The sequence below is a fragment of the uncultured Pseudoteredinibacter sp. genome (assembly GCF_947500695.1).
In the GTDB taxonomy this organism is placed as follows: domain Bacteria; phylum Pseudomonadota; class Gammaproteobacteria; order Pseudomonadales; family Cellvibrionaceae; genus Pseudoteredinibacter.
The window spans coordinates 57,672-98,810 of sequence record NZ_CANMSS010000014.1; the positions used below are offsets into that span (position 1 = coordinate 57,672).

Below are 41,139 nucleotides of genomic sequence, written 5' to 3' on the forward strand. Positions count from 1 at the left end.
ACATAGGCCTCATAGGCGGCGCGGTATCCATAAAGCTGATCTTCATAGGTTTCGATCGCACCAATCACAACATCTATCGGATTATTTTTCATATCCATCCATGCCATATCGGAAGGCTGGTAGTCATCACTGGTGATGGCCTTTGCACGCAGGCGCAAATAGTTGGCGAAGTCTTTATCTTCGGCAAGGTTTGCTGCACGCTCTAATAGCTTGGCGGCCTCGCTAAGTTGCTTGGCATAGGCTTGGCTATACGCTTGGGTTTCCAGCTTACCGTCTTTTTCTTTAACTAATGAGTAGAGGCCTTTTTTATCGGCAAAGTTTTGTTTTTCGAAGTTTTCTTTGCTCATGCTGTGTGGGTAAAACTCAGCACCTAGAGCCTTCTCTTTGTAAGCACTCAAAAACGGCTGGTCGGCTTGTAGGCGATCCCAGGGGCCATAGTTGATGTTGGCAAATTCACGAACCTTTGGATCTTTGATGCTGGCAAGGAAGCTCTCTTTGTCTTGATAGAATGCCTGTTGCCAAAATAGATCATCCATGATTTTTGAGGCATCAATCAACACGGCCAGCATTTTCTTTTGATTGGCACTTAGGTGGCTAAGATCGCTGTTTAGAGTAACCTCTTGGTAGATATCCAAGCGGTCTTTGAATTCGGGCAATAATTCTGGATTGAGTAGCTGGGGCTCGGCGGCTAGGGCGCTATGGCTTACCGCTAAGCTCAATAAGGCGGCACCGGTTAATTTTCGGCCCAGTTTGCTGATTGGGTTCATCATCCACTCCTGTAGTGTCTTTTGTTTACTTAGTTAAGACGCTTGGTGGGAGTGTTCCCTGAAGATTTGATGAGAGAAAGGTGTTTGAAGAGTGTGCAGGTCTGACCGCATGTCTTGGGTGGGGGACTCTTTGCCGGGTACGCAAAAAGCGGCGTCCATGCCAGCTCGGCTCCTCTTGGATTCGCGCTATCCATGCGCTCAGCCTTCGGCCAAGCCCAAAATCCCTCCAGGGGATTTGGTCAAGTCGGAGACGCCCCTGCAAAGAGTCCCCCACCCAAGACATTCTGCATTCGAGTATATTTTTGAACAGAGGGGTTTATCGCAGTACGTTTCTTTGGGAACTACTCCGATGTAGCTTTTAGGCCCTATGTGAGCTGACTTGGAACCGTAAAGCGACATGGACGTCGCGACCCGAGCGCCCCGGATGGCTTGAGCGCGTTCCTTGGCAGCTTACATAGGGCCTAAAAGCGGTTGGTTTTCACTGAATGGAAAGGGGTCTTATAAAGGGTTGGCAAGCACAGCATGTGCTCGCCGGAAACGTGTCAGGAGTGTTACGCCTCTAGTGCCTGCTCAACAGAAGCCAGCTTAACCGCACACACAAACACCTGCATAGCCAAATCAACTTCATCTACCTTAGGCACGCTCGGAGCAATACGGATATTACTGTTCTGCGGATCATTGCCATAAGGGTAGGTGGCGCCGGCTGGAGTGAGTTTAACACCGGCCTCAGCGGCCAGTTCAACCACGCGCTTGGCAAGACCAGGGCGAGTGTCGAAAGAAACAAAATAACCACCAGCGGCCGATTGCCACTGACCTAAATCGTTATCACCAAAGGCTTCCTCTAAACGACTTAATACGACCTCAAAGCGTGGGCGCAGCAAGTCGGCATGCTTCACCATATGCGCTTTCAGGCTCGCCATATCTGGGAAAAGCTTAGCGTGGCGCAACTGGTTCACCTTATCAGGCCCAATGCTTGCAACCGAAAGAGTAGCCTTAAATGCAGCTAGGTTAGCAGGGCTTGCTGCCATAAAAGCCACACCGGCACCAGCAAAGCTAACCTTAGAAGTGGAAGCAAATTGCAGCACAGAATCTTCAGTGCCGTGTTGCTTACAGAAATCAGCGATAGCAGGCAGCGCAGCAGCGTCGGCATTTAGATCATGCAGGACATAGGCGTTATCCCAGAATACCCGGAAGCCTTCACCAGCAATGTTGCCTAGCTTAGCGATACGTTCAATGGTCTTGCTGCTGTATACCGTGCCTGTTGGGTTCGAGTACTTTGGTACGCACCACATACCTTTGATGCTCGGATCGGCTGTTACCATGGCTTCTACCTGATCCATATCCGGACCGTTCTCATCCATGGTTACAGCGAGCATCTCAATGCCGAAATGCTCACAGATGGTGAAATGGCGATCATAGCCAGGAACTGGGCAGATAAACTTAACTTTATCCTGCTTCTGCCAGGCACTGTCTGGGCCAGCATAACCAAAACTATAGGCTTGCAGCATGGCTTGAAACATCAGGGTTAGGCTGGAGTTGCCACCCACTAAAATCATGTCCTGGGGTACCGATAGAATCTCAGCACCTAGCGCCTTCATTTCAGCAATGCCATCGAGGCCACCATAGTTGCGCACATCGGTACCATTACTGCTGGTATAATCACCTTCTAAAATGCCATCTAAGTGGTTGGATAAGTCTAGCTGTGCACTAGAAGGCTTGCCGCGGGTAATATCCAGCTGTAAGCCCTGGGCTTTAAAGTTCTCAAAGTCCTGCTGCAGTTGGGCTTGCCACTGTTGCAGTTGTTCTTGGCTGGCTTGATTAAGATCCACGGAAGGCTCCTTAAATTAAATGCTTTGCTATTGATTCAGTGCTATGCCTTAAAAAGGCAGGGCATTATAACGCAAAGCCCGAGATTAGACCTTGATAACTATCAGTAAGGTAGACCAAAGTGGATATTAAAGTTCTAGCCACCGTATTTATAACCATCTTCTTAGCTGAGTTTGGAGATAAGTCTCAGATCGCTGCTTTGCTTTATTCGGCGGATAAAGATGTAAGCAAGTGGACCGTGTTTTTAGGGGCTTCCTTGGCGCTGGTAACTTGCGCTGGCCTAGGGGTTTTGTTTGGCCAGTATATTTCGCAGTATGTGAATGAACGTTGGTTAAATACAGTCGCAGGCGCGGGTTTTGTAATTATTGGTGCTTGGACCTTGTGGCGCGCTTAGCCTGCTTTAGCTTTATCTAAGGTGTGATGTCGCTAAGCTCTATCTGAAGCATCTTAGGCTGCTTATCTTTGGGCAGCCGCTTACCTAGTGGCTTTAAGCTTACCTTTCTAACACCTAAAGAACGCAAATCTTCTAGAGAGTAATACCAGAACTCAAAGTCCTGCTTTTGCTTTTCGAATTGAGCTAAATGCCCCACTGAATTGATTCTTTGCTGTACTCCAATGTCGTCATAGAAGGCCGCCTCTCTATTGTTGGCCTTTTCCATATACTGCTTAAGTTGTTTTTGGGCTTGCTCACGAAATTCTTGAGGTACTTGGCTGAGATCGGGTTCTGAGCCAGGGATGCTTGCTCCGCCGTGAAAGCCTAAGGCTTTTAGATAAGGCAGGCTTTTATTATTACCGGCAGTAAAAACATAATTAGCACATGAGGAGAAACAATAAGAGTTTACGGCTACATTTAGCTTGTTTTTGAATACATACTCACCTAGATCCATGCCCTGGTGAATATCCCCGCCGCCGCTTTTTATTTCCAGAGTCTTAAGCTTGTTAGGGTAGGTCTTAGCAAGGTCGAACAGCTGTTTGTTGTTTTCAGCACTTATTTCAGCATGATAAAAAGCTCTATCACCTTCTATCCATACCTTAGCGGCGTCATTGGCAACAGAATAACTGCAGGCAAGTAAAAGGGCTGTGCTCAGTAGTGTAATCGTTCTCAAATTTAACCTTTTCAATTTTCGGGCTTAACTTAATCGTGTAGGGCTTATTAGTTGAGTGAGCCCCGGTGTTTTTCAACAAGCTTGATAGTATGCTCAAGTAACTCTTTACTACCTGGGGCGCCGTGGGTTGGAATTACAGAATCTATTACTGGGAAGCTTTGGATAATATTTTTGACTGAACGGTCCCAGCTATTTACATCGCCATCTTGAGTGTTTCCCATACTCTTGGCATTGCCTGGGCGAATTAAGCAGCCGCCGTAGAGTATCTTTTCATCGGGTAGATAGACCACAATATTGTCGAGAGTGTGGCCTGCGCCGGGTTTAAACGTGATTAAGGGGCTAATGTCACTGCTCCTATTATTGCTGTCAAAACTAAGATCAAACTCAGCAGGCATTAACTTATTGCTCGGAGCAAGATCGTTAGAGTGGGGATTTGCCCAAGTTTTTATACCGTAGCTTCTTACGGTTTCGACGCCGCCCATTTTATCGGAGTGGGCGTGAGTAAACACGGCGCGGGTGATAGGGCGCTTAAGGTTTGTTTTTGCCCACTCCAATATAGTTTTGGTTTGCGCATTATTCCACGCTGTGTCGATTAAGGTAGAGTTTTCCTCATCAAGAACGATTAAGCCATTGGCGGGAATTGTTCCCCATTTATCAAAACTCTTGTAGCTGGTATGCATCCAGACATTTCTAGATAGCTGGGTAAAGACGACATCAGTTTCAATGTTTTCAGAGTGAGCCTTGGCCGCATGACTGTTTACAGTAACAGCACTGAGCATTGCCATGCATAGGCTAACAAGAATAAATTTTGCCATATTGCTGTTTACCTTTTCCTATCTACCTATCCTTAATCATCCATTTGATGTTATATCAATGGACTTCTCTATTTGCTTTTGTCTACTTGCTTTAATCGAGCCAAATCCACTTGGAAAGTTCCAGCAAAATTCATTTATTTGGCAAGGTAAGGCATCATTTGCATAGGTGGTCCAGCTTGCTGTTCTAGATCATCGTTGATGTCGAAACGTGGATCACGACTGCTCACCCAAAGATGGCCTTCAGGTTTGAAATCGGCTGGGTTATCGAGGGTGGATGCTAGGAATACAATGACACCGTCCAAAACCGTAATGTCAGAATATAGGGCGTCACCGCAGCTGTCACAGCGATGTTCGATAAGATCTTTCCCAGAGCCACCTTTGCTGTGGTAAGTGGCTGTGTTGCCATTTATGTCGATCTGACTTTTCTGGATCAAAAATAAACTGACGCAAGGCGCGCTATTGCGCTTTTGACAGGCATGACAGTGGCAATAACCAGAATATAGAGGTTGGCTTTTAACTTGGTAGTTAACTTGGCCGCAACGGCAGGCTCCACGCATAGTTTTTCACTTCTTATTATGAAAGGAGCAATGATTATAAGGGGCTTATCAAGTCAGTGCATTAGTAAAAGTTAGTAAATATCGATACGCTTGTAAATTCTCTCAGCCCGGCTATTTATCTTAGGTATTCTATGGCTTTTAGCGCTATTGCTTTACCGGCCTCTTTTGCAATTTACGCTGCAAAGTACGGCGGTGCATTCCCAGTGCGCGGGCGGTGGCGGAGATATTACCGTCGTGTTCGCTCAGTACTCGCTGGATATGCTCCCACTCTAGGCGGTTTACCGATGGGGGCTGGGTGCTAATTTCTACATCGGCATTACCTTGGCCTTGTTCAAAGGCATTAAGAATGTCGTCGGCATCGGCTGGTTTGCATAGATAGTTTTGTGCGCCGAGTTTGATGGCTTCAACCGCAGTACTGATGCTGGAGTAACCAGTCAGCATCACGATTTTTAAATCTTGTTGTTGCTGTTTTAGTTTTTCAATGAGTTGCAAGCCGGACTCTTCGGCCAACTTTAAATCGACAACGGCTTTGGAAAAATGGTGAGCTTGGCACAGCGCTAGTGCATCTGCAATGGTGCAAGCTGTGTAAACATCAAACTCTCGCTTTTTAAAGGCTCTATGTAAAACCTGTAAAAAGACCTCATCATCGTCCACTAGCAATAGCTTTTCGGTTTCATCACTCATGAACGTTCCTCGGTCTTTATTCGCTCAGCGGCAGTCGCAGTTCGGTATGGGTGCCCTTGCCATCGCGATTATACAGCTTGATTTCGCCGCCGTGTCGGCTAATGCTTGCATGACTTAAAAACAATCCTAGGCCAAAGCCCTTACCCTTGGTACTCACAAAGGGCTTACCAAGTTGCTCGGCGATTTCGATGGGAATGCCTGGGCCATTGTCATCGATGGTTAGCATAAACTCTTTATTGCTCCACGCCATTGTGACCGCAATACCCGTCGGGCAGGCATCGGCGGCGTTGTTCAGCAGGTTTAACATGGACTGCCCAATAGTTGCATCAAAGCTGATGTGTTTTTCTGGGCAATCTTTACCCAGCTGTATGTCGGCTTCAACTTCCGGGCGCATAATCAACCACTGCTCAATAATATCGTCGCAATAAGCATGCAAATCTTGCTGGCTCTGAGTGCCTGCTTGGCTTTGTTCGGCGCGGTTGATTAGGTTTTTTAAGGTACTATTACATTGGCTAACTTGTGATTGCAGCAGTTCTATATCGGCTTGCAGCTCTGGGTTGTCTGGGTGATCGTCACGCATTTCGCTGAGCAGCGTTTTAATGGTAGATAAGGGCGTGCCCAACTCATGTGCGGTACCTGCTGCCAGTGTTGCAACGGCCATAAGCTGTTGGTTGAGCATCTCTTCTTCACGAAGTCTCGTCAGTGCTTGGTCTTGGCCGCGAATATTGCGCGCCATTTGCACCACAAAATAGCTAATCAGCAGCGCGCTCACCATAAAGTTAATCCACATCCCCAGGGTGTGCATATTCCACTGTGAACTACCGTGATTATTATGGTCTTCGTGCACCATGGTAAGTTCATGGTGTTGGCTCATTGGCGAAAGTTCTTCAATGGGAATGTGGTAAATCAGTAATGCCGTATAAGCGGCAACACTCATAGCCGTGAGTATAGCGGCATAGTTCCAGCTTAAGGTGGCCGCCGCAATACATAGCGGCACCAAATAATAAGAGACAAAGGGGTTATTGGCCCCGCCGGAAAAATACAGTAATAAACTGATGCACAAAGTATCGAGTAAAAGCTGGGAGAAAAACTCTAATTCGGTTACAGGCCAAGGCTTTTGCAAGCGCAACCAGGTGAGCAGATTAATGGCTGTAATGCCCGTTAGAATTAAGCCAAGTACGCTATAGGGCAATACTAGATCCAAGGCGAAATAACTGCTGACTAATGCAATAGACAGTGCGCAGATAAGTAAGCCGCGAATCACCATTAAGCGACGTAAATTATTGGTCGGGGCAGCCAGGCTGAAGGAGTGATCTTGAATCATATTGGTACTAATAAACTCGTTGGCGAAAAACCGGTGGCGCCCTTAAACTTGCACCTTGTGTTTCAACACTGCAAGCGGTGCTGGGAGCCACCTTTTAAGCTATGAGTAGATAGAGTAAGACAGAGCAGCTCGTTTGCCTACTGCTTACCACTAGCAATTTAGCTCCAGAGCCCAAAAGAAACAATGTGACATGATGTCGCACAATAAAAATTCCAGAGCTTGGTCAGAATTGAGCTTGATCAAGGTAGGCTTTAAAGGGGATAGAGTTCTGCAAGCGCACTCCTAATGAGCTGAACTTTACGGTGCATCTTATCCGCCGGCGTATTGGCAAAACCCAACACCAAGCCATTAAGACCTTCTCCACCGTGACAATACTCGCTAAGGGCGCTGGTATAGAGTTTCCGTTTTTCTAATTCGCTGACCAAGCGCCGATCTTCAACACCTTGCTTGGCAATAAATACGATATGCATTCCCGCCTGCCGTTCTAGCGTCCGCCCCCAAGGCTGCAGGCTCCGCATAGCATCCTGGAGTGCCAAGAGCTTTTCTTTGTAGGCAATACGCATGCGACGTAAGTGACGATTAAAATGCCCTTCCTCCATAAAACAGGCCACCTGGGCCTGGCTAAACAACGGCGGTTGGCCATAGCTAGCAAAGCGCGCTTGACTAAAAGTCTTAACGAGTGGCTCTGGTAGAACCAGATAACCAAGCCGCATGCCTGGGTAGAGTGTTTTACTAAATGAACCCATATAGATCACCCGCTGATGCTGATCCAAGCCTTGCATACAAGCCAATGGGCGATGCTGATAGTGATATTCACTGTCGTAGTCGTCTTCGATTATCCAGCTATCATTCCCGGCGGCCCAATTCAGCAGAGCCATTTTCCGCTCGAGAGACAACACCTCGCCCATGGGGTATTGATTGGCCGGGCTGCAATAAATCAGCTTGGGTTTTTGCTTCGCTTTAAAAATGACTTCGGGGTTCAAACCATGCTGATCGACAGGGCAGGGAATATGATCATTACCCGTCAGCCGCAAGGCTCGCATAACACCCCGATAACCGGGGCTTTCCATCGCCAAAACATCGTCAGTGGATAGCAATAAACGCATACAAAGATCGAGAGCCTGCTGTGCCCCCGCAGTAATCATGACTTGCTCTGGCCTACAATTCGCGGCCCGTGATTGCTGCAAATATAGAGCGATGGCCCTTCTTAATGGCCAAAAGCCAGCCTCGTCCCCATAGCCCATATAGTCTTGACTGTGCTTGCCTAACTGCTGTGCTATGCGCTGCCAAATCTTATGAGGGAAGGCGCTAAGATCTGGCACCCCCACACAAAAGCTCTGATTAATATCATCAGAGCTTTGACTGTTGTGTTGTACGGTTTTTGTTGCCGGAGAACTTTCCAGAATTGAAGCCTTGGCACTGTGCAGCTGGTCGGGCAGAGGGCTGGCAACAAAGCTCCCCGCACCGCGTTTGCTACTGATGTAGCCCTCAGCTTGTAATTGCTCATAAGCCGCCATCACCGTATTGCGCCCCAAATTCAGCTGCTCGGCAAGATTGCGACTAGAAGGGAGCTGGCACCTAGCGGGCAATTGGCCATTTAGCATCAACTGGCGCAGGCCCATATACAGCTGCTGGCTTAAGCTCTGCTTGAGTGACTTATCGAAACTAAGCTGTCGTATTTCTTGCAGGCAGCTGGGAATAGCCATGTTGGTTCCTAATTCATCAATTAAATTGGCTCCATTAAATTATAAAAATTGGATCTCAACAAGGGGCCAATTGCTGGCTAAGCTTTATCTCATTAATTAGCCGCTATAAGACGTAGTTAGAGAGATAGCCTGATAAGGAGTCAGCATGTCTGAGAACATTAACAACGAACAAACCCTAGAACCTTTAAGCCAAAGCCCAAAAACCCGACTAAGACGCTCACCCAAAAGAGCAGTTTTTGATCGCCAGGCTTTGTATAACATCTTCGATGAAGCCATGGTGGCCCACGTAGGCTTCGTGCAGGATGAGCAGAGCTTTGTAATTCCGATGCTGGTATGGCGCTGGGAAAATCGTTTATTTATTCACGGCAGCAACGGTAGCCGCATGATTAAAGCACTTTGCGGCGAGCAATCAATTTGCATCACCGCCACCTTATTGGATGGCATGGTAATGGCCAAATCGGCTTTTCATCACAGCAGCAATTACCGCAGCGCGATGGTGATGGGATCTTGCTATGTGGTGGAAGATAAACAAGAAGTAGAACAAGCGCTTGAGGTCTTTATGGAGCTAATCGCCCCCGGCCGCTGGCCGCATCTGCGACCACCTACAACAAGTGAATTAGCGGCGACTACCGTGCTAGCGATTGATATTGAAGAAGCCTCGGTAAAAATACGCAGTGGTGGCCCGATAGAGGATGAGGGTGACTTGGATTGGCCGGTGTGGACAGGCGAATTACAACTACGCCAAAAAGTAACGGCCGCTGTTGAAGACCAATACAGTGTGGGTGAGATGAGTGATTATAGTGAAGCTTGGGGGGAGCGTTGGGGTTTGTAGTGGGTGTAGCTTAACCCTCCTAAGCAGAAGTGAGGTTTTTTAAAGACGCCTTTAAAGGCTTTCTAGTATGCAAGCTGCAGCTTTGCTCTCTATTCCCCTCTGATCAGGAACCGTAGAGCGGCGTCCATGCCGCTCCACGGTTCCTGATCAGCGATCATCTGGGCTAAAATCTACGTTGCGAAAATTCCGAACAACAAGAAAAGGTGGAGGGGTTGTAGTTAAAGCGGCTAGCTCAAAACCGAGTAAGTGCTAAGCCCGCACTAAAACTTACAACTCCCGATGCCTCTCCAACGTTTGCCAATGTTTCTCGCATTGACCTTCCATCAACGGCAACTCTTTTTCCAAACGATCAACCACAAAATCACGCAAGGCCTTAATGCGTGCCGTATTGCGCAAATCAATATGACTTAAAACCCAAAGCCCCATACCCTGATAAAGCGGAATACCAGGAACACGAATCAACTCCGGAGTCGTATCACCAAGACCACAGGGTAAGCGCGCCATACCGCAGCCAGCTCTAGCTAACTCATAGATACCATTAATAGTAGAGCAGTAATGCCTGACTTTTAGCCCCGGCATATATTCCTCAACCCAGTCTGGCGTATTCGGCCCATTTTCTGTCCAATCGATCGCACAAATAGATTGTGGCTCTTGCTGATACTGCTGCCACACATCCTCAGTGCAGTAGACCGTCATCGCAAAACGACCGAGTCGCTTACCCACCAAATCCGGAGCAGGATTATCCGTCGCACGGAAAGCCAAATCTGCCTCGCGTGCACCGAGATCTAAATTTTCATCCTGTAAAATTAATTCTAAATCGATATGGGGGTGCAAATCCAAAAACTCCTTTAGCACCGGCGCCAACACCCGGCGGCCAAACATATCTATAGCAGTAACCTTAATGGTTCCAGCAAGCTCTTGCTTATCTGCCGTGACCAAACGATCCATAGCGTTAACAGATTCGCGCATATTTTCCGCATAGGGAATCATGCTTTCCCCAAGTGGCGTGATACTTAAACCTGTCGCTGTTCGCTCAAAAAGTGGCGCGGCTAGCTGCTGCTCTAAGGCAGAGATACGACGTGAAACCGTAGTGTGATTGACTTTTAGTAGTTTGGCTGCTGCGGCCATGGAGCCACTTTGCACCGTGGCTAAAAAATAATTAAGATCGTTCCAGTCAATGTTTTTCATGCTGGTTCCTTAGGCGGCAAGCATATTTTATTGGCATTTTTAGCCGAAAAAGCAGCCATTGTGTGCTTTTTTTACTCGGCTTTTTGTCTCGGCTTTCACCCAGTTTACCCAGCCTCATCGAAACGGTTTAGTGATTTTCCTATTACTTATCGTATCTTTACGCAGCTTATCCATTATTAACTGTGCAAAAATGCAAAGCATATTTGCCGTTTCTGTCATTGTTGCAGCCTCCCCTAAGCATTAGCATGGCCATGCTTATTTTTGAGGAGAATATCATGAACCGTTTTGTTAAAGCTGCTGCATTTATCGCAGCCGCACAGTTGGCTTTAGTTCCAGTTGCCAGTGCCGGTAAGAAACAAGAGTACATCAAACTAGCCGAAGAAACTGCTGCACAGCAGTTTGAAGTTGCTGCTGACAAAGTTCGCTTTAAGCAGATTAGCACTACTGGTGGTTTTGCGCGTGTTTATCTGAAAGTTCACACTTCAGATACTGAAAAGAAAACTGTTTTCTGCAAAATTCGTAAAAAGAACAAGAACGTAGAATTCTGCAAAGAGAAGTAATTTCTTCATATTTCTTTGAATGGGGGCTCGTGGTGTAGCCCCTTTTTTTTGCCTGACGTTTTGTAATTCAAAGTATATGGTTTACAGGGTTATTGCGACGCCCTGCCAACTGTTAAGGCACTTCTGAATAGTGCAGATTAGCTCAGGCTTCACGTCAATCTCGTAATCGAGGCGCTTCTTTGAAGGCAGGCTGGTCGCTTGTCGAAAAGGAGCAACGAAGAGTACGAGATTGACGTGAAGCCCCGAAGGGCTCCGCTGAGCAAAACCTGCATTATTCAGAAGTGCCTTAAACATTTACTTTTGATATTTCTCTCCTGGTAGTAACCAATACAAGCCCTGAGTTAAAACCGTAGGATAAGTTAGCTCATGGTGGGCCTGTTCGACAATTTGTTTATTCAAGCGCAAAGAAGGGTAGTTGCGCTGTTCCAATTGATCGTAGAGTAGCCCGAAATCTTTCACCATATTGATCGGGGTGGGTTTATTGTAATCGTCATTACTGCCCGCAGGCCGTTCAAAAGCGCCAACCCCCATAAACAGCTCCGCATTGATATCCATGGTTTCTTTAGCCACGGCCAGTTCTTTCTTGAGTGCCCAGCGATTAGAAAACCAAATAGAAGGGCTGGAGATTAAATAATAACGAAAACTGTCACTGTGCTCGAAGAGAGTGTACAGCCCAAAAATGCCACCTAAAGAGTAACCCGCGTAAGCGCGACGCAAACTGTTTATGCGGTAGCGGTTCTCGACTAATGGAAACAGCTCTTGTTTTAAAAAGCTAAGATATTGCTCGGCTTCACCGTTGGGATTGTCTTCGGTTTTGGGGGTGAAGTCTCGTCGCCGGCTTTCAAAAGGGCGATCGCCCGGTGAATAAGAGATGCCCACCAAAATGTGGTGTTCCATTGCGCGATTGATCATCGCTGCATGGGTAATGCCGGAGGCGAGCTGAAAAGAATAGAGCCCATCATTGAGATAGACCACGGGGTATTTGCGCAGCTGATTGCCTTTATCAAAATAGCTAGGCGGAAGCTTGATATAAATATCGTAGCTGCGTCCTAGTTGCTTCGATTGAATTTGTAAGACCTCGGAATCTGGTATTTCAAAGCCAGCATGCGTTGATCTGTTTATGGCGCTTGCATTGATGCTATACAACACCAATAAAGCAAGCAGGAAGCCTGTATAGCCCCGTCTTGTTGTTAACAACATTTTTCACCCTAATCCCTTAATTATATTGAGCACCGTCTTGGTACCCATTGTGCCGTTTTAGGCGACAGTCGTGTCTCGCCGAAAAGCACTATTTTTGTATAGCCCCAAATGTGTGGCTTGGCGCTCTAACGACGCCGTTCATCCATTGTAGGGCAGTGCGGGCTTTGGGTAAAACGGGTGCTTATTTAAAGCGTAGTAAAAAACTGTGCTCTAGGGCGACAATTCCTTTCACTTCTTCAGGGATCTGCCCTAGGGGCTCAATTTCTGCAGATCCTGAGATCAATTCATCGAGCATAGCTGGGCTGATACTAAATGGCGGGCCTGACTTTAAGCTTTGATCGTATTCCAAAGTAATCAGCAAGCTTTGGCTGGGTCTCGGCAGTGAATTGGCCAGAAACTCGCAATACTGGCGGCGCATATCCAAGGGCAGGGCGATCATAGAGGCTCTATCGTATATCCAGCGGCAGGTGCTCAATTGTTCCGTATTGAGGGCAAAAAGGTCGCCGCAATACAGGGTGTAGTTTGCCGCTTGGTATTTTTGCAAAGCGCCGGCTTGCTCAACATGAGGTTCTAGTCCCTGCTCTTGAAAGAATTCTTCCACGGCAATTTGGCTAAGTTCTACCCCAATCACCTGTAGGCCTTGCTCAGCTAAAAAGACCATATCGAGGCTTTTACCACACAACGGGACAAAAACCGTATCACCTGCGCGGGCATTAAGTGTTGGCCAATGTTCAAGCAAGCTATTGTTAAAGCGCCCTTCATGAAAGCCAATTTGCTGTTCTTGCCAGCGCTGCAGCCAGAATTCTTTTTCCATAATACCTTCTCTATAAAGACCATTAAGCGCGACCTCTTAATGCTCGATACCAACTATTTATCGATTTCATGCGCTAATTCCTGCAGGGCGGCAATGTATCAGATGAACCGTTAGAAATCAGGTATGGAATTGCAAAGGCTTCAGCTTTCGACTCGGTAGCAGTGCTATAATGCGCGGCTTAAATTTGTATAGGTATATTTATGTCATCGGCAATGCAGGCAACCTTAACCCAGGGCTCGGTCGCAAAAACCTTGCGAGATATGGCAGCGCCTATGGTGATCGGCTTATTGGCGATGATGTCCTTCAATGCTGTCGATACATTTTTTGTCGGGCAGTTGGGTGAAGATGCCCTTGCGGCGATGAGCTTTACCTTCCCAGTCGTTATGGTTTACACCAGCTTGGCGATAGGCCTAGGCGCGGGAACCTCGTCCTGTGTTGCCCGTGCGATCGGCGCAGGTGATCAAGCGATGGCAAAGCGTTTATTAACCGATGTATTAACCATTGCTCTACTGATGTCGGTGATTTTCGGAGTATTGGGATGGTGGTTTATGGAGCCCATTTTTTATGCCCTTGGCGCCTCCGAAAAGCTGATGCCGCTGATTCGCGAATATATGGATATTTGGTTTTTAGGTATCCCCATGGTCATTATGCCAATGGCTGCCATGGCCGGATTGCGCGCTATGGGGCTAAGCAAATTGCAAGGCGTGGTCATGGGAATCTCAGCTATTGCCAATGGCCTATTAGACCCCTTGTTGATTTTTGGTTTGTGGGGCTTTCCACGATTGGAGTTAGCCGGCGCGGCTTGGGCTAGCTTTATCGTTCGTATTGGTGTGATGCTGGCGGTGGCGCATATTTTAATTGTGCGATTGCAGGTTTTAACTAACCCCTTCGCCAAATTAAATGAGTTGTTAGCTTCTTGGCGACAGGTCTTTCATGTGGCGATTCCGGCCATGGGCACCAATGTGATTATCCCGCTGGCCAGCGCTATCGTAGTTGCCATGGTGGCCAGTCATGGCGAGGCTGCGGTTGCTGGCTTGGGAGTCGCGCTGCGTGTAGAGCCCATGGTACTGATTTGCTTTTATGCGTTATCTGCAGTGATGGGGCCGTTCTTTGGTCAAAACCTTTCGGCCTCGGCAATTGATCGTGTGCGTGAGGCACAAAGTGTGGCCATGCGCTTTTGCTTAGCGATGGGCTTGGCGGTAGCGGTCTTATTAGCCCTGGGTGGCGAATGGCTGGCCAGCCTATTCAGTGATTCACCTGAGGTGATCGCCGTGGCCAAAGATTACCTGCTGCTAGTGCCTATAAGCTATGGCTGCTACGGCATGGTGATGTACATTAATGCTGCCTTTAATGGCATAGGTAAGCCAATGCCGGGCCTAGTGATTTCCAGCTTGCGGGTAATAGGTTTATATCTACCGATCGCCTGGTTGGCCATGGAGTTTTGGGGGCTAAAAGGCTTGTTTATCGCCACGGCGGTAACCAATGTGGCTGTAGGCCTGATCGGCTATATTTGGCTGCGCAGCCATATCGAAAAGAGCGCCGAGGCCCTTTGCCCTAACAGTTAGCCGCTGCTTATATCCTCCTGTTGTTCTGTTTATAGCTTCTGCAATTTAGCTTAAAGACCGTGACATCATCGGTCTTTGGGTTCTCCTGCATGGTTTTCTCTTCTTTACTTGCCGACCGGTCGTTTCGGTCTTTACAAATATGTTATATTAGTAAATACTAAATTAATTTTTCATTATTTTGGTATGGCTATGAAACACCGGTTAATGGAGTGGTCGCTAGATCACCCTAAGCGCATCTTTTGGCTGACGGGCCTTTTATGTCTTTTGTCCTTGGCTATGTTTCCGCGTATCTCGGTGGATACCGATCCTGAAAACATGTTGCCCCATGAGCATCCAGTGCGAGTGCTGCATGAAGAGATAAAACACCGCTTTGGGCTGTCCGATATGGTGGTGCTTGGAATTGTGAATGAGCGGCACGATCAAGGCATCTACAATGCGCGTAGCTTATGGAAGCTTTCTCAGTTGAGTGCTGCTGCATTGGCCATGGAAGGGGTGGTTGATGATGATCTAATGAGCTTGGCTGAAAGCGATAACATCACTCAAGGTAAAAATGGCGAAATTGCATTTAATTGGATGATGCGAACTGCGCCTGTAGATGATGAGGCGGCCCAGCTTATCGCTCAATGGGTAGAACGTTTACCGCTACTCAACAACACCTTGGTGTCCGCCGATCAAAAAGCCGCCGCGATTTATATTCCCATTGTCGCCAAGGATCAAAGCTACCGAATTTACCAAGAGCTGCTTGCGGCCATCGAGCAATTGCCAGCCGGCGATGAACAATTTCACATTACCGGTTTGCCAGTCGCTGAAGACACCTTTGGTGTAGAAATGTTTAAGCAGATGGCGGTATCGGCGCCAGCGGCTGGCCTACTGATCTTTATTCTGATGCTGTTTTTTTTCCGCTCAGTTCCCTTGGTAACTGCACCTATGATTGTCGCCATGGCGACGGTGATTATTACCATGGGCGCGATGATTGGTATGGGCTTTCCGGTGCATATCATGTCATCGATGATACCGATCTTTTTAATGCCGATTGCCGTGGTGGATTCGGTGCATATCCTATCGGAATTTAATGATCACTACCGCCCGGGCATGGATAAAAAAGCCTTGGCAGCAAAAGTGGTCAATAATCTTTTTCAGCCGATGCTGTTTACCTCGGTAACCTCTATGGTGGGTTTTGCATCACTGAATACCGCGGACATCCCACCGGTAAGAGTGTTTGGTAGTTTTGTGGCCATTGGTATCGGCGTTGCATTTTTGTTGAGCATAACCTTGGTGCCAGCCTATATGTCTAGCCTATCGGATCAGACTTTAGCAAGCATGGCCAAACGGGTTCACAGCGATGAAAAGCCCAATAGTTTATTGGCGAGGTTTTTACGCTTACTGCCTAGTTTTACAAGCTCATTCCGTTTATTGATTGTGCTCGTTGCTATGGGAGGTTTGCTCTTATCCGGTTTAGGCATCAGCAAAATTAATATTAACGACAACCCGATGAATTGGTTTGAGCCAGAGCATCCTATCCGCAATGCCGATCGGGTTTTAAATAGCCACTTTGCAGGTACTTACGAGGCGTATCTCAGTTTTAGTGCGCCGACTAGCGACGTAGAAAATGGTAGCAAACTACGGGAAATTCTGGCGCGCTCGCCAGAGAAAATTCAAACTGAATTCGCAGATCTACAACTCGCTGGTGAAGACTTGGCTACAGCGTTATTTGATAAACAAATGGCCGCCAGCGATGAAGAACTGCTTTGGTGGGATGAGTTATCGCTGGCTTTGGATAATGCTGGCGAAGAACAACGCTTGTTCTTGCAAAGTGAGTATCTCAATTACTTAGAAGGAGTGCAGGCCGTTTTAATGGCCAATGGCTATGTGGGCAAAACCAATGGCCTTGTCGATTTACTAAAAACGGTAAATCGGGAACTGCATGGTGGCCAAGTTGAACATTATCGTTTGCCGGAAACGGCAGAAGCCGCAGCCCAAGCGATTTTGACCTTCCAAGGTTCTCATCGCCCTGGGGACATCTGGCATTTTGTCACACCTGATTACCGCTCTTCACTCATTTGGCTACAGCTAAAATCGGGTGACAACCAAGATATGAGTGCAGTGCTGGAGTCGATGGATAAGTGGTTTGTCGATAATCCGCCACCTAAAGGCCTTGAGGTTAACTGGAGTGGTTTAACCTACATCAATGTGGCCTGGCAAGACGCCATGGTGAGTGGCATGTTGCAAAGTTTATTGTCCTCCTTTGTAATCGTTGCACTGATGATGATGTTCCTTTTTCGCTCGGTCATCTGGGGCTTAATCGCCATGTTACCGCTGACCTTAACCATCAGTTTGATTTACGGCTTAATTGGTTTTACAGGCAAAAACTACGATATGCCGGTTGCTGTGTTATCGGCTCTTACCTTAGGCATGAGTATCGATTTCGCGATTCACTTTATCGAGCGTTGTCGTGCCTTAATGAAAGAGCATGGTAATTGGCAAGAAACGCTGCAAGCAATGTTTGAAGAGCCTGGCCGGGCAATCAGTCGCAATGCCATCGTAATTGCATTAGGTTTCACTCCCTTGTTGCTAGCGCCACTCGTGCCATATCAAACCGTAGGCTTATTTTTGGCCTCCATTATGGCGATCTCCTGCATCAGTAGCTTATTACTGCTGCCGAGTGTGATCTCCTTCGCTAGAAAAATCCTATTTAAATCATCCGAGCAAAGTGCTTGATAGGAGCGTATTCAATGAAAAATATTTTCACAACACTAATACTGATAACACTCTGTGCACTGGTAGGCATCAACGCATCAGCGCAAAGCAGTGCCTCAGAACTTAGCGTAAAAGATATCGTTCACCAATCGAATCTTGCCACGGTATACGCGGGTAATGATGGCCGCGCCCAGGCACGAATGTTGATTGTCGATAAACAAGGTCGCAAACAAATGCGCCAATTCACTATTTTGCGCCGCAATGTAGAAAAGGGCGGCGATCAACAATTTCTTTTGGTTTTCTCGCGTCCGAGTGATGTAGCCAAAACCAGCTTTCTGGTTGAAAAGCACCCCGGTAAAGATGACGATCGTTGGTTATACCTACCCGGTTTGGATCTGCTAAAACGCATTGCAGCCGGTGATAAGCGAACAAGCTTTGTGGGTTCTACTTTCTTTTACGAAGATATCTCCGGCCGTGACATCAATGCCGATAACTACCAGCTAATCGCCCAAGACGAAAAACAATGGCTGCTGAAAGCAACACCTAAAGACAGCACCAGCGTAGAGTTCGCCTACTATCAAGTCAGTATTGATAAGCAAACCATGCTGCCCATTAAGGCCGAGTATTTTGATGGAGGAAACGAAATGTACCGCCGCCTTTCCGTGCGTAAAACCGCCATGGTTCAAGGCCTGCCCACCGTTACTGAAATGAAAGCTGAAAACTTGCGCGATGGTAGCTTTACCATCAACCAAATGCGTGGCATCGAGTACGACGTAGGCTTGCCACAAAACATTTTTAGCGAACGCTCACTACGCATGCCACCTAAAAAATGGCTAAAAGGCCGCTAAGTACAATGGGCATAGTAAGCAAAAGAAAGTCGAAGACTCTAGCCGCATTGCTGGCACTGCTTGTCGTCACGCAGAGCATAGCAGCATTTGCTCAGTCGAGCGCTACACCAAAAAAAGAGATCGACTCAAAGAACCAAGATTCCTTAGAAGATGATTGGGCTAGCGATGGCCGGGGCGAAGACAGCTGGGTCGATGAGCCATGGGGCGAAGAAGAAAGCTCAGCCATCGAATGGCGAGGCTTTAGCGAATTCGGCCTAGGTGTGTTTCGCAGTGCAAGTCCAAGCCCAAGCCCAGATGGCAACAGCTTAAATGAGTGGCGCAATCAAATATCGGCCTCTGGCTATCTTGGCGAACATTATTTAAGCAGCAAAGTGGAAATACTTTACGACGATGTGGACGATAACAACCTACAAATAAAATGGCGCGAGCTTTATATCGACTCGCCCATCACAGAAAACATCAGCAGCCGAATAGGGCAGCAGGTACTCACCTGGGGAACGGGCGACTTTGTTTTTCTAAACGACTTCTTCCCCAAAAACTGGCAATCCATGTTCTCAGGTCGAGACGACGAATACCTAAAAGCCTCCTCGGCCAGCGCCAAATTCAGTTACTACAGCGATAGCTTCAACGCCGATATCGTTTGGACACCAGAATTCCACTCGGGTATATACATCCGTGGCGAACGCTTCGCCTATGCCCATCCTGCGTACCCCGAGCCCACCGCCGAGCGCCTTCAAGTAGCGCGGCCCAAACGCACAGTCAGCAATGGCCAGCTTGCGGCAAGATTATCCAAAACCCATCAAGGCATAGAATACGCCGCCTATCTTTATCGCGGCCTATACACCCAACCCAACAGCTTCAACCCAGAAACCGGCCAACAATACTTCGCCGGCCTAAATGCCTACGGCGCCAGCATACGCAGCCCACTTGCAGGTGGCATCGCCAATGCCGAATTCTCCTACTGGCAATCACGAGACGACAAAGACGGCAACAAGCCCTTTATACCCAATAGCCAAATCAAAACCCTAATCGGCTTCGAGCGAGAAATCATCGCCAACTTCACCGCCGGCATGCAATGGTTCAGCGAACTCAACCTAGATCACCAAGCGGCCAAGCAAAATTCATTACACAACGGCAGCCTACCCAATCGCTGGCACCACAACCTAACCTTAAGGCTCAACTACCTAGCTATGCAGCAAAAGCTAACTTGGTCACTGTTTGCTTTTTACTCACCCGACGAAAACGATTTTTACCTAAAACCCAAAATCAACTACCGCCACAGTGACCAGTGGAACTTCACCCTAGGTGCCAACGAATTTAATGGAGACTCACAACAACAGTGGGGCCAATTCAAACCATCAAGCAACATTTACTTCCGCATTCGCTACAGCTTCTAAAAAAGGAATCACAATGACCGTCAACCGAATGCTCCACATCATCGCCGGTAGCTTCATCATGATCAGCCTAGCGCTAGGTCATTACATAAACCCATGGTTCTACGCTTTCACCTTCTTCGTCGGTGCCAACCTATTCCAATCCGGCTTCACAAACTGGTGCTTAATGGCTGATATCTTGAGAAAGTTAGGTCTAAAAGACGAGCTTTAAGCCTCTTAGACAGCTCTTTGTCAGGAGCCGGAAATACAAAGATAACTTGCGAGTGCAAAGAAAAGCTCGAATTAAGGGTTTCGTTCAAACAGCCAAAGTAGATTTTAGGCCTTACGATTCCTCATCAGGAACCGTAGAGTGACACGGACGTCACGACCTGAGCGCCCCGGATGGCTTGAGCGCGTTCCAGATTAGGGATCGTAAGGCCTAAAAGCGGTCAGGCTTTAACATCTTTGGGCTAAAGGAAGATCAGTTAGCCTGATAGCTAAAAATAACCTAAAGAAACAAGCACAACACTTTAATAATTCCAAAAATTGACCTAGCATTAAACCATCATAGGTTCTTGGATAAATAGGCATGCGGCTTGTTTACATGGCCCTAGCCTATCTCTGCGTAGGCCTAGGCGTAGTGGGTATCTTCCTACCCGTATTACCCACAACACCCTTCCTACTACTCGCCCTCTGGGCCGGCAGCAAAGGATCACGACGCTTCAAATGGTGGCTACTACGCCACCCCAAATTCGGCCCCGGCCTAAGACTCTGGTACCGCGAAGGCTCCATCCCCCTACAAGCCAAAATCATGGCCGTACTCTTTATCAGCGCCAGCTGGTGCATACTATTCTTCAAAGGCACCAGCACCAACCTACTGATCGTACTCAGCCTAATCCTACTAGGCTCCGCCAGCTTCATCATCAGCCGCCCGACCGCCAAATAAAAACCAACAGCCAGAAACAAAAAAGGCCCTGCCACCGCAAAGTGACAGAGCCTCAAATCTAAACAGCTTGCTTAAAGGCGGCGCTCTAAGCCGTAACGCTTTCCTTCGGGCTGGTATCAAAAGCAGTAGCGGCTTCGTCATTCACCGCCGCAACCTGGCCAGAAAGATCCTTACCCAAATAGTGATAAATTACCGGTAGCACTACCAACGTGAAGACCGTACCAATCAACATACCGGCAACCAAAATGATACCAATACTATTACGAGCTTCCGCACCAGCGCCGGTAACCAAAACCAAGGGGAAATGACCCAAAACCGTAGCGGCCGTCGTCATCAAAACAGGACGTAAACGCGTAGCGGCCGCTTCCTTAACAGCCTCAATCTTGGTCCAGCCTTCCTCTTGCAGTTGCTTGGCAAACTCCACGATTAGAATACCGTTCTTAGCAATCAAACCAATCAACGTGACCAAACCAATCTGCGAATAAATATTCACCGTAGTTAAACTCAAAAACGGGAACAACATCGCGCCCGCCAAAGCCAACGGAACCGAGCCCAGCAAAATAACCAAAGGATCACGGAAATTATTAAACTGAATAGTGAGCACAAAGTAGACCACAATCAGCGCAATGATCAACACACCCATCAGCGTATTGCCTTCCTTACGTAACTGGCGCGACTCACCGGCATAATCCAAAGTAAAACCAGCTGGCAATACCTCCTGAGCGATTTCCTCAATAGTGCTTAAGCCTTGCTCACGAGTCGTGCCCGGCAAAACACCACCAAAGATACGGAAGGATTTTTGCTGATCAAATTTACCCAACAAACGCGGACCGGTAACCTTCTCCAAACTGGCAATGCTGGAAACAGGGATCATATCGCCGCTGGGAGTGCGCAACTGCAGGTTCAAAAAGCTCTCCGGATTCCCGCGAGCCGATTCCTTCAGCATAGGAATCACCCGGAATGCCTTACCATTACCATCAAAACGGTTACTAAAATTAGATGACAGCAAAACACTAAGTTGCTCGCTTACCGATGATAAACTCATACCCAAATCGGCAATGCGATCGCGTTTTAAAATAAAACGTACCTGGGGTAAATCGATATATAGATCGGTATCGGCAAACATAAACTTACCGCTTTGATAAGCCTTGCCAATAATTTGTTCGGCATAGCCGCGCATCTCACCGTAGCTGGCCGGACCTTGAACGACCAGCTCGACATCAAAGTTACCTGCGGTAGGCAAAGACGCTGAAAGAATAGGCAATACCTTAAGCTCGGCAATACCACCTAACTTACCAAAAACTTCAGGCAATAACTCTTGATTGCTACGGCTACGTTCATCCACATCACCTAACAGCAAGCCGCCAAAGCCACCACTGGCACGCAGTACCTGCCACATACCGTGGGAAGATTCAGTCGTCAGCAGAGTATCAACCACCTGATACATATTGGTATTGGTGTACTCCAAGGAAGATTCTGGTGGTGCCGTAATAATCGTATTAATACTGCTATTGTCTTCAATTGGTGCCAGCTCTTTTTGCGAGAACATATAAAAGGGCACCGTTAGCAGCGCAATAAAGATGGCCGCAAATACCAACTGGCCACGCCAGTTAAATACATGGCCTAAAAAGTTGCGATACCAGTGCTGGGCTTTATCGAATTGCTGGTTAACCCAAACCGTCATGCGGCTTTCTTTACCGCCTTCTGGGCAAACCGTAGCACTCATAATGGGAGATAGCGTTACAGCCACCAAACCAGAAATTAAAACTGCAATGGCTAACGTAAAAGCAAACTCTTTAAACAAAACCCCGGTTAAGCCCGAAAGAAAACCAATAGGTGCATATACCGCCGCCAACGTAATGGTCATCGCCGTTACGGGTGCTAACAACTGGCGCGAGCTGGTGAGAGCGGCTTGAGTGCGGCTCATACCGTTGCGCATATGGCGCGCCACGTTTTCAACCACCACAATAGCATCATCAACCACCAAGCCCACCGAAAGCACCACCGCTAACACGGTAAGTAGGTTTAAGGTAAAGCCCATAATGGCCATAGCGGCCACAGCGCCTAAAATAGAAATAGGAATGGTAATGAGCGGCACCAAGGCTGTGCGGAAAGAGCCCATCAAAGCAATCACCACAATGCCCACCAGAAACACGGTTTCCAGTAAGGTGGTGAAAATTTCTTTTAGTGCCGCGCGCATATAGAGCGTGCCATCGTAACCCATATCAATGGTGACGCCATCGGGCAAAGTTGGGCGAATATTATCGAGCTGGCGATAAACTTCATCACCAATTTCAATTTCGTTAGCGCCCGGCAAAGGCCAGATAGAAATAAAGATAGTAGAGCGCTGTAAAAAGCGGCCGCTTACCTGGCCTTCGACTTCGCCTAATTTAATATCGGCAATATCTTGCAAATAAATTAAACCATCGCCCGTATCGCGTACCACTAGTTGCTCAAAGTCTGCAACGGTTTTTAAGGTACTGTCGGTTAATAGATTAATGCGATGACGAGCATTCTCACTTTCACCAATGGTGGCAATAATATTGTTATCACGCAGTGCCGTGAGTACTTCATTGGCGCCTATTTTATAGGCCGCTAAGCGGCTTGGGTCTAACCATACTCGCATAGCTGGATCGCGACCGCCTTCCAAACCGATACGCTGCACTCCATCGATAGAAGACAGGATGGGGTTTACCCGACGTGATAGATAATCGTTAAGCTCAGAGCGGCTATAGTCTTCGGCATATACCGGTAAATAAAATACCGCATTGGCGCGATCGGCTCGGCTAACAGAAACGGCCGGATCTTCGGCGCCTGCAGGCAGTTCAAAACGAATTTGGCTTAAGCGCGCATTTAGCTCGGCCAATGCGGCAGTGCTGTCTTCATTGAGCTTAAGCCAGCCGGTAACGGTACTGGAACCTGCAACGGTATTGGAATCGACATAATCAATACCGGGCACGGTAGCAACAGCGCGCTCGATAGGATCGGTAATAAACCCCTGTACTGTCTCGGCATCGGCGCCGGTATAAACTGTGCTAACCACCAATGAAGCACTTTCGATTTTCGGGTACTGCAGTATAGATATTTCCTGCGCGGCGCGAATGCCGGCGAGCAGTAAAATGGCAGAAACCACAACGGCTAGGACAGGCTTTCTAACAAAGATGTCCATTAAGTTAGGGCGATCATGTGAGTTGCTCATTGTGCCCCCTTAGTATTAGCTTGCTCATTGGCACCGGTGTTTGATTCTGCAGTAACCGTTGGTTTGGTTTGAATAAATACTTTTAGCCCTTGGCGCAGCTTGAAACTGCCAATGCTGGCTACTAGGCTACCCTCGGCAATGCCATCGCGAATAATAAAACCTTCGTTACGGCGCGGGCCTAGCTCAATGCGCACGCGCTCAGCGCGATAAAAGTCACCCGCAGCATCTGGATTTAGGCGATACACATAATCGGCAAATTGATCGCGGCTGATGCTCACATCCGGCACCCAACTAGCCGCTTCAATTGCACCTGCACTTAGCTTCACCTCTACAATGCTATTGCTGTTGAGATTTGTGTTTTCCGGCTGCTCGATACGGCCGCGATATCGTAGCTGGCGTGAACTACTATTAACTTCGGCATCGCTGGCAACCAGCTGGGCCATTACAGATTGGCTAGGGTTAAGCTGTACTTCGATCTCACTGCTAACATCTAAGCGAGGGAAATCCTGAGGTACAGAAAAATCGACCCAAATAAAATTATTCACACCCACCAAGCGAGTGATCATCGTATTTGGGTTTAAGTACTGGCCGGCCTCTAAAGTGTGCAGACCAACATGGCCTTTAAAGGGCGCCATAATGGTTTTCTTATTGATAACCGCTTTTTGTGCAGCAATTTCGGCCAAGCTGGTTTGGTAGTCGGCCTCGGCGCGATCGAGCGCTTCGGCGCTAACGCGGTTTTGTTTGCGTAGCTTTTTATTACGATCCAAAGTGATCTTGGCTAAACGTGCACTGGCATTGGCTGCACGTAGGCGAGCTTCTTCTTCGCTAACATCCAGCTGTAGCAAAACCTGGCCGGCTTCAATAAGGCCGCCTGATGGCAAGTTTAAGGTTTTAATTTTACCGCCTAATTCAGTACGCAAATCCAGCTGCTGCGGCGCAATAAGCTCGCCACTAACGGTAAGCTGCTGTCGAAACTCGGCGGCTTCAACGGTAACTGCTTTTACGGTGGCTGATGGTTCAGGGAACGATTTACCAATCGCAATGGCTTCTTTTATCTGTAAAAACTTTACTGTGCCAAGGCCGGCAAAAACCAGCAGGCAAAGTACGATAGTGATTATCCAACGGCGAAGATTCATGGTGTGTAATCCAATAATATTAAAATAATTGCTTAACGTAGTCCGGCGGCGTTTACCGCTGCCAATGCGCGTTGTACGCCGGCATCATCAACTTTTTGTTGCCAGTCATAACTGTTCAGTAGGCGCGTAAAATTTTTAATCAGCAGATCATCGGCTGGCAGCGGGTAAGGTAACGGCTCAGCTAATTGAATGGCGCTGCGGTTATGTTGGCGCAGTACCACTTGTGAATAGCCCACATGCATAGACCAGGTTGCTGTACTGAGCTCAGCGATAGTGGTATTGCTGGTTTCGATATCCAGCTCGCCACTATCGATGGCGCTTTGCCACAGCTTTTCAAACAGTGCCCCGCAGGCTTCAATGCTTTGCGACATATTCTCTAACCAGCGCGGTGAGGCTCGGCGCAAAATCGCTTCGCAATTTACTAGGGCATCAAGATGGCTATCGAAGTCGTAGCATTGGGTTTTGTGCGGATCTAATAAACCTAGGGCGATGATCTTTTCGGGCGTGCTCAAATCTAGGTTTAGGGTTTGGGCAAAGGTGTCATGTAAACGTCGGGACATGCGTGTGCCTAAGGCCACTAGGACATCTTCTTTGCTTTGCACATGCTTATACAGAGTGCCAATAGAAACCCCGGCCTCCTTGGCAATGGCCGACATGGTGAAATCCAGCAGAGAGGTTTGCTGCACGCACTTAGCAGCGGCACAAAGGATCATATCCTCTTGCTCTTGGGGGCTGTGTTTTGGGGCTGGTGGCATAATTTTCAACCATATTTAGCTAATATGAAATCTATTCGAACATCATTCGAATGCTGTGCGCATTCTACGCCGCTAGGTCTTGGAGTCAATAAAATTGCCGCTATTAGGGCAATAAGAATTGTTAATACCCGTGTCTGTTTTTACGCTTTAAGGGAGCTGGCGGATCTTTAAACGGGGCACAGATACTGCTGATATTAGCTACGGCGTGCTTAGTCTGTAAGTGCCTGCTTGCTCCAGGTGCTGGGGGCATGGCCGGTCCAGCTTTTAAAGGCGCGGCTAAAGGCGGCACTATCGGCAAAGCCAAGCTGCTCGGCAAGTACTGCCATGGATAGCTCGCCCTTACGCAGGGCTTGTTCGGCTCGGCTTTGTTGCACCTCACGGCGCAGCTCTTTAAAGCTGGCCCCTTCGGCTTCCAGTTTACGGGCTAGGGTGCGGGGGCTTACGTGCAGGGCTTGGGCGAGGGTTTCTCGGTCGGGGATGATGGCTTGCAGTTGTAGCTGGCGCTTTACTAGCTCTACATAACGGCTTTGGCGGCGCAGATCCGCCGAGACTCTTTGTACTAGTTTTAGATACGCTCGATAGATGGCTTGGTTTTGCCTAAGGGGCTCGCGATCAAAGTGACCGGGGGCACACAATAGCGAGGCGCTTTCTTGATGGTAATGCACGCAATCACCAAAGTGCTCCTGAATCATGGCTTCTTCTGGGCCAGGTGCAAAGGGCAGGTGGACCGCTACTGGGGTGCAATCTGGGCCAGCAATATCTTCTATCAGCGTGGCTGAAGATACCAAGTCTCGTAGCAGGCAAAACTCCTGCAGTTGCTGGCCTTTATGACCCAGCTTGATATCAGGCTCTAATTCAAAGCGGCAGTAATCGTGATCTTTAATACGTCCTAATTCGATATGGCTCTGCCCCCAGGTAAGCTCTGGAAAGCTCAATATGGTTTGCACGGCATGCTGCACTGTATCGGCATGCATGGCGGTAAGGCCTAGCAGACCAAATAGGGTAATCGAGGCATTGGCGCCGGCCTCCAGGGCCAAGAGGCGATGGCTATTGGGTTGATGGGCTTCAATCAACGTTAGTAACAAGGCTTGTTCTTGTTCTTGTTCAATAGGGTAATCTGGATCTTCCAAGGCAATTGGCGGTATCCCGCAGGCTAAGGCAATTGCCTCGCCATCTTGACCCATCTCTTCGAGCTGTTGCAGCTCTAGCTGAATACCGAAAGCGCTGCGCTGACCGACCAATAAGTCGCCCCGGGCCAAGACTTGCTTTTCTTTGTTTGCTGTCGATTTTGGGTTTGCCCGGTAGCCTGCCATGTTGAATGTCTGCGCTGTACTAATCTGATGTTGTAAAGTTTGGCAAATCGTACCACTATGGCCTGAAATATCAAAAGCCTGGCAGCCCCCATCATCGCTAAGCGGGGGTGGCTATGGCACAGTTTGTACATAAGAAGTAATACCCAAGCGGCCTGGCTATGAGCCTGTGCCGAAGACTCACGATATAACAATAATGTAGCGAGGCGATTGTGGAAGCATTAGACGTTCTGATTATTGGCGCAGGTATTTCCGGCATTGGCATGGCTTGTCATTTAAAGCAAAAATGCCCAGATCAGAAGTATGCCATTTTAGAAGGCCGTGAAAACTTTGGAGGCACTTGGGATCTTTTTAAATACCCAGGTATCCGTTCTGATTCCGATATGTACACCTTTGGTTACAGTTTTCGCCCATGGACTAATGGCGCTGATATCGCTTCGGCCGAATCCATTCGCGAATACTTGGATGAAACTGCTACTGAATACGGTGTGCATGAAAATATTCGCTACAGCCATCGTGTGGAAAAGCTGCAATGGAACAGTAAGGAAGCGTGCTGGTTTGTCCATTATCGCCACAAAGGCGGTGAAGAGCAGATTCTAAAAACCCGTTTTTTGGTAACCTGCACGGGCTACTACAATTACGAGAAGGGCTATTTGCCTGAATTTCCTGGCTATGAAAATTTCAATGGCTTAAAAGTGCATCCGCAGCAGTGGCCTGAAGATTTGGATTACAAAGATAAGCAGGTGCTGATTATTGGCAGTGGTGCGACGGCGGTAACTTTGGTGCCGTCTATGGCCGATGAGGCTGCCCATGTGACTATGCTGCAGCGCTCACCCACTTATGTTTTTACTCGCCCGGCGCGCGATCCTATTGCCAAGTGGCTACACAAATTCACACCCGATAGCTGGGCGCATTATCTTACCCGCGCTAAAAATATCTTCCTTAGCTGGTACATCTTTTCTAAATCTAAGCGTAGCCCCGATGGTGTGCGTCAGTATCTACGCGATATGGTTAAAGGCGAGGTGGGTGATTCGGTCGATGTTGATGTGCATTTTAACCCAAGCTATAACCCTTGGGATCAACGTATGTGCTTGGTGCCTGATAGTGATTTGTTTAAGTGCCTAAAAGAAGGCAAAGCTTCTATTGTTACTGACCATATTGAAACCTTTACCGAAAACGGTGTGCAATTAAAATCGGGCGAGTCGATTGATGCCGATATTATTGTGCCGGCGACGGGATTGGATCTGCAGTTCTTGGGTGGCATTGACCTTTATAAAGACGATCAAAAAATCGAATCCGGTGAGTTGGTAAATTATAAGGGTATGATGTTTGCTAATCTGCCGAATATGGTTTCAGTATTTGGTTATACGAATGCCTCTTGGACTTTGAAAGCCGATTTAACCTCGGACTATGTATGTCGTTTAATTAAGCATATGAAAACCACTGGCCGTAAGCAGGTGATGCCTAAGCTGGATTTAAATGGTTTTGCCCAGAGCCCGATGATCGATTCTTTGAAATCCGGCTATATTAGCCGTGCTGAGAGTATTATGCCTAAGCAGGGTGAGGGTTATCCTTGGCGTAATCAGGATAATTATTATCGGGATTATTTTGCGATTCGGCATGGTAAGTTGGAGGATGGGGTGTTGGAGTTTGTTTAATATGTGTCTGGGGTCGGGTGTTAAGTTTTTTAACATCTGACCGCTTAAAGGCCGGGTTGCCCCTAAGCCACGATCGGCGGCCCTCCCGGCTTCCCTCCTTCCTAAAAAAGCCTCACAAAAAGACGTGAGTCTTTTTTACTCTCTCGGCGCTCGCTCTGATTGTGGCTTAGGGGCAACCCGGCCTTTAAGCTGCTTTGGTGGTTTTGTTCTCGTTGTGTTGGTTTTGGGAGTCTAGCAAAACTTGATGCTTTAAGTGTCAATTCTTTTGGCCTTGGTGTGAGTTTTCAGGTGCTTGTAAAAGTTCTGGTAAAGCAATAGATTAGAGCTTTAGGCAACGGAATGCAGGCTGTCACTCGAAAGGATGCTATCCATTAATTCCTGGGTTCTCCAGGGTGTTGAAAAATTCCAGTTTGTCGTCTTTTATGCTCGTCTATCGAGTGAGCTTTTAGGAAAAATACATATGACCTGGGAACGGAAATATTTTTTGCCGACCGATAGTGATGTTTTGTCTTTCTTTGTCATCTTTGGCGAATTTGTCGATAAAGTTAAAATTTCGGCTTCAAAGTATAATTTTACCGAAGTCCCCCAAAATACTGATATTTCAAAATACCATGATGGGACTTCACCAGAGTATAGGGATGGATTTAGATCTGGATACCTTTGGCAAGAATTGTGTATAGAAAACCCCGAATTGGCTAGGGCTGTGGCGATCGCGCCAAGCTGTGTCGTTGTTCGGACAGAGTTAGATGATAAGGAAGCATTGGATTACCTTCGGAATATCATAGGTCTAGTCACGCACTTCCTTGATAGTGGTGGTGTTTGTGTGTATGAACCACAAAGGTTCAAGTGGTGGTCTCCGGGGGAATGGTATGAGAGTGTTTTTTTACCTAAAAAACCAACCCCATATCAGCACACTGTTGTTCTTGTGTCGAAGCAAGAAGATGGAAAGCTTTGGTATCACACTCGAGGGCTAAGACTTTTTGCTCGCCCTGATATTAGTGTTCACGATGTCACTGAGGAAAACTCGAAAAGAGTGCATGAAATGATTAATCGCTTCATTGAGTATCAGGCTTATGGGGGGGTAATCAAGGATGGGCAACATATTAGAATGAAAGGGCTGCCCTCATCAATGTGGTGCGAGCATCGAGGATGCGAAGAAGATCCAGATTTTAATAATAGACATGTTGAAATTCATTGGGAGTGAGCGCTTTGGAAGGGCATTTATACTGACAGAATTTGAACAGTCGAAAGGGTTGGTCAATGGCCGTGATATTGGTTGAATGTTGAACGGATAGGTTTTGTTTCAGTTGAAATTGAATCATGCGATAGCGTGTCGTTTTGCTTTGGGGTATCAAAGAAATAGCGACAGTGTTGTGTTAAAACCTAGAGTTGTCTTCGAGTCGAGCGCTATGTAGTGAGGAAACAATGAGGTATCTATTAGCTATTTATCTGCTATCCATAAGTGCAGTATCTTTTGCAAAAGAGAAGTGTGACCCTAGTTCTATTGGTGTAACTGATAGCTCTAGCGAGATTGAACGATACTTTTATACGGGTACCTGCCATTATAGAAATAAAGATTATTCTTTATCCGTGAAGAATTGGGAGGGTCTTGCCTTGTTGGAGGCTGAGTCTGCTTCGGATGAAGAGCTTAAGGTTGATGTCCTTAATAATCTTGGATATATGAAATTTTTCGGATTTGGAACTGAAAAAGATCAAAAAACAGCGATCTCGTATTGGCGCGAAGCGGTATTGCTTGGCCATTACGAAGCTGAATATCACCTTTGTCACGCATATGCTGACAAGAAACAACCCACGTATAATCTTGCCAAAGCCAGAAAGCACTGTGAGAAAGCCAAGTTAATATATAAGGGAAAGGACGACTCTAATTCTGAAATCTTGTCTATTATCAATTCGTACTTGGAGAAGATCGAAAGATAAAACCCTCCTTGGAGCAGGCCTGATAAGTTATGAGCAAGAGCTTTCTGATATTCGACCTAGACGGAACCCTTAGTGACCCTAAAGATGGTATTGTTCGATCTATCAATTATGCTCTTGAGGCGCATGGTTTTGATTCTCGTGCTGAAGCTGATCTTTTGAGCTGCATTGGGCCCCCACTTGATGCTTCGTTTAGAGAGTTATTGCAGACTTCTGATGAGTCACTGATAAGTTCCTTGGTTAAAAAATATCGAGAACGCTATGCTGATGTGGGGTTTGCTGAGAATTGTTTGTACGACGGTGTGTTTGACTCCTTACGTTCCTTATATGGCGAGCACCCCTTGGCGGTTTGTACTTCAAAGCCTGTTGCATTTGCACGCAAGATTATCGAGATGTTTGATTTGGATGGCTTCTTTGAATTTGTCGATGGCGGGGATGTTGGCATTAGTAAGGTAACGCAGTTATCGGATCTTAGCTCTAAGGGGCTTGTTGGTCCCGGTTCCGTTATGGTGGGTGATCGTATGTTTGATTTGAGAGCAGCTCATGAAAATGGCTTGAGGTCTGTTGGGGTGCTTTGGGGTTATGGTAGTTTTGCGGAGTTGTCTGCAGAGAAGCCTGTCATGATGCTGGATGAACCAAGGGAGTTACATCGCGCAGCTGGATCGTGTGTGTAAATTTTAAGCGTCCTTACTTTGAGTGCTCTGTATCCAAGGGCGCGTGCTTGGGTAGTTTTTGCGTTTCTCTATTTAGACAATTGTCACATTTGGGTAATGACAAGCAACGATAGTTTGATCTGGATCTAGTATCGAGCTATTGAATTAAGCTGAGGAGCAGGGATTGGCTATATAATGCATCGGCTTAAAATTTAGACCGCAAGTTGCGGTGAGATACCTTTGATTTTTTGGTGGTAAGGAAATTTTTATTATGCTACGGATATTATTACTTGTTTCATTCGCTTTAATTTCTGCATGTTCATCGAACCCGATGGCTATATCTTCTCAGCAGGAACTTCAAAACCCGACAGCCGAGGAAGCTCAGGTGGTTTTTCTCCGCTCAAGCTTTGTTGGTAATGCCGTCAATGCGTCTTTATATGAAGTTAATGGCGATAAGGTAAAGTTTATTGGTGTGCTCGCTAACGGTACTAAGATTCCTTATAAGACCACGGCGGGAAAGCATGTTTTCATGGTAGTCTCAGAGGCTGCTGACTTTATGGAAGCTGATTTGAAGCCTGGTAAGAACTACTTTAGTATCGCAACGCCAAGAATGGGAGCTTGGAAAGCCCGCTTTTCTCTATGGCCCATTAAAAATAGCACGGATGCAAAATTCAATACTTCAGATTCTGAATTCAAGAACTGGGTAGAAAAAACCAAGCTAGTTGAGAATACTGAAAAGTCCTTATCTTGGTATGAGAGCAATAAGAACAGTGTAAAAGCAAAATACAAGAAGTACTGGCCGGTTTGGCTAGAAAAAAGCAAGGAAGACATTATGAAGCGTACGCTTTCACCTCAAGATGGTATGTGATTTTTCTGCAACTAAAGGCGTGTTTTACACGCCTTTTTTCTGTCTGAGGCTTCCTCAGTAAAACCTGGTTTATACAGCTACATTTTTTAAGGGTAATGCATTGGCTTATCTTCTATTTGGTGCTGGGGTCATTTTATTATTTGGCCTTTCTATTTTGTTTGCTATCGATGGTTTCTATGAAGAAGCTCTTGCTTATGGTGGTTTCGGAGGTCTGCTAGTTTCCTTTACAGCTATTATTTGTTTTACATAAAGCCTAAAGATCAGCAGGTATCCCGAGATAAGTTGCTATTTTGGCTGATTAATAACGAGCAAGAAATACGGCAGTATGGTTCTCGCTACAAGCGCGAGAATATAAAAATGGATACTCTCATTGTTCGTTATACGATAGTTTACTCGGCGATTATTTTCTGCCGCCGAACATACAGTAACTTCTATGTTAAGGCTTCTGATGCGGCTTTTAATGTTAAGTGTTTAAGCTTGTTGTCTAATTTTCTGTTAGGGTGGTGGCAGATCCCTTTTGGTGTTTATTACACACCAAAGTCTCTTTATGAGAACCTTTTAAGTAAAAATTCCATTACCGTTGCGGAGTTTTTTGAAAATAAAGATTTCTATCTTGAAGATATGGGGTTGGTCCAATAAGGGAGGCCTATGAAAATAGAAGAGCATTATCCGTCATGTGGTGGCGATTAATTGCCTCGCTAGACGGTCAGGGTTTTTATGGCTGTTTTGAATGTCAAGACTGCACTGCAGCCTTACCGGACCAGGTTATTGCTGATCAACAGCAAGCTGTGGATGGTGTTTACTATTTTAGTCGTTGTGTTTTTGGGCTATCCAGAGGTTTCGAATCCGCCTGATTTCTGGGCGTGTGGTATTATTGTCGTTCTGGCTTTATTATTTGTGTTAGTTTCATGCGAAGTCTATTTAAAGCTTATTAAAAAAAGGTAAGAATTTTAGCGAAGCGGTAGTCTCATATTGCTTGCGATATGCGCGCGTAAAATTTACCGGGTAAATTACCTGTAATGGTTTACTTAATAATAATATGAAAATACTACCGTTTGAGCGTTACAGCTTACCCACAAATTTGGGCCAAGAAGAGCTATACAGGGCTATAGATGAAGCTTGCCGCTCAAGAGGCTTTGCTGGGCCGCGCAGATCTATCCATGGTCGTCGTGATGGCAATGACTTTAAAGTTTATCGCGCCATTCGTTATCAAAACACCTTTTTGCCTTATGCCTTTGGTAGGATTCAGCCTGATGGCGGAAGGGCATCTGTTGATATCACTTTGAGGATGAATCTATTTGCTATCGTCTTTATGCTTGTTTGGTTGGGCGGTACTTTTGGCATTGCATTAGTGGAGATGCGCGATATTAATGGCGGAGAGCCAAAAGTCCCTTTTATTATGTGTGGGGCTGGCTATCTTTTAATGCAGGCCGCCTTTTGGTATGAAGCATCCCGTATTAAGTCGCTTGTAGAGAAAATGGTGTATGGCCAACAACTATAGTGCCCTTTACCTTATAGCAGTCCAAAAAATAATCTCAGGAAGTATTGGCAATGAAAATGAATTATTTTGTCTTCGGCACTAACGATAAACAAAAAGCCGTAGCCTTCTATGATGCGTTTTTTTAAAGACTGCGGTTTAGTAAAAGCCCATGATGAGGGGCGCATGACCCTATGGGCCAATGAAGAGATGATGTTTGCCGTAGCTGAGCCTTTCGATGAGCGGCCCGCTACTCACGGCAATGGTACCATGCTGGGCCTTAATCTTGGCTCTGCGGCCGAGGTGGATCGCTTATATGAGCTAGCTTTAGAGCTTGGCGGTTCGAGTGATGGTGAGCCGGGTGTGCGATCGGGCCGATATTCTGCGTATATTCGCGATTCGGATCAGAATAAAATCTGTTTGTTTGAATAAGCCATTTATCAACAGGCGGCCTTTTTGATAGCTGCCACTTACCACGGAAAAGCCTCGTCAAAGCTAAGGTAAAACAAGCTCGCATGTGCAAGCGAGCTGCTAAGCTAATATGTAGGCTATCAAGGTCTGGAGGATAAGATGGATTGTAAGAAAGCCAAGCAAATCAATATCACGGTTTCAATACTGTTTGCCCTTGCCATGTTGCTAAGCTCATTCTTTATTGTCGATACGGATTTGTCGCAGAATGTGGTCTTTATGCTAATCGCAGTTTGGCTTGCGCCATTTTTTTATCTTAGTAAAAAAAGCCGTGAAACGAGTTCTTAGACCGAGTTTTAATTTAGTCCCAGTGTTAATTAGGTAGATGAATATGGACTACTTATTTGTATACGGCACTCTAGCCCCTGGGCGAGTTAATCATCATGTTGTGGCGGACATTCCAGGCGTATGGTGTGAGGCTACAGTGACGGGGCGCTTACTAGAAGAAGGCTGGGGCGCTGAAATGGGCTACCCCGGTATCGAATTACCCCAAGTGGATGTGAATCCAGAAGAATACACTGGCATTAATGGTTATGTATTGGAGTCTCCAAATCTGGCAGATTTTTGGGGTGCGCTAGACGAATTTGAAGGCGAGGGCTATGTTCGAGTGCTCACCGAGGCAAAGCTGTCAGACGGACGCACCGTGAGTGTCAGCGTTTATACCCTTGCTGAAACCTAAGGGATTCTTTAAAGGAATTTGATATATGGAGCATATTGATTTATCAGGTGCCATTTTGGCATTCGGTATTGTCTTTTGGCTAGCGGGCGGGGCCAAATGGCTAGCTGAGAAAACTCGGCAGCTTAAGTTGGAGAATGATTTGAAGGAAAAAGAGCTTAAGGATAGCTGAAGCCCAGTTTTCCTGCGCTATAGGAGAGAAAATGAAGCGTATTGAATTAGTATGCTTTTCTTTGATCATCGCGTCGTTTTTTGTCTTAGTGATTTCAATGGATTACTGGGCTATTTTAGAGGGCACAGAGACTCAGTTGTCAGGAATTATTGCTGAGATTAGCTCGGCAGTTCCTGGCGGGAAGGTATACAGTGAGCCGACTTTAGTTTCGGGTGATTCTGGAATAACAGAGTTTAGAGCAATAGCTCTGGTATTAGCTTTTTCTGCGGGTATGAACCTCTTCGCAATAGCTCTTGCATCTTGGCATAGGTTTAAATCTGGCCCATTTAAGTTATATGTACCTTTGATAGTTGTTTCTGCTGTGTTGATTGTGGCTATTTCATACGTTGCAGTGAAATCCGCTATATTTTTCTAATCTGTAACGTAGCAGCGGTAAGGGGAGCGACTTAGTGGAGTTGATTTTTATATTAACAGTGGTCCTAGTTTTTCTTATTGTTTTTACGATTGAAGTGATAGCGCCGGCTTCTAAAAACAGCTGTGATAAGCGTTGGCTGATTTTGTCTTCGGGTGTAAATGCTTTTCAGTCTATTTTTACTGTGGTGGCTGGTTTGGTGTTTACGCAGACTTTTTCACAGACCGCTGTTTTTCAATTGTCTACGCATAATATCGTTGTGCAAGGTGCCGCTGGATTCGCTCTGACCAGTTTTATAGCTTACTGGTGGCACAGGGCAATGCATAAATTTGATTTGCTGTGGCGGATATTCCATCAATTACATCATAGCCCGCGTCGGATTGAGGCGTTAAGTTCTTTCTATATGCATCCGCTAGATGGTATTGCTGCTACCTTTCTTAACGCTATGTCTTGCTATGTGATCTTGGGGTTGAATGCTTACGGTACGGCAATTAGCCTGCTAATTGCTGCCATTTACAACATATATATTCACGCGGATTTAAGAACCCCATACTGGCTTGGCTTTCTTCTACAGCGACCAGAGATGCACAGGGTCCATCATAAGCATATGCACCATAGTCATAATTATGGTTTAGCAATATGGGACTTACTTTTTGGAACATTCGAAAATCCGAGAGTGTATGTTAAAGAGGTGGGGTTTGATGAGGATAGAGAGCGTAAAATTTACGACATGCTACGTGGACGAGATGTTTATAAAATGAAGTCGTGAATTGCTATCAGTGATAAAGATCCATAAGCCAGCCAGATTTAAACATTAGTTCTGCCCCAATTGATTCAAAAGTGTTGTTCTAATATGACAGCTCTATATATGAACAGATTTGTGACGCGCAGCTCGTAGCACTTAAATGTATTTACCGCTCAACTGAATGGCTTTGGCTCACTACGCTCTGCAACCCACACAATCAACGGCAAAATCACTCCCCACAAAAACGCACAAATAATCCCCGTTACCATGAGCTCGTAACCAAAGCTGACCGCGCCGAGTTTATTGGCGGCGATGTAGCTGCTGGCGCCACCGAATGCACCGAGAACGGGAAGTAGCAACTTGCGCTCCCACAGCGGTCGAAAGCTGTGCCTTAGGGTGGCGCCGAAGCATAGCCAGATGCAGCCCAGCCAAATTGGGGCCGGTTGAAGGCTGTTTTCAAATTGCCATACAGAGGCCATCGCTAATACATTGTCTAGGGCGAAGCCAAGAATGCCCACGATAAGAATGAGTTTGAGATCTAGTTGGCGCTCGGGCGTAAAAAACAAATGGAGGGCCACAAGCAGCAGCGCGAGCGGCACGGCTAGGTTGCCGTAGAGAACTAGGCTCCACCAGCACAGCTGAAAACCGATCATATTGGCCCCAAACCAAAGGGCGCTGCTGCTATTGGGCATGTCTTGCTCCTGCATATATTCCTTGTGTTTACGGCTGGTCAGCGCTTTCAGATCAGTATTTATTGCAAAGAATGCCTAAATTCTATGTTTTTGCGTGTTCCGCACAGCGGAATTAGTTGCTAGTATAGCGGAATTGATTCTGCATAGGTGTGTGTTGTGATACGAGATCAAGAGAGCCACAAGGCCCTGCTAGAAGCCCTTGGGCGCTATGTTAATGAGCGTCTGCGTCCACTAGAAGATCAGGTTGCTGAGGACGACAATATTCCTGATGAGGTCGTGCAGGAGATGCGCGAAATGGGCCTGTTTGGGCTAACTATTCCTGAGGAGTACGGCGGCCTTGGTCTGACTATGGAAGAAGAGGTGCACGCGGCGATGACTCTAGGGGGCACTTCGCCAGCTTTCCGCTCCTTAATAGGCACCAATAATGGCATTGGTTCTTCGGCGCTCATCTTTGATGGTAGCGACGAACAGCGACAGCGTTATTTGCCGAAGCTGGCCAGTGGTGAGGCGATTGCTTCATTCTGTCTCACAGAGCCGGATGCTGGCTCGGATTCAGCTGCTTTAAAAACTCGCGCTCGTAAGGAGGGCGATCAGTATATTCTTAATGGCAACAAGCGCTTTATTACCAATGCGCCGCGTGCCGATTTTTTTACCGTGCTGGCCAGAACGGATCCGGATCAGCCAGGCGCTCGTGGAATTTCAGCATTTATCGTAGATGCAAAAAGCCCCGGCATTAGCTTGGGGGCGAAAGACAAAAAAATGGGACACGCGGGCTCTCATACCTGCGATGTAAACTTTGACGATGTGGCGGTGCCAGCCGAAAACCTAATTGGCGGTGTAGAAGGTAAAGGCTTTTATACCGCCATGAAGGTGTTGGATCGGGGGCGTTTGCATATCGCAGCATTGAGTGTTGGTATTGCTCAGCGCTTACTGGATGACTCAGTTCGTTTCGCTTCAGAGCGTCAGCAGTTTGGTAAACCCATCGCCGAGCATCAAATGATTCAAGCCATGTTGGCGGATTGCAAAACCGAGATTTATGCCGGGCAGGCAATGGTATTAGACTGTGCTCGTAAACGAGACGATGCTTTGCCACACAGTACTGAAGCGGCCTGCTGCAAATTGTTTTGTACAGAGATGGTCGGACGTGTAGCCGACAAGGCTGTGCAAATTCATGGCGGCAGCGGTTATATATCGGATTATGGTGTTGAACGTTTTTATCGCGATGTGCGTTTGTTCCGTTTGTACGAAGGCACCAGCCAAATACAGCAGATGGTGATTGCAAGAAATTTAGTGAAGGAAGCCGGAATTTAAACCCCGTGCAGGAACCTGGGGTCAGAACCCGTGGGTTCTGACCCCGCTGTTAAGTGGTAGATGTATAAGGCCAGCAAGGTTTTTAGAAGAAAGTCGAAGCCGATGATTGGGCTTTGACGTTGAATTTAAACCTGTGCAGGAACCTGGGGTCAGAACCCGTGGGTTCTGACCCCGCTGTTAAGTGGTAGATGTAGCAGGCCTGTAAGGTTTTTAGAAGAAAGCTGAAGTAGATGGTCGGGCTTGGGTAATGGATTTAAAGCCGTGCAGGAATTTGGGGTCAGAACCCAAGGGTTCTGACCCCTATAGCCCCGAACAAGAATTTTGGAAAGAAACATAACAGAGGAATAATAATGAATATCGACTTTTCCCCGGAGGAAAAAGCCTTTGAGGCTGAGGTGCAGCAGTTTCTTGCTGATAAGCTACCCAAAGAGATCAGTGAAAAAGTCTTAGCGGGCACTCCTACCAGCAAAGACGATCATGTACGCTGGCAGAAGATTCTAGCCGAACAAGGTTGGGCGGCAGTGAACTGGCCGGTGGAGTATGGCGGTACTGGTTGGACGCCAACTCAAAAATACATCTGGGCTAATGAATGCGCCAAAGCCGGTGCGCCTGATGTTGTGCCATTTGGTATGAAAATGGTTGCCCCTGTTATTTACACCTACGGTAATGAAGAGCAAAAGCAGCGCTTTTTACCGGATATTTTGAACAGTAATGTATGGTGGTGTCAGGGTTATTCTGAGCCGAATGCTGGTTCTGATTTGGCTTCCTTAAAAACCACCGCGGTACGCGATGGCGACCATTACGTCATTAATGGTACCAAAACCTGGACCACCCTAGGTCACTACGCTGATTGGATTTTCTGTTTGGTACGCACCGGTGACGCCAATACCAAAAACCAAGAAGCGATCAGTTTTGTGTTAGTTGATATGGATGATCCGGGCATTACGGTTTCTCCTATTATCACGCTAGATGGCCATCGTGAAGTTAACGAAATCCATTTCGATAATGTTCGTGTACCTGTAGAAAACCGAATTGGTGAAGAGGGTAAAGGTTGGACTTACGCTAAGGTGTTGCTAACTCATGAGCGTACCGGTATTGCCCGCGTTGCCCACTCCAAAGTGCGTTTGGAAAAACTTAAGCGCCTTTCCGAAGAGTCCTCTGCTGGCTTGGGTAGTCTTGCAGAAGATTCTCGTTTCCAAGCCAAGTTGCTGGATGCTGAGATTGAGTTACAAGCTTTGGAGTTTACAGAGCTACGTACCTTGGCGGCCGTAAGTACTGGTAAAGCACCTGGTCCAGAATCCTCTATCTTGAAGATTAAAGGCACTGAAGTTGCTCAGGCGATTGATGAGCTGTATATGGATGTCGCTGGCTACTATAGCTTGCCCTTTGTTAAAGAGCAGTTTATGCCAGAGTACGAAGGTGAACATGTCGGTCCGGGCACAGCTGCAAATACAGCACCGAAGTATTTCAATAATCGCAAAGCTTCCATTTACGGCGGCAGTAACGAAATTCAAAAAAATATTATCTGCAAAGCGGTATTAGGTTTATAAGGAGCGCGACATGGATTTTTCTTTATCTCAAGAGCAGCAAATGCTGCAAGACAGTGTCGCCAAGTTTGTACAAAACGATTACGACTTCGACACCCGTATGGCAACCGTAAACAGCGATGCCAATTTTAACCAGGATTTCTGGAATCTATTCGCCGAGCTGGGCTGGCTGATGGTACCTTTTTCAGAAGAAGATGGTGGCATGGGTGGCGGTGCTGCTGATGTTATGGTGTTAATGGAAGAGTTTGGCAAAGGCATGCTAATGGAGCCTTACCTAGCCAATGTGATTCTAGCCGGTGGCTTGTTGGCTAAATGCGGCAATGAATCACAAAAGGCCAATCTGGCAGAAATTATGGCAGGTCAGCAGCAGTGGGCTTTTGCCTACACCGAAGCTGATAGCCGTTACTGCTTGCATAAAGTTAGCTGTCAGGCAGAGAAGGCTGGTGATGGTTTTAAATTAAATGGCCAGAAGTCGGTGGTGTTTAATGGCGCTGCGGCGGATCACTTTGTTGTTTTGGCTCGTACCTCTGGTGATTCTGCTGATAAAAATGGTTTGAGCCTTTTTCTTGTAGATGCCAATGCTGAAGGCGTAAGCCGCAAAGCTTATAAGTTACAAGATGGTAGCAATGCTGCGGAAGTGAGCTTCAATAATGTTGCACTTGCAGCAGATAGCGTACTGGGCGAAGAGGGTAATGCTCTTGCTGCTGTAGAGGCTGTTATCGATCAAGCTACCTTGGCTGTTTGTGCTGAAGCTGTAGGTGCTATGGGTGTTAGCTTAGAGAAAACCGTTGAGTACACCAAAACTCGTGTTCAGTTTGGCGTGCCGATTTCTAAGTTCCAAGCTTTACAGCATCGCATGGCGGATATGTTTGTTGAGCACCAGCAAGCTAAATCCATGTTGCTACGTGCGGTAATGCTAAGTGAGCAAGATCCAGCGGCCGCGGCCAAAGCTATTTCAGCGGCTAAATATCGCATTGGTACAGCGGCGCGCAATATCGGTCAAGAATCTGTGCAGATTCACGGTGGAATTGCCGTTACTGATGAGCTGGATGTCGGTCACTACTTTAAGCGTCTAACCATGTTGGAAATGATGTTTGGTAACAGTGATTACCACGCTCAGCGTTATCAGGCGTTAGCCTAAAGCAAAGAATGGGGTCAGACCCCAAAAGGGTCTGACCCCGCTGTTCAGTGGTAGGTTTTTCCGGTCTTATTTGATCTATAAAGATTAGCTGAAGCAAAATTGTTGGGTTTAGGCACAGAAATGCAAATCGTGCAGGAACCTGGGGTCAGAACCCTTGGGTTCTGACCCCGCCTTT

At 46.9% G+C, this 41,139-nt stretch carries 43 protein-coding genes (1 of these 43 cut by a window edge); 27 read left to right on the forward strand and 16 right to left on the reverse strand.

Annotation, left to right across the window (positions count from 1 at the left end):
* Both Q1A08_RS19640 and Q1A08_RS19645 read right to left on the reverse strand, forming a co-directional pair.
* On the reverse strand, positions 1–767 hold the start of the coding sequence (locus Q1A08_RS19640; RefSeq protein WP_299776104.1) for a Zn-dependent hydrolase. 895 nt of this gene lie to the left of the window's left edge; 767 of the gene's 1,662 nt are visible here — the first part of the coding sequence; the start codon lies at positions 765–767; the stop codon falls past the left edge of the window.
* A gap of 551 nt (positions 768–1,318) precedes the next feature.
* Positions 1,319–2,596 carry an aminotransferase class I/II-fold pyridoxal phosphate-dependent enzyme gene (locus Q1A08_RS19645; RefSeq protein WP_299776105.1) on the reverse strand — a complete coding sequence of 426 codons (1,278 nt, stop codon included), beginning with the start codon at positions 2,594–2,596 and terminating at the stop codon, positions 1,319–1,321.
* 119 nt (positions 2,597–2,715) lie between these two features.
* On the opposite strand from Q1A08_RS19645, the gene Q1A08_RS19650 reads away from it, so the two are divergent.
* Complete coding sequence (locus Q1A08_RS19650; RefSeq protein WP_299776106.1) at positions 2,716–2,988, forward strand: TMEM165/GDT1 family protein; 273 nt, start codon at positions 2,716–2,718, stop codon at positions 2,986–2,988.
* 16 nt (positions 2,989–3,004) lie between these two features.
* Here the strand turns inward: Q1A08_RS19650 and Q1A08_RS19655 are convergent, their stop codons facing one another.
* The 6 genes from Q1A08_RS19655 to Q1A08_RS19680 all read right to left on the reverse strand — a co-directional run bounded on the left by Q1A08_RS19655 (position 3,005) and on the right by Q1A08_RS19680 (position 8,786).
* Positions 3,005–3,700, reverse strand: a complete 696-nt coding sequence (locus tag Q1A08_RS19655; protein WP_299776107.1) for a hypothetical protein — start codon at positions 3,698–3,700, stop codon at positions 3,005–3,007.
* Between the two features lie 47 nt (positions 3,701–3,747).
* On the reverse strand, positions 3,748–4,515 hold the full coding sequence (bla, locus tag Q1A08_RS19660; protein ID WP_299776108.1) for a subclass B1 metallo-beta-lactamase: 768 nt from the start codon (positions 4,513–4,515) through the stop codon (positions 3,748–3,750).
* A gap of 134 nt (positions 4,516–4,649) precedes the next feature.
* Positions 4,650–5,072, reverse strand: coding sequence for a GFA family protein (locus Q1A08_RS19665; protein ID WP_299776109.1), 423 nt, complete (start codon positions 5,070–5,072; stop codon positions 4,650–4,652).
* A gap of 144 nt (positions 5,073–5,216) precedes the next feature.
* The gene (locus Q1A08_RS19670) at positions 5,217–5,756 is read right to left on the reverse strand and encodes a response regulator transcription factor (RefSeq protein WP_299776110.1); all 540 of its coding nucleotides are present in this window, start codon (positions 5,754–5,756) and stop codon (positions 5,217–5,219) included.
* Between the two features lie 16 nt (positions 5,757–5,772).
* Positions 5,773–7,080 (reverse strand): ATP-binding protein, encoded by a 1,308-nt coding sequence (locus Q1A08_RS19675; RefSeq protein WP_299776111.1) that lies wholly within the window; start codon positions 7,078–7,080, stop codon positions 5,773–5,775.
* Positions 7,081–7,331: 251 nt separating this feature from the next.
* The gene (locus Q1A08_RS19680) at positions 7,332–8,786 is read right to left on the reverse strand and encodes a PLP-dependent aminotransferase family protein (RefSeq protein WP_299776112.1); all 1,455 of its coding nucleotides are present in this window, start codon (positions 8,784–8,786) and stop codon (positions 7,332–7,334) included.
* Between the two features lie 145 nt (positions 8,787–8,931).
* On the opposite strand from Q1A08_RS19680, the gene Q1A08_RS19685 reads away from it, so the two are divergent.
* Positions 8,932–9,618, forward strand: a complete 687-nt coding sequence (locus Q1A08_RS19685; RefSeq protein ID WP_299776113.1) for a pyridoxamine 5'-phosphate oxidase family protein — start codon at positions 8,932–8,934, stop codon at positions 9,616–9,618.
* A gap of 267 nt (positions 9,619–9,885) precedes the next feature.
* Here Q1A08_RS19685 and Q1A08_RS19690 read toward each other — a convergent pair whose 3' ends face one another.
* Positions 9,886–10,806, reverse strand: coding sequence for a LysR family transcriptional regulator (locus tag Q1A08_RS19690; RefSeq protein WP_299776114.1), 921 nt, complete (start codon positions 10,804–10,806; stop codon positions 9,886–9,888).
* A 275-nt stretch (positions 10,807–11,081) separates the two neighbouring features.
* On the opposite strand from Q1A08_RS19690, the gene Q1A08_RS19695 reads away from it, so the two are divergent.
* Positions 11,082–11,366, forward strand: coding sequence for a hypothetical protein (locus Q1A08_RS19695; protein WP_299776115.1), 285 nt, complete (start codon positions 11,082–11,084; stop codon positions 11,364–11,366).
* 294 nt (positions 11,367–11,660) lie between these two features.
* On the opposite strand, the gene Q1A08_RS19700 is transcribed toward Q1A08_RS19695, so the two are convergent.
* Both Q1A08_RS19700 and Q1A08_RS19705 read right to left on the reverse strand, forming a co-directional pair.
* Positions 11,661–12,566 carry an alpha/beta hydrolase-fold protein gene (locus tag Q1A08_RS19700; RefSeq protein ID WP_299776116.1) on the reverse strand — a complete coding sequence of 302 codons (906 nt, stop codon included), beginning with the start codon at positions 12,564–12,566 and terminating at the stop codon, positions 11,661–11,663.
* A gap of 181 nt (positions 12,567–12,747) precedes the next feature.
* A complete protein-coding gene (locus tag Q1A08_RS19705; protein WP_299776117.1) occupies positions 12,748–13,380 on the reverse strand; it encodes a thiopurine S-methyltransferase in 633 nt (210 codons plus the stop codon).
* 200 nt (positions 13,381–13,580) lie between these two features.
* On the opposite strand from Q1A08_RS19705, the gene Q1A08_RS19710 reads away from it, so the two are divergent.
* The 6 genes from Q1A08_RS19710 (at position 13,581) to Q1A08_RS19735 (ending at position 20,809) form a co-directional block, all read left to right on the forward strand.
* Entirely contained in the window at positions 13,581–14,945 is a 1,365-nt protein-coding gene (locus tag Q1A08_RS19710; RefSeq protein WP_299776118.1) for an MATE family efflux transporter, read from the forward strand.
* A 189-nt stretch (positions 14,946–15,134) separates the two neighbouring features.
* Positions 15,135–17,663: an MMPL family transporter gene (locus Q1A08_RS19715; protein WP_299776119.1), complete on the forward strand. Its 2,529-nt coding sequence runs from the start codon at positions 15,135–15,137 to the stop codon at positions 17,661–17,663.
* A gap of 14 nt (positions 17,664–17,677) precedes the next feature.
* Positions 17,678–18,490 carry an outer membrane lipoprotein-sorting protein gene (locus Q1A08_RS19720; RefSeq protein WP_299776120.1) on the forward strand — a complete coding sequence of 271 codons (813 nt, stop codon included), beginning with the start codon at positions 17,678–17,680 and terminating at the stop codon, positions 18,488–18,490.
* A 5-nt stretch (positions 18,491–18,495) separates the two neighbouring features.
* Positions 18,496–19,887 carry a hypothetical protein gene (locus Q1A08_RS19725; RefSeq protein WP_299776121.1) on the forward strand — a complete coding sequence of 464 codons (1,392 nt, stop codon included), beginning with the start codon at positions 18,496–18,498 and terminating at the stop codon, positions 19,885–19,887.
* Between the two features lie 13 nt (positions 19,888–19,900).
* Entirely contained in the window at positions 19,901–20,095 is a 195-nt protein-coding gene (locus Q1A08_RS19730; protein WP_299776122.1) for a DUF2892 domain-containing protein, read from the forward strand.
* 357 nt (positions 20,096–20,452) lie between these two features.
* On the forward strand, positions 20,453–20,809 hold the full coding sequence (locus Q1A08_RS19735; RefSeq protein ID WP_299776123.1) for a YbaN family protein: 357 nt from the start codon (positions 20,453–20,455) through the stop codon (positions 20,807–20,809).
* 85 nt (positions 20,810–20,894) lie between these two features.
* On the opposite strand, the gene Q1A08_RS19740 is transcribed toward Q1A08_RS19735, so the two are convergent.
* The 4 genes from Q1A08_RS19740 to Q1A08_RS19755 all read right to left on the reverse strand — a co-directional run bounded on the left by Q1A08_RS19740 (position 20,895) and on the right by Q1A08_RS19755 (position 27,212).
* A complete protein-coding gene (locus Q1A08_RS19740) occupies positions 20,895–24,008 on the reverse strand; it encodes an efflux RND transporter permease subunit (RefSeq protein ID WP_299776124.1) in 3,114 nt (1,037 codons plus the stop codon).
* A complete protein-coding gene (locus tag Q1A08_RS19745) occupies positions 24,005–25,144 on the reverse strand; it encodes an efflux RND transporter periplasmic adaptor subunit (protein WP_299776125.1) in 1,140 nt (379 codons plus the stop codon). The genes Q1A08_RS19740 and Q1A08_RS19745 overlap by 4 nt, the downstream gene beginning before the upstream one ends.
* A gap of 32 nt (positions 25,145–25,176) precedes the next feature.
* Positions 25,177–25,899 (reverse strand): TetR/AcrR family transcriptional regulator, encoded by a 723-nt coding sequence (locus Q1A08_RS19750; protein ID WP_299776126.1) that lies wholly within the window; start codon positions 25,897–25,899, stop codon positions 25,177–25,179.
* A gap of 209 nt (positions 25,900–26,108) precedes the next feature.
* Positions 26,109–27,212 carry an AraC family transcriptional regulator gene (locus Q1A08_RS19755; protein ID WP_299776127.1) on the reverse strand — a complete coding sequence of 368 codons (1,104 nt, stop codon included), beginning with the start codon at positions 27,210–27,212 and terminating at the stop codon, positions 26,109–26,111.
* 209 nt (positions 27,213–27,421) lie between these two features.
* On the opposite strand from Q1A08_RS19755, the gene Q1A08_RS19760 reads away from it, so the two are divergent.
* The 15 genes from Q1A08_RS19760 to Q1A08_RS19830 all read left to right on the forward strand — a co-directional run bounded on the left by Q1A08_RS19760 (position 27,422) and on the right by Q1A08_RS19830 (position 36,297).
* The gene (locus Q1A08_RS19760) at positions 27,422–28,867 is read left to right on the forward strand and encodes an NAD(P)/FAD-dependent oxidoreductase (protein ID WP_299776128.1); all 1,446 of its coding nucleotides are present in this window, start codon (positions 27,422–27,424) and stop codon (positions 28,865–28,867) included.
* A 460-nt stretch (positions 28,868–29,327) separates the two neighbouring features.
* Positions 29,328–30,071, forward strand: a complete 744-nt coding sequence (locus Q1A08_RS19765; protein WP_299776129.1) for a hypothetical protein — start codon at positions 29,328–29,330, stop codon at positions 30,069–30,071.
* Positions 30,072–30,292: 221 nt separating this feature from the next.
* Complete coding sequence (locus Q1A08_RS19770; protein ID WP_299776130.1) at positions 30,293–30,805, forward strand: sel1 repeat family protein; 513 nt, start codon at positions 30,293–30,295, stop codon at positions 30,803–30,805.
* Between the two features lie 29 nt (positions 30,806–30,834).
* Complete coding sequence (locus Q1A08_RS19775) at positions 30,835–31,476, forward strand: HAD hydrolase-like protein (RefSeq protein WP_299776131.1); 642 nt, start codon at positions 30,835–30,837, stop codon at positions 31,474–31,476.
* Positions 31,477–31,726: 250 nt separating this feature from the next.
* Positions 31,727–32,323, forward strand: coding sequence for a hypothetical protein (locus tag Q1A08_RS19780; protein ID WP_299776132.1), 597 nt, complete (start codon positions 31,727–31,729; stop codon positions 32,321–32,323).
* Between the two features lie 100 nt (positions 32,324–32,423).
* Positions 32,424–32,573 carry a hypothetical protein gene (locus Q1A08_RS19785; RefSeq protein ID WP_299776133.1) on the forward strand — a complete coding sequence of 50 codons (150 nt, stop codon included), beginning with the start codon at positions 32,424–32,426 and terminating at the stop codon, positions 32,571–32,573.
* Between the two features lie 107 nt (positions 32,574–32,680).
* On the forward strand, positions 32,681–32,962 hold the full coding sequence (locus tag Q1A08_RS19790) for a hypothetical protein (RefSeq protein WP_299776134.1): 282 nt from the start codon (positions 32,681–32,683) through the stop codon (positions 32,960–32,962).
* Positions 32,963–32,997: 35 nt separating this feature from the next.
* The gene (locus Q1A08_RS19795) at positions 32,998–33,177 is read left to right on the forward strand and encodes a hypothetical protein (RefSeq protein ID WP_299776135.1); all 180 of its coding nucleotides are present in this window, start codon (positions 32,998–33,000) and stop codon (positions 33,175–33,177) included.
* Between the two features lie 185 nt (positions 33,178–33,362).
* Positions 33,363–33,824, forward strand: coding sequence for a hypothetical protein (locus tag Q1A08_RS19800; RefSeq protein WP_299776136.1), 462 nt, complete (start codon positions 33,363–33,365; stop codon positions 33,822–33,824).
* A gap of 108 nt (positions 33,825–33,932) precedes the next feature.
* Positions 33,933–34,232 carry a VOC family protein gene (locus Q1A08_RS19805; protein ID WP_299776137.1) on the forward strand — a complete coding sequence of 100 codons (300 nt, stop codon included), beginning with the start codon at positions 33,933–33,935 and terminating at the stop codon, positions 34,230–34,232.
* Positions 34,233–34,370: 138 nt separating this feature from the next.
* The gene (locus Q1A08_RS19810) at positions 34,371–34,556 is read left to right on the forward strand and encodes a hypothetical protein (protein ID WP_299776138.1); all 186 of its coding nucleotides are present in this window, start codon (positions 34,371–34,373) and stop codon (positions 34,554–34,556) included.
* A 43-nt stretch (positions 34,557–34,599) separates the two neighbouring features.
* Positions 34,600–34,947: a gamma-glutamylcyclotransferase family protein gene (locus Q1A08_RS19815; RefSeq protein WP_299776139.1), complete on the forward strand. Its 348-nt coding sequence runs from the start codon at positions 34,600–34,602 to the stop codon at positions 34,945–34,947.
* Between the two features lie 25 nt (positions 34,948–34,972).
* The gene (locus Q1A08_RS19820; protein WP_299776140.1) at positions 34,973–35,116 is read left to right on the forward strand and encodes a hypothetical protein; all 144 of its coding nucleotides are present in this window, start codon (positions 34,973–34,975) and stop codon (positions 35,114–35,116) included.
* 31 nt (positions 35,117–35,147) lie between these two features.
* Positions 35,148–35,531, forward strand: a complete 384-nt coding sequence (locus tag Q1A08_RS19825; protein WP_299776141.1) for a hypothetical protein — start codon at positions 35,148–35,150, stop codon at positions 35,529–35,531.
* A 34-nt stretch (positions 35,532–35,565) separates the two neighbouring features.
* Positions 35,566–36,297: a sterol desaturase family protein gene (locus Q1A08_RS19830; protein WP_299776142.1), complete on the forward strand. Its 732-nt coding sequence runs from the start codon at positions 35,566–35,568 to the stop codon at positions 36,295–36,297.
* Between the two features lie 149 nt (positions 36,298–36,446).
* Here the strand turns inward: Q1A08_RS19830 and Q1A08_RS19835 are convergent, their stop codons facing one another.
* A complete protein-coding gene (locus Q1A08_RS19835) occupies positions 36,447–36,965 on the reverse strand; it encodes a DUF2878 domain-containing protein (RefSeq protein ID WP_299776143.1) in 519 nt (172 codons plus the stop codon).
* Positions 36,966–37,121: 156 nt separating this feature from the next.
* Here Q1A08_RS19835 and Q1A08_RS19840 point away from each other — a divergent pair, with 156 nt between their 5' ends.
* From Q1A08_RS19840 to Q1A08_RS19850, 3 genes are all read left to right on the forward strand, one after another.
* Positions 37,122–38,276 (forward strand): acyl-CoA dehydrogenase family protein, encoded by a 1,155-nt coding sequence (locus Q1A08_RS19840; RefSeq protein ID WP_299776144.1) that lies wholly within the window; start codon positions 37,122–37,124, stop codon positions 38,274–38,276.
* 350 nt (positions 38,277–38,626) lie between these two features.
* Entirely contained in the window at positions 38,627–39,826 is a 1,200-nt protein-coding gene (locus Q1A08_RS19845) for an acyl-CoA dehydrogenase family protein (RefSeq protein WP_299776145.1), read from the forward strand.
* A gap of 10 nt (positions 39,827–39,836) precedes the next feature.
* Positions 39,837–40,964, forward strand: coding sequence for an acyl-CoA dehydrogenase family protein (locus Q1A08_RS19850; RefSeq protein WP_299776146.1), 1,128 nt, complete (start codon positions 39,837–39,839; stop codon positions 40,962–40,964).
* The last annotated feature ends 175 nt before the right edge of the window (positions 40,965–41,139 follow it).

What these genes read in the sequence shown, in the direction of transcription:
- Q1A08_RS19800 (WP_299776136.1), top strand. Translation starts at nt 33,363, where the DNA reads ATGAAAATACTACCGTTTGAGCGTTACAGCTTACCCACAAATTTGGGC.
- Q1A08_RS19850 (WP_299776146.1), top strand. Translation starts at nt 39,837, where the DNA reads ATGGATTTTTCTTTATCTCAAGAGCAGCAAATGCTGCAAGACAGTGTC.
- Q1A08_RS19730 (WP_299776122.1), top strand. Translation starts at nt 19,901, where the DNA reads ATGACCGTCAACCGAATGCTCCACATCATCGCCGGTAGCTTCATCATG.
- Q1A08_RS19775 (WP_299776131.1), top strand. Translation starts at nt 30,835, where the DNA reads ATGAGCAAGAGCTTTCTGATATTCGACCTAGACGGAACCCTTAGTGAC.
- Q1A08_RS19665 (WP_299776109.1), bottom strand. Translation starts at nt 5,072, where the DNA reads ATGCGTGGAGCCTGCCGTTGCGGCCAAGTTAACTACCAAGTTAAAAGC.
- Q1A08_RS19765 (WP_299776129.1), top strand. Translation starts at nt 29,328, where the DNA reads ATGACCTGGGAACGGAAATATTTTTTGCCGACCGATAGTGATGTTTTG.
- Q1A08_RS19835 (WP_299776143.1), bottom strand. Translation starts at nt 36,965, where the DNA reads ATGCCCAATAGCAGCAGCGCCCTTTGGTTTGGGGCCAATATGATCGGT.
- Q1A08_RS19710 (WP_299776118.1), top strand. Translation starts at nt 13,581, where the DNA reads ATGTCATCGGCAATGCAGGCAACCTTAACCCAGGGCTCGGTCGCAAAA.
- Q1A08_RS19820 (WP_299776140.1), top strand. Translation starts at nt 34,973, where the DNA reads ATGGAGCATATTGATTTATCAGGTGCCATTTTGGCATTCGGTATTGTC.
- Q1A08_RS19845 (WP_299776145.1), top strand. Translation starts at nt 38,627, where the DNA reads ATGAATATCGACTTTTCCCCGGAGGAAAAAGCCTTTGAGGCTGAGGTG.
- Q1A08_RS19745 (WP_299776125.1), bottom strand. Translation starts at nt 25,144, where the DNA reads ATGAATCTTCGCCGTTGGATAATCACTATCGTACTTTGCCTGCTGGTT.
- Q1A08_RS19715 (WP_299776119.1), top strand. Translation starts at nt 15,135, where the DNA reads ATGAAACACCGGTTAATGGAGTGGTCGCTAGATCACCCTAAGCGCATC.
- Q1A08_RS19720 (WP_299776120.1), top strand. Translation starts at nt 17,678, where the DNA reads ATGAAAAATATTTTCACAACACTAATACTGATAACACTCTGTGCACTG.
- Q1A08_RS19675 (WP_299776111.1), bottom strand. Translation starts at nt 7,080, where the DNA reads ATGATTCAAGATCACTCCTTCAGCCTGGCTGCCCCGACCAATAATTTA.
- Q1A08_RS19685 (WP_299776113.1), top strand. Translation starts at nt 8,932, where the DNA reads ATGTCTGAGAACATTAACAACGAACAAACCCTAGAACCTTTAAGCCAA.
- Q1A08_RS19680 (WP_299776112.1), bottom strand. Translation starts at nt 8,786, where the DNA reads ATGGCTATTCCCAGCTGCCTGCAAGAAATACGACAGCTTAGTTTCGAT.
- Q1A08_RS19755 (WP_299776127.1), bottom strand. Translation starts at nt 27,212, where the DNA reads ATGGCAGGCTACCGGGCAAACCCAAAATCGACAGCAAACAAAGAAAAG.
- Q1A08_RS19750 (WP_299776126.1), bottom strand. Translation starts at nt 25,899, where the DNA reads ATGCCACCAGCCCCAAAACACAGCCCCCAAGAGCAAGAGGATATGATC.
- Q1A08_RS19670 (WP_299776110.1), bottom strand. Translation starts at nt 5,756, where the DNA reads ATGAGTGATGAAACCGAAAAGCTATTGCTAGTGGACGATGATGAGGTC.
- Q1A08_RS19735 (WP_299776123.1), top strand. Translation starts at nt 20,453, where the DNA reads ATGCGGCTTGTTTACATGGCCCTAGCCTATCTCTGCGTAGGCCTAGGC.
- Q1A08_RS19695 (WP_299776115.1), top strand. Translation starts at nt 11,082, where the DNA reads ATGAACCGTTTTGTTAAAGCTGCTGCATTTATCGCAGCCGCACAGTTG.
- Q1A08_RS19770 (WP_299776130.1), top strand. Translation starts at nt 30,293, where the DNA reads ATGAGGTATCTATTAGCTATTTATCTGCTATCCATAAGTGCAGTATCT.
- Q1A08_RS19740 (WP_299776124.1), bottom strand. Translation starts at nt 24,008, where the DNA reads ATGAGCAACTCACATGATCGCCCTAACTTAATGGACATCTTTGTTAGA.
- Q1A08_RS19815 (WP_299776139.1), top strand. Translation starts at nt 34,600, where the DNA reads ATGGACTACTTATTTGTATACGGCACTCTAGCCCCTGGGCGAGTTAAT.
- Q1A08_RS19825 (WP_299776141.1), top strand. Translation starts at nt 35,148, where the DNA reads ATGAAGCGTATTGAATTAGTATGCTTTTCTTTGATCATCGCGTCGTTT.
- Q1A08_RS19805 (WP_299776137.1), top strand. Translation starts at nt 33,933, where the DNA reads ATGATGCGTTTTTTTAAAGACTGCGGTTTAGTAAAAGCCCATGATGAG.
- Q1A08_RS19690 (WP_299776114.1), bottom strand. Translation starts at nt 10,806, where the DNA reads ATGAAAAACATTGACTGGAACGATCTTAATTATTTTTTAGCCACGGTG.
- Q1A08_RS19705 (WP_299776117.1), bottom strand. Translation starts at nt 13,380, where the DNA reads ATGGAAAAAGAATTCTGGCTGCAGCGCTGGCAAGAACAGCAAATTGGC.
- Q1A08_RS19795 (WP_299776135.1), top strand. Translation starts at nt 32,998, where the DNA reads ATGTGGTGGCGATTAATTGCCTCGCTAGACGGTCAGGGTTTTTATGGC.
- Q1A08_RS19810 (WP_299776138.1), top strand. Translation starts at nt 34,371, where the DNA reads ATGGATTGTAAGAAAGCCAAGCAAATCAATATCACGGTTTCAATACTG.
- Q1A08_RS19700 (WP_299776116.1), bottom strand. Translation starts at nt 12,566, where the DNA reads ATGTTGTTAACAACAAGACGGGGCTATACAGGCTTCCTGCTTGCTTTA.
- Q1A08_RS19725 (WP_299776121.1), top strand. Translation starts at nt 18,496, where the DNA reads ATGGGCATAGTAAGCAAAAGAAAGTCGAAGACTCTAGCCGCATTGCTG.
- Q1A08_RS19790 (WP_299776134.1), top strand. Translation starts at nt 32,681, where the DNA reads ATGGATACTCTCATTGTTCGTTATACGATAGTTTACTCGGCGATTATT.
- Q1A08_RS19780 (WP_299776132.1), top strand. Translation starts at nt 31,727, where the DNA reads ATGCTACGGATATTATTACTTGTTTCATTCGCTTTAATTTCTGCATGT.
- bla (WP_299776108.1), bottom strand. Translation starts at nt 4,515, where the DNA reads ATGGCAAAATTTATTCTTGTTAGCCTATGCATGGCAATGCTCAGTGCT.